Here is a 48,760-nt window from a genome sequence, read left to right as displayed (position 1 = left end):
ATCAGGGCCGCGTGTGTTTGAGCGAAGCGAGTTTCACGCGGACCCCGCCTGAAGCGAGCACCGCAGGTTGCCCGAAGCGAAGCGCAGGGACACGCACAGTGGGGTCGCCTTTCTTTTGCTTACTTTTCTTTGGCGAAACAAAGAAAAGTGAGTCGCCCGCCGGGGCGAGACCCGGCCAACAGCCCCCCAAAAAACCTCAACGCAACCCCCCCACCACCCGAACCATCAAGTCAATCCCCTCCCCAAACCGAGGCTCCAAAAACCCCGCCAGATGCGGCATCAACAACTGCAACATCCATATCCCCGCCAGCAGCGTCAACGGAAACCCCACAGCAAAAATACTGAACTGCGGCGAAGCCCGATTCAAGATCCCCATCGCCAGGTTGATCGTCAGCAACGCAGTCACCAGCGGCAACGACAACATCAACCCACTGGCAAAGATCTGCCCCCCACCCACCACCAGCACCATCCACCCTTGCCCCGCAATCGGCGCATCCCCGATCGGCAGCGCCTGGAAGCTATCCGCCAGCGCAGAAATCATCAGCAGATGCCCATCCACCGCCACGAAGATCAGCATCGCCAGCATGTTCAACAGCCGAGCCACTACCATCGTCGCCCCCCCATTCATCGGATCGAAGAAGGAAGCAAACGAAAGCCCCATCTGCAGCCCGATGTATTCCCCCGCAGCCATCACTGCGGTGAAGATGAGTTTCATCGTGAACCCCATCGCCGCGCCGATCAGCACCTGCTGCACGATGATCCAGACCCCGCCAGCCGACACCACCGGAACATCCGGCATCGGCCCGAGCGTGGGCGCAATCACCACCGCCAGCAGCGCCGCGATCGCTACCTTGACCTGCCGAGGCACCCACGATTCGCTGAAGACCGGCGCAGTGCTCACCAGCGCCAGCATCCGCACGAAGGGCCACAGAAAGGCCACCACCCAGGCGGTGAGCTGCGCCGACGTGACCGAGAAAACCTGAGGCATCAGGTCGGCGCCGGGCCGCCCCAAGGCGACCTGCGGCTCCCTCGGGGGCCAGCGATACACGAAGTGAGGAGCGTGGGGACCACAGTCAGCCGATGAGCTGAGGAATGCTCATGAACAGCGCGCGGATGTAGTCCAGCATTTGCTCGAGCATCCACGGCCCCGCGATGACCAGGGTCGCGAACACCGCCAGCAGCTTCGGGATGAACGACAGCGTCTGTTCGTTGATCTGCGTCGCGGCCTGGAAGATGCTGATGATCAGGCCGACGACGAGGGCCACCAGCAGCAGGGGCGCTGCGAGCACCAGCGATACCTGGATCGCCTGGTTGCCCATCGACATGATGGTTTCGGGTGTCATCTCGATGTCCCTAGGTGTAGAAGCTTTGCGCCAGCGCGCCGATCAGCAACTGCCAGCCGTCGGCCAGCACGAACAGCATCAGCTTGAAGGGCAATGCGATGCCGGCGGGCGGCACCATCATCATCCCCATCGACATCAGCACGCTCGCCACCACCAGGTCAATGATGAGAAAGGGAATGAAGATGGTGAAGCCGATCTGGAAAGCCGTCTTCAGTTCGCTGATCACGAACGAGGGCAGCAGGATGCGCAGCGGCACTTCTTCCGGCCCCTGCATCTCGGGCACCTTGGCAAGCTTGGCGAAGAGGGCGAGGTCGTTCTCGCGGGTTTGCCGCATCATGAAGGTCTTGAAAGGCTCGATGCCGCGCTCCAGCGCCTTGTCGGTGCTGATCTTGTTCTCGGAGAACGGCTTGTAGGCGTCGTTGTACGCCTTGTCGAACACCGGCGACATCACGAAGAAGGTCAGGAACAGCGACAGGCCCACGAGCACCTGGTTGGGCGGCGAGGACTGCGTGCCGATGGCGGTGCGAAGCAGGCCCAGCACGATCAGGATGCGCGTGAAGCTGGTCATGCTCAGCAGCAGCGCAGGCAAAAAGGTGAGCGAGGTCAGCATCACCAGCGTCTGCACGCTGAGCGACCAGGTCTGGCTGCCGCCGGGTCCGGGCGTGCTGGTGATGCCGGGCAGGCCCTGCGTCCAGGCGGCCAGCGGCAGCATGGCGGCGAGCAGCACGACGCCGCCTCGAAGGCTTCGACGAAGAATGTTGCGCATCACGGAGCCGGACGTGTCTTGCCGGTGAGGGATTCGCGCAGCTTCTGCGCGAAGAGGTCGAGGGGTTTCGATGCCACGAGTTCGGCGCCCGCGAGGGCATGAGGCACGGCCTGCGCGGGCAAGGTGTGCAAGGTGTTGATCTGGTTGGGCGTGACACCGAGCACCAGCCACGTGCCGCCGACTTCGACGACGACGACGCGCTCGCGCTGGCCGATGCTGGAACTGGACACCACCTTCACGACATGGCCACCACCGAAGCGCTGCAGCCCGAATCGCCTCGCGAGCCACGCGCACAGGAAGATCAGCCCGAGCACCACCATCATGCCCAGCCCGGCCTGCATCAGGCCCGACGCACCGACCGCTGGCGCGGCTTCGGCGCTGTGCGATGGCGCCGTCGGCAACACCGCATGCACCGGCAGCGCAGCAAGCGCCATCGCCGCCACCAGAACCCGCGCGCCAAAGCCCAGGAATCCCGCGGAACCGGCTTTGCCGGGCCGCTGGGATTGCCCCCTGGAAGGGGGTGTCCGAGCCACACGAAGTGGGCGAGGCTGGGGGTGAGCCATCACCTGGCGAGCTTCTGCATGCGCTCGGAGGGCGTGATGATGTCCGTCAGGCGGATGCCGTACTTCTCGTTCACCACCACCACCTCGCCCTGCGCGATCAGGTAGCCGTTGATCAGCACGTCGAGCGGCTGGCCTGCCAGGCCGTCGAGTTCGACGACCGACCCTTGCGAGAGCTGGAGCAGGTTCTTGATGGTGATGCGCGTGCGACCGATCTCGGCGGTGAGTTGCACGGGCACATCCATCACGCGCGCGACGTCCACCGCAGACACGCCGGCGGGCGCCGCGGGCGTTTCCTGGATCTGCTGGAAGACCTGCGTCATGGCCGGTGCCGGTGCGGGCTGGGTGGAGGAGGTCTGCTCGGCGAGCGCTGCGGCCCAGTCGTCCGCTTCGCTGACGGTAGAGGTGAAGTCAGTCATGGTCGTTCTTCAAATCGCTGTCTTGGTGAGTGATCATGTTTTTCACGCGCAGGGCGTAGCGGTCGTTCGATGTGCCGAAGCCGCACTCCATCACCGGCACGCCGTCGACCTTGGCAACCACGGTGGTCGGCAACTCGATGGGCAGCACATCGCCGACCTGGAGCTTCAGGACTTCGCCAATGGTCGAGGACATCGTCACGAAGTCGGCGGTGAGTTCGACGTCGGCTGCCTGCATCTGCCTTGACATCTGCTTGACCCAGCGCTTGTCGATCTCGACCTCGTCCTGGATCGGATTCGACAGAAGGTCGCGGATCGGCTCGATCATCGAGTAGGGGATGCACACATGCAGGAAGCCGCCGATGGGGCCGAACTCGATCTGCAGCGTGGTGTTGATCACCACTTCGTTGGGTGCGACGATGTTGGCCAGCTTGCCGTGCATCTCGGCGCGCACGTAGTCGAAGTCGAGCGGATACACCGGCTTCCACGCTTCGCCGTAGCACTGCAGCGAGAGGTCGAGAAGGCGCTTGATGATGCGCTGCTCGGTCCGCGTGAAGTCGCGGCCTTCGACGCGCACGTGGTAGCGGCCGTCGCTGCCGAAGAGGTTGTCCACCACCAGGAACACCAGCTTCGGGTCGAACACGAAGAGGGCCGTGCCGCGCAGCGGCTTCATGTGCAGCATGTTGATGTTCGCCGGCACCGGAAGATGCCGGACGAACTCGCCGTATTGCTGGATCTGTACCGATCCGACCGTGATGTCGGGGCTGCGGCGCATGAAGTTCAGCAGTGCGCCGCGCAACCCGCGCGCGAAGCGGTCGTTGATGACCTCCAGCGTATGCATGCGGCTGCGCACCACGCGGTCGGGCGCACCGAGGTCGTAGGCTGGGAGCCCGTCGGTCGGCGGCGCGGGCGATGCGGTCTGGTCGACGCTGCCGCCGGTGACGCCTTGCAGCAGGGCATCGACCTCGTCCTGCGAGAGGACCTGTTCATAGGCCATGTGTCGCTTGCCTGGAGGTGATCACTGCACCACGAAGGTGTTGAAGGAGACGCTGGCGATGCCCTGCTCGGGCAACTTGTCGCTCAGGGGGCGGTTCAGCTCGGCGCGGATTTCATCGGCGAGCCTGGTCTTGTCGTCGGTCGACACCAGCGAATCAGGCGCACGGTTGGACAGCAGCATCAAGGCGCGGCTGCGCAGCTCGGGCATGAACTCGACGACCTGCGCCTTGGCGGGCTCGTCGCGCATCTTGAGGGCGATGCCGACGTGCAGGAACTTGCCGCGGCCTTCGCTCTGGAGGTTCACGGTCAGCGGTTCCAGGGTCACGAAGATCGGCTTCTCGGGTGCCACATTGGCAGCCTCGGTCGATGTGTCCTTGTGGCCGAGAAAGACGTAGGCCGCGCCGCCGGCGGCGAGGAGGCTGACCCCGACCAGAAGGCCGATCAGCAGCTTCGAGGAGCGGGGTGCGGCAGCGGCGGGGGTTGCGACAGGAGTTGAGGTAGCCATGATGAAGCTGATAACTTGTTCGGTCTATTCTTGGCGAACTGTCCGGCAGGCGAATGGCTGATCAAGCGTGGAAAAGCGCTTCAGATCCGTCCTTTGGTGCGTCTTCAGGCGAAGGTGTCGAGGCCGGAACCCGAGCGGCCCACGGAGGCCGCGGCGGGCGCAATCCGCGTCGTCGCGGCCGCCGTGTCGGCGCGGTTCGCGCCCGGATAGTCGGACGGACTCTGCTGCGGCCGCGATGGGTTCTGGTCCGCAAAAGCGCCGCCTTGGCCGAAAGGCTGGCGCGTCTCTGCGCCGACCGAAGTCTGGCCGAGGCTGATGCCCTGTTCTGCCAGCGTCGTGCGCAACTGCGGAAGCGCAGCCTCGACGGCCTTGCGCACGCTTTCGTGTGCCGACATGAACATCGCCTGCGCCTGGTTGTCACCCATCGTCAGGGTGACCTTGAGCGGGCCGAGGCCCGACGGGTTGAGGTTGAGTTCCGCGACATGGTGGCCGCTGGCGCTCATGCGGATCATCTGCTGGCCGATGGCCGGACCCCATTCGTCGCTCCCGACGGGCGGCGCCACCGACAGCACCGGTGTAGTGCTTGCGGGTGCGGCGGCGCGATCGCTCGGGGCCGCGGCGAGCGCCTGGAGTTGCGGCAGGGGCTGCGGCGCCGCGCCGCTGTCTGCGTCGAGGGTGCTGGCCTCGGCTGATGCGGTGGATGCGAACGGCGCGGAAGTCTTGGCGCTTTCAGTTGCGACGGGTGGTGGTGTGGAGGAGATCTTGTCCGTCGCGACCGAAACAGACGCGTCCTTGGCGGACGCTGCCTTCGTCGACGAAGCGGCGGTCGTTGTCGCGGATCCGGCAGCCGGCTGCGGCGCGAGAGCGGCGACCGCTGACGTGACCGCAGCGTCTGCGTTCGCGGTCGGTGAGGGTGTGGCCGTCCCGGCGCCTGCCGGAATCTTCGGGTCGCCGGCAGACGCCTGTGCGGCGGCGCGAACCGTCGCGTCCGCAGCGCCGTCACCCGCGGCATCGTCCTTGGCCGCGTCTGTGGTCGCGGTTGCGGACGCTTGCTCTGCGCCGGCTTGCTGTGCGGCCGTTGCGAGGGTCGAGGCGTCGCCGGGCAGCGCGCGCCGAACAGCATCCGCCGCCAGACCATCGCTCGTACCGGAGGCCGCACCGCCCTTGGACCTGGCAGTGGCATGCGCGACGTGCGCGGGCAGCGGCGCGAGCATGGCCATCACGTCGGCGGGGCTGAGTTCGCTCTTCTGCTGGCCCGCGCGCGCCGGCTTGCGGCCCGCGCCTGGCGTGCGCAACGCGGTCTCGGCGGCCTCGTCCGTGTCGGCACGGCTCGCCGCGCGCGAACGGTCGAGGGCCGCGCCGAAGCTCTGGCCTTCGGGTTGCTCGGCACTGCGCCCGCGCGTGCCGGATGCGGGCGCCGAGGCGGCCGATGTGGCAGACGTGGTCGAGAAATTGACGGATGGCGAGGTGACGGTAGGCATGGGCGATTCCGGAAACTTCAAAGGGTCGGGTTGGCGGCGCGGTCGAAGTACTTCCGGGCCGATCGTTCGTCGCTGTCGCGCTGCTCGCGCTTGGCCTGGGCCAGCAGTTCCTGGCGGCGCACGCGCTCGGCGAGCGTGTCGAAGGAGGTGAGCCGGCGCTTGTGGTGCTGCCAGTCGTGGCGGCCCAGGTCGAGCCGGTTGTCCGCCTGGGCGACGATGGCGCGCTGCTGCTCGATGGCCCCGTCGAGCGTGCCGAGGAAGGCCTGGTAGTTGCGCCACTTCGCGGTGGGCAGGCCTTCGCTCATCAGCGCCTGCAACTGGATCTCGTAGTCCTTGCGGTATTGCAGCAGCATCTCGAGTTTCTGGACCGCGCTGAGTTGTGCGTTCTGCAGCACGCCGAGTCGTCGTGCGGCATCGTCGGTCTGCGTGCGGGCCAGGTCGGTCAGCGTGTCGAGGGGGAGTCGCTGGGGCATGGTGTTCCTTGCTGCGTTTGCGCGGGGTGCGGGGTTCAGGCCGCTTCGAAGAGCTTGCGCATGCGCTCGATCGAGGCGGTGTAGTCGGTACGCTCTTCCATGGCCTGCTGCAGGAAGGCCTCGATACGCGGGTACATCGCGATCGCCTGGTCAAGCTGCGCGTCGTGGCCGGGCGCGTAGGCGCCGACGCTGATCAGGTCGCGATTGCGCTGGTAGCGGGAGAGCATCTGCTTGAAGCGGCGCACCACGTCGAACTGCGTCGGCGGAATCAGCGCCGTCATCGCGCGGCTGATGGAAGCCTCGATGTCGATGGCGGGGTAGTGCCCCGCCTCGGCCAAGGTGCGGGAGAGGACGACGTGGCCGTCCAGGATGGCGCGCGCCGAATCGGCGATCGGGTCCTGCTGGTCGTCGCCCTCGGAGAGCACCGTGTAGAAGGCGGTGATCGAGCCGCCGCGCCCGTCGGCGTCGCGTGCGCCGTTGCCGGCACGCTCCACGAGCGCGGGCAGCTTTGCGAACACCGACGGCGGATAGCCCTTGGTCGCCGGCGGTTCGCCCACGGCGAGCGCGATCTCGCGTTGCGCCATCGCGTAGCGCGTCAGCGAATCCATGATGAGCAGCACGTCCTTGCCCTGGTCGCGGAAATACTCGGCCAGGCAGGTGGCATAGGCCGCGCCCTGCAGGCGCAGCAACGGCGAGTTGTCCGCCGGTGCGGCGACGACGACGGCGCGCGCCAGGCCTTCTTCGCCCAGCGTGTTCTCGATGAAGTCCTTGACTTCGCGCCCGCGTTCGCCGATCAGGCCGACGACGATCACTTCGGCGCTGGTGTAGCGCGCCATCATCCCCAGCAGCACGCTCTTGCCCACGCCGGAGCCGGCGAAGAGGCCCATGCGCTGGCCGCGACCGACGGTGAGCATCGCGTTGATGGCGCGCACGCCGACGTCGAGCACCGAGTCGATCGGCGCGCGCGACAGCGGGTTCATCGGCGGCGATGACAGCGGCACCTTGCGGCTGATGTCGAGCGGACCCAGGCCGTCGAGTGGCCGTCCGGCGGCATCCACCACGCGGCCGAGCATGCCTTCGCCGACCGGCAGGCGCTTGGTGTGCGCGTCGCCGGTCAGTGCGGAGCCGGCTGTGCCGGGCCGTGCGATGACGCGTGCGCCGGGCAGCAGGCCGGCCACTTCGCTTTGCGGCATCAGGAACAGGCGATCACCCGCGAAGCCGACCACTTCGGCTTCCGCATGGCGTTGCGGATGCCCCGGCGGCAATTCGATCAGGCAGTCGCTGCCGACGGGCAATTGCAGGCCCACGGCCTCCAGCACGAGGCCGACGGCGCGCGTCAGCCGGCCCGACTGCGTGGTCATTGCGCATTGGCTCACGTCGGCGCGGGCCTTCGCCAGCGTCGCGAGCCAGGACGCCAGATGGGGATTGGGAGCAGTGCCCTGGGCCGTCACGGTCGTCATCGGCTCAGACCCCTTGCGCGTCGGCATCGCGTTGAAGAGCGGCTGTGACGCTTTTCCAGCGCATCTCCAGGCTGGCATCGACTTCGCCGCTCGCCGATTGCACGCGGCATCCGCCACGCGAGATCGTCTCGTCGGCACGCACTTGCCAGCCCGCGGACTGAAGTTCATTGCCGAGACTGCTCTTCACCAGCGCCACGTCGTCGGGATGCAGCAGCAGGCGGGGTTCGCCCTGCAATGCAGGCTCGGCATGCAGCAGGTCCTGGACCAAGGGAAGCACCCATTCGGGTTCGGCGCGCAAGGTGCGGTGGACCACCTGCCGTGCCACGTCGAGGGCCAGGGTCATGAGCGCATCGGCGAGTTCGCTCTCGGCGCGGCGCATGGCTTCGGGGAGGCTCGTGGCGAGCGCACGCAGTTGCTCAGCGTGCGCGCTGGCAGCGGCAAGCCCGGCAGCCAGGCCTTCCGCACGGCCCTCGGCAAGGCCTTCGGCGTGGCCCTTCACCCGTCCTTCGCGACGGCCTTCGGATTCGCCGGCCGTGCGCGCTTCGCGGCGAAGTTGCGCCAGTTCCGCGGCATGGATCAGTACAGGGGAGGGCGCCATCTCGGCAGGCGCGATGGCAGGCCGCGCCGTGGACGTGGGCGGCGTGGGTTCGATCAGCGTGTCCATCTCCCAGCGCTGCCAGGCCGACAACACGGGCTTGGGATGTTTCGGCGCAGGAGGCGCACTGGCCGGGCTGGCGGCCGGCGTATAGGCGGACGCGAGGCGGCTGCGCGCGCCGGCCACGAAGTTGTGCTTAGACAAAGTCATCGGTACCCGGTGCGGCAATCACGATTTCGCCGGACTCGGCGAGGCGGCGTGCGACCTGCAGAATGGTCTTCTGTTCGGCCTCGACCTGCGACACACGGACCGGACCGCGAAGCTCCATGTCTTCGCGAAGCGTCTCGGCGGCGCGCTGCGACATGTTGTTGAGGAACTTGTCGCGCAGCGCCTGCGGCGCGGCCTTGAGCGCGATGATGAGCGAGTCGGACTCGATGTCCTTGAGCAGGCGCTGGATGCTCCGGTCCTCGAGGCTGAGCAGGTTCTCGAAGACGAACATCTCGTCGACGATGCGCTGCGCAAGGGCCTCGTCGGCCTCCCGCACATGGGCGATCGCTTCTTCCTCCTGCGCGCTCGCCATGAGGTTGACGATCTCCGCCGCGGTCCTGACGCCACCCAGCCGGCTGCGCTTGAGGCCCTGGCCCGAGAGCATTTCGGTGAGCACGTCCGTGAGCTCGTTGAGCGCCGACGGCTGCACGCCCCCGAAGGTGGCGATGCGCATGATGACGTCGTGCCGCAGGCGCGTCGGCAGCTTCTCGAGCACCTCCGAGGCCTTCATGCGGTCCAGGTGGATGAGGACCGTCGCGAGGATCTGCGGATGCTCGTCGCGGATGAGTTCGGCCACCTCGCTGGCTTCGAGCTGGTTGAGGCGCTCGATGCCGCTGTGCGGCTCTTCGGCCTGCAGGATGTCTTCGAGCAGATTGCTGGCGCGGTCTTCGCCGAGCGCCTTCCTGAGCACGGCGCGGATGTAGCTGCTCGATCCGAGGTGCAGTGCGGACAGTTGCTCGGTCTCGTGGCGAAACTCGGCCAGCACCGCATTGAGTTCATCCTTCGAGACCGAGTTGAGCTTGGCCATGGCCAGGCCCAGGGTCTGCACTTCGGCGGTGGGCAGATGGTGCAGCGCGGCGGCTGCACGGTCTTCGCCCAGTGCCATCAGGAGGATGGCGCTCTTGCGGGTTCCGGTTTCACTGATCATTGCTGTTCATCCAGTGCTGGATCAGCGTCGCCACCAGCTTGGGATCCTGGTTGGCGGTCTGATGTGCGTAGTCCATGTCGGCCTTCTGGCGCGTCGATTCGCGTATGCGCAGGGCTTCTTCGGGCGAGATCTGCGCCTGTTCCTCGGCGGGCGGCAACATCGCAGGTTCCTCGACCACGACCACCGGCGGAGGCAGCAGCTCCGGCGGTGCCAGGTGCTTGCGAAGCAGGGGCCGCAGCACGGCGAACCAGACGAAGAGCGCGAGCGCGGCGAGCACCAGGTATTGGCCGATGCCCTTGGCGAGTTCGATGTTGTCGCGGTCGCGCCAGTACGGAACTTCGGGTGCGGCCGGTTCGCGGTCGTCGGCGAAGGGACTGTTGACCACGTTGATCGAATCGCCGCGCTCCGGGCTGAAACCCATCGCTTCCCTGGTCAGATTCTTGATCTGGTCGATCTCGACGGGCGTCAATGCCCGCGCCGCCGTCTTGCCGCCGTCGTTCGCTTCCTTGTAGTTCACGACCACCGCGACCGACAGGCGCTTGACGGCACCGGCGCCTTGCTGGACATGGCGGATCGAGCGGTCGAGTTCGTAGTTCGTCGTGACATCCTTGCGCGAACTGCCGGGGCCGGTCGGCGTGGAGGCCGTGACCGACGAAGCGGCCCCAGCAGCGGCCGCTTTCGCAGTTCCCTGCGCACCTTGTGCACTCTGCGCACCCGGCGCGGCGGGATTTGGCGGCTTGGGCGTGCTGATCGGCGCAGTCGGATTCACCGGCGGCTGGTTCGTCAGCGCGCCAGGCACGCCGCCGGGCGGCGGGGCGCCGTGCTGGCTCGATTCGCTCGACTGCTGGCTGCGAATCGCGGTCGAGCCGGGGTTCTGATTGGGTTGGTACTTCTCGTCGGTGTGCTCGACGACTGAGAAATCCACGTCGGCCGCGACCTGTGCGCGAACATTGTTCGCACCCACGATCGGCTGCAGGATGGCTTCGATGCGGCGGATGTAGCCCTGCTCGATTTCCTGCACATACTTGAGCTGGCTCACGTCCAGGCCGCGCGCGCCGCTGTTGGCGGCCGAAAGCAGGTTGCCGCGCTGGTCGACGACCGTCACGCTCTTCGCGTCGAGCTCCGGCACGCTGCTGGAGATCATGTGGACGATCGCGCTGACCTGGCCTTCATCGATGCTGCGGCCACGTTGCAGCGTCAGGACGACCGACGCCGAGGGCTTCTTCTGCTCGCGCACGAAGAGCGACGGCTTGGGGAGCGCGAGATGCACGCGCGCCGCTTCGACCGTGCCGATGGATTCGATGGACCGCGCGAGTTCGCCTTCGAGCGCGCGCTGGTAGTTGACCTGTTCCGCGAACTGGCTGGTCCCGAACTTCTGGTTGTCCATCAGTTCGAAGCCGACGCCGCCCGCCTTGGGCAAGCCCTGCGCTGCGAGCCGCAGCCGCACTTCGGGCACCTTGTCGCCAGCCACCAGGATCGCGCCGCCGCCTTCTGCGAACTTGTAGGGCACGTTCATCTGCTGGAGCGACGCGATGATCGCGCCGCCGTCGCGGTCGGACACGTTGGTGTAGAGCACCTTGTAGTCCGGGCCGCGGTTCCAGAGCGTGAACGCCGCGGCCGCCGCCACCAGCGCGGCCGCGCCGAGGATCATCGGCAGCTTGGGTTGGGCGCGCAGCCGTTCGAGGACCGGGGAGAGCGAGGGCGCTGTCGGCGCCAAGCCCGCGGATGCCGCAGAACTCATGGGCGAGCCCTCTTCATGGCCGGGGCGCTGGCGCCGTCCGTCGTCATGTTGAAGGTAGGGATTCGTTGTTCAGGGTTCATGCCGGAGGTCGTTGATCGGGTCAACAGGCTTGTCGTTTCGCGATCGATTGTCAGCAGTCGTAACAAAATCGATGGGCTGAACAGCGGTGGGTTTTCCCGTCTGTTGGCGGCTTGCATAGGGACCTCCCCTTGGTACGCTGAAAGCCCTCAAGAGAAAGATCTCCCATGTCCATCGCCGCCATCGAGTCCGTCTTGCAACAGATGCGGGTCACCGCGCTGCAGGCGGACTGTGTTCCGACCACGTCCGCCGCCGCCTCCGTCGAGACGGGGGGGTTCGCCGCCGAACTCAAGCGTTCGCTGGACAACATCAGCGGCGCGCAGACGCAGGCCTACGGCCAGGCCGAGGCTTTCGAACTCGGCAAGCCGGGCATTGCGCTCAACGACGTGATGGTCGACTTGCAGAAGGCCAACGTCGCCTTCCAGACCGGCTTGCAGGTGCGCAACCGGCTGGTCGCTGCCTATCAGGAAGTGATGAATCTGCCCGCCTGATTTGTCGGCGCGCTTTTTTTCGCTCGCACCCTAAAGGTTTGAGAGGCCCGGTCGATAACTCATCCAACGGTGGAATCAAAAGCCTGCAAGGGCAAGAGCCAGCGTTACGGTCCAAGTGCCTTCAACCTTTCTTACTAGGAGTCGAGAATGACGCAAGTCATCAACACCAACTACCTCTCGCTGGTTGCCCAGAACAACCTCAACAAGTCGCAAAGCTCGCTGAATTCGGCGATCGAGCGTTTGTCTTCCGGCATGCGCATCAACAGCGCCAAGGACGACGCTGCCGGCCAGGCCATTGCCAACCGCTTCACCGCGAACGTCAAGGGTCTCACGCAAGCCGCCCGCAACGCCAACGACGGCATCTCGCTCGCTCAGACGACCGAAGGTTCGTTGAACGAAATCAACAACAACCTGCAGCGCGTCCGCGAACTGTCGGTGCAGGCCGCCAACGGCACGAACTCGGACAGCGACCTGTCCTCGATCCAGGCTGAAATCAAGCAGCGCCTCGACGAAATCGACCGCGTGTCGGCACAGACGAACTTCAACGGCGTGAACGTTCTCGCCAGCGACTCGAAGCTGAGCATCCAGGTTGGCGCCAACGACGGCGAAACCATCGACATCGACCTGAAGAAGATCACGTCCGCCACGCTCGGCCTGGGCAACCTCGACCTCACGAAGAAGTCGGTCGACCTGTCGACCGTGGCAACCGCTGCAACGACCACGCTGGTTCCGGCATCGTCCGCACCGACCAGTTTCGACCTGACGGCCGACGACACCAACGCCACCCCTGGCCCGTCGCAAGTCTTCGTCAGCGACACCGACCCGAGCCAGCAATGGGTCTCTGACGGCACCAACTACTACGCGGTAAGCGGCTACAACAACACGACCGGCGAGTTGGAATACGACTCGAGCACGGGTTCGACCACCGCACCGGCCGGTGCTACGCAAGTCACGTCGGGCAATCTGGCCGAAGGCACGGTCACCATCGACGTTGCCAACGTCAAGTTCAAGGACACGAACACCGCAGCGGCGCCGACGTTCTACGTGGACAGCTCCGGCAGCATGTACGCATCGACGGATGGCGGTACGACCTACTACTCTGCCAGCCTCGACATGACCAACGGCAAGGTCACGTACGACAGCAGCAGTGCCGCCGTGACGCCGGCCGCCAGCGTGTCCGTGGTCCAGAAGACCTCGGAAGTCCCGAACTCGACGCCCGCAGTCACGGCCGACCTGTCCGGCCTGAGCGCGACTTCGGTCGGCACCAACCTCTCGCTGCACAAGGTCACCAACGCCGACGGCACCGACGGCGGCTACGTGGTCAAGGGCACGAAGAACGGCAGCGACGTCTACTACAAGGCCGACGTCGACAGCACGGGCAAGGTGACGGTGAGCGACCAGCTCAACCCCGATCCGCTCGCTTCGATCGATGCGGCACTGTCTGACGTCGACACGCTCCGCAGCCAACTGGGTGCCGTGCAGAACCGCTTCGAATCGACCATCACGAACCTGAACAACACGACCAACAACCTGTCGGCCGCCCGTTCGCGTATCGAAGATGCCGACTACGCAGTGGAAGTGTCGAACATGACCCGCGCACAGATCCTGCAGCAAGCCGGTACCTCCGTGCTGGCCCAGGCGAACCAGACCACGCAAGGCGTGCTCTCGCTGCTGCGTTAATCAGTGCGGCGCGGGCGTGGGGCTTCGGCCGCATGCCCGCGCTTTTCCCTGCGGCTTGCCTGGTGGGCAGGCTGCAGAGAAAAGCGAAGAACAGAAAGAAGAGAAAGCAGCATGACCACTTCCATCAGCAGCCTGGGCGTCGGCTCCGGCCTCGACCTCTCGAGCCTTCTGACCCAACTCCAGACCGCGGAGAACCAGCCACTGCAGGACATCCAGACGCAGGCGACCAGCTACACCAGCAAGCTGTCGGCCTACGCGCAGATCCAGAGCGCCCTGAACACGCTCAAGACCGCCGGGGACAAGCTCGCAGACCCGACGCTCTTCAGCACGGTGAAGGCATCGGTGGGCAGCACCGACGTGCTTTCCGCCGTCACGGCGAGCAATGCCGTCGCGGGCAACTACGCCATCAACGTCTCGCAATTGGCGCAGTCGCAGTCGCTGGTTTCGACGGGACAGGCGAATTCGAAGACGGCGATTGGAAGCGGCACGATCACCATCCAGTTCGGATCGATCAGCGGCGGCTCGCTCGACACCACGACCGGCCAATACACCGGCGCCACCTTCGACGCGGATGCGAGCCGCACTGCCTTGTCGGTCACCGTCGGCGCCGGCTCCAATACGCTCGAAGGCATTCGCGATGCGATCAACAAGGCAAATGCCGGCGTCACCGCCAGCGTGGTGAACGACGGCAGCGGCACGCCGTTCCGCCTGGTGCTCACCTCGATCCAGTCGGGCGCATCGTCGAGCATGAAGATCTCTGTCGACGGTGACAGCGCGCTGCAAGGCCTGCTGGGCTACGACCCTGCAGGCACGCAATCGCTGCGGCAGACCGCGGCTGCGCAGGACGCCAAGCTCAACGTCAACGGCATCGACGTGGTCAGCGCGAGCAACAACGTTGCGGAGGCGATCCAGGGCACCACGCTGTCGCTGACGAAGGTCGGGACTACCAGCCTGAGCATGACGACGGACACCTCGGTCGTGAGCTCCGCGGTCAATGCGTTCGTCAATGCCTACAACACCCTGCAGAGCACCGCGACGAATCTCTCGGCCTACAACGCCGACACCAAGACCGGCGCGGCGCTGACGGGCGACCAGACCTTGCGCAACCTGCTGGCGCGAGTGCGCCAGACGCTGACCACGCCGCAGGGCGGCGGCCCGAACGACATGAAGGTGTTGTCCGAGGTCGGCATCTCGTTCCAGAAGGACGGCACGCTGGCGCTGGATGCGGCCAAGCTCAGCAGCGCCATGACCAGGAACATGAATGGCGTCGCCGCCCTGTTCTCGAGCGCGAGCAACAGCACCGCGGGCTACGGCAAGCAGATCAGCGCGCTCGTCACGGACCTGACCTCGACCCAGGGCGCGCTGACTGCCGCCACCGACGGCGTGAACTCCACGCTGGACGATCTCAGCAAGCAATACAACGACATGCAGGACCGCGTCAACGCGACGATGGACCGCTATCGGACGCAGTTCACGCAGCTCGACGTGCTCGTCAGCAGCATGAACAACACCATGACCTACCTCAAGCAGCAGTTCGATGCGATGAGCAGCAGCAGCAAGTAGCCCGGATCGCGAGGAGACGACCATGTACACCCCCCACAGCTTCAGGACGGGCGCGAATGCCTATGCGCGCGTCGGTGTCGAATCCGGCGCGATGAGCGCGTCGCCGCATCAGCTGATCTGCATGCTGTTCGACGGCGCGCGCACGGCGATCGGCATGGCGCGACATCACCTTGCGGCCAACGACATCGCGGCCAAGGGCAAGGCGATCTCCAATGCCGTCAACATCGTCGACAACGGACTGAAGGCGAGCCTCGACGCCGAGGCAGCGGGCCCGGCCGGTGCCGAGCTGGTGCGCAATCTCTCTTCGCTCTACGACTACATCGTCCTGCGGCTGCTCCACGCCAACCTGCGCAACGACGCCACGGCGCTCGACGAAGCCGATGGCTTGCTCGACAACATCGCATCGGCCTGGCGCGAGATCGATACCGGTCCCGCCTTGACGGCCTGACATGCACGAGACCCAACGAATCCACAAGGGAAGAAATGGCTACCAGGAGTGAAGTCGTGCATTGCTACAGCCAACTGGCCTCGAGCGTGTCGCTCATGGCCGAACTGGCGCGCGCGAAGGAATGGGGGCGGCTTCCTGCGTTGGAAGCCCAATGCGCGGTGATTGTCGACCGGCTGAAGGTTCTTCAGCCGCTGGAGACGCTCGATCCGACGCAGTTCGAAGAGACGCGGCGGCTCATCGAAAGCATCCGTGCCGACCAGGAGGAAGTGTGCGCGCTGGTCAAGCCGCAGATCGTGCAACTGATCGAGCGCATGAGCTTGCTGAGCCAGCAGCGCAGCCTCGGCAAGGCCTACGGCCCTGCGCACTGACCCGGTGAAATCGCCATGATCGGACTGTCCGGATTGATCGATTCCCTGCTGACCGCGAAGTCTTCGCCGCGGCCGGACGTGCTCGCGATCAAGGGTGAGACCGAGATCGGCGCGCCCGGTCCGGTGCTCGGCGTGGGCAGGGTCGACAACGACGTGCGGCTGCCGTCCAACGCGGCGCTCGACAGGTTGATTCCCGCTGGCAACACGGGTGTGCCACATCTGGAAGGTGGGCCGGGATCGGTGCAGGCGGAGCTCTCCGCCGCGGCGCGCGTCATCAGCGCCGTGCTGGCGGATCTTCATGGCGATGCCGGTCCCGTGCGCGGCCCGGCGCCCGCATGGCCTTCGGTGCAGACGCCGTCCGTAGCCGTGCTCGCAAGCACGCTTTCGCAGACGGTATCGGACAGCGGACTCTTCTATGAATCGCATCTGATCGAGTTCGCCGGCGGAACTCGCACGATCGAGCAGATGGCGCGCGAGCCGCAAGCGCAGTGGACACCGTTGATTTCGCCGAGCGCGGCCGACAGTGCGCCCGCGCCGCAGTGGCAGGGCGACCGATCGCCTGCTGCCGAGGTGATCCATCCACAAGCCGTGACGCTGGTGCACCAGCAACTCGATCTGCTGGCCACGGCCGTCTTCAGATGGAATGGACAGGCCTGGCCGGGCGTATCGATGGATTGGTCGATCCATCAGGAGATCGACGAACGCGAAGGTCGCGGTGCCACCGAAGAGGCGGAAGCGCCTCGACCATGGTCGACCACGGTATCGCTCGACTTGCCCCGGCTGGGTTCGGTGGACCTCCGCCTGAGCCTCGCCGGTCCGAGCGTGCAGGCACGACTGAAAGCGCGCGAAGCATCGACGATCTCGCGCTTGCGTGCCGACAGCGGCGAACTCTCGCTGCGTCTGCAGACAGCGGGGCTGCGCCTGCAGGAATTTCGTGTCGATGCGATGGAGCAGCCATGAACCTCCCTGCGGACGAACGTCAAGGCGCGGTCGCGCTGTCCCGCGCGGATCCCTCGAAGGCGCCGGTCGTCGTGGCCAAGGGCTACGGCGTGGTGGCGGAATCGATCATGCGAGAGGCGAAGGCCAACGGGCTGTACGTCCATTCGTCGCCGGACCTGGTCAAGCTGCTCATGCAAGTGAACCTCGACCGGCAGATCCCGCCGCAGCTCTACCTCGCCGTGGCCGAGATCATGGTCTGGATCCATGGTCTCGAACGTGTCGCGGGCGCCCCGGCAGGGCGTTTGGCATGAAATATTTCACACTATTTATTTTGAATTGATACTTTTAGTTTCATGAAAATGAAAATTCATTGAATCGGGATTCTCAATTCGGATGTCATTTCGAGCACAGATCGGATTGTTAATACTTTATTAATACTTTTAATTGAACGACTCCGGATGTTTGACTGTATGAAATTTACTTACATCGTGCAGTGCAACGGTTTCGCTTCCAAGAGGTTCCTGACGGGCCTGTCAGAAAAGTCTCACTTTCCGAGATGACTGTCTGACATGTGTTAAAGATGTTAAATTTTGTGTTTAGACTACATACTGAATCAAACGGAGTGCAGAGTGGAATTGGAAAATGACAGCGGCGTGACGAATGGCGAGATCTCGAAGGAGATCGGCGACATCAATCTCGCTTATATGCTGCTTGCACAGAAACTTGCCAAGCAAGATCGTGCGGCTGCAATGTATAGATTGGGTGTTGGTCGTGAGCTCGCGGATTTGTTGGCCAATATGTCGCTCACGCAAATCGTCAAATTGGCGGCTTCGAATTTCTTGCTTTGCAGCTTTCGCCTCGACGACCATCCCATGTTTGCGGTCTTCGGAGAGGGCAAGGACACGACGCTGCAGCAGGCGCACATGTCGATCCTCATGGCCGCGCGTCAAATGCAGGCGCGTGAAGCGGACGCATTGGCATGACAAAAAAGAGCGTTCTCGGCGAGGTTCGCCAGGTTCAATTGGCAATTGAGCTCATCGAGCTCGGCGCCCGCCTTCAATTCCTGGAGGCGGAAGTCGGACTCAGTCGTGAGCGCTTGATAAGGCTCTACAAGGAATTGAAGGGTGTTTCGCCACCCAAGGGCCTTTTGCCGTTTTCAACGGACTGGTACATGACCTGGCTGGCCAATATCCACTCGTCCATGTTCTACAACATGTATCGCTTCATGCTGGTCGAAGCCAATGAAAGCGAACTCCAGGCATTGATCAAGAGTTATCGCCTTTATCTGGAGCAAATCGAGGCGCACGGCGGCGAAGTTGTGCTGGATTTCACGCGCGCCTACACCATGGTGCGTTTTTTCGACAGCGACATGCTCCAGTTGAGCACGTGCAGCCGGTGCGGCGGTCAATTCGTCGCCCACGCGCACGACAACAAGCGCGGTTACGTATGCGTTCTCTGCCGGCCGCCTTCGCGCGCGGGCAAGGCGCGCGGCCCGAGGCGCATCGAGGCGGATCACGAAGCGCGTTCCATTTCCCAGGCTCCCGACGCGTCGATCCCCGAGGTGGTCGAACCCGTCCTCGCGGCCGCCACGGGGACCGGCGCCCACTGAACAGTTCCTGGTCCGGGATCCAAGCTTTTTTGATTTGACGCCTGAGGGCAAAGGGGACGCGTGTGCTCGTGCTGGTTGGTTATCTGGTGGTCCTCGGGGCCGTGTTCGGGGGCTACGGCATCATGGGCGGGCATTTCGGCGTCCTGTTCCAGCCGGTCGAGTTGCTGATGATCGGCGGCTCCGCGCTCGGTGCCTTCATCGCGGGCAACAACGGCAAGGTCATCAAGGCGACCATGAAGGAACTGCCCTTGCTGTTGCGCTCGTCCAAGCACAACCGGCAGCTCTACATGGACTTGCTCGCGCTCCTGTATGAGCTGCTCGCCAAGGCGCGCAAGGAAGGGATGATGCGGCTGGAGACCGACGTCGAGAGCCCCGGCGAAAGCGAGATCTTCAATCGCTATCCATCGATCATGGCCGACGCCGGCGTGATGGAGTTCCTCTGCGACTACCTGCGCCTGGTCATCAGCGGCAACACCGACGCCTTCGAGATCGAAGCGCTGATGGACCATGAAATCGAAACCATCCGCCACGAAGCCGAAGTGCCTTCGCACAGTCTCGCGCGCGTGGCCGATGCGTTGCCTGCGCTGGGCATCGTCGCGGCGGTGCTCGGCGTGGTGCATGCGCTCGGTTCGGCCAACCTGCCGCCTTCGGAGATGGGCGCGCTGATTGCGCACGCGATGGTCGGTACCTTCCTCGGCGTGCTGCTGGCCTACGGCTTCGTGACGCCGCTGGCGACCGTCATCGACCAGAAGGTGGAGGAGGGCATGAAGGTCTACCAGTGCGCGAAGGTCACGCTGCTCGCGAGCCTGAACGGCTATGCACCGCAACTGGCCGTGGAGTTCGGGCGCAAGGTGCTCTTCTCGACCGAGCGTCCTTCCTTCATCGAGCTGGACGACCACGTCCGCGAAGTGAAGGCGCGTTGAGCGCCGGGGCCGACACAGCATGAGCGCAGACAAGAACCGCATCGTCATCAAGCGTGTCGCCGCAGCCGGCGGCGGCGGCCATCACGGCGGCGGCTGGAAGATCGCCTATGCCGACTTCATGACGGCCATGATGGCCTTCTTCCTTGTCATGTGGCTCTTGTCCATTTCGTCGCCCAAGCAGCGCGAGGGCATCGCCGAGCACTTCCGCATGCCCTTGAAGGTCGCGCTGGCCGGCGGCGAGAAGAGCAGCCTGAGCACGAGCATGATTCCCGGCGGCGGCGCCGACATCGTGCAGACGGAAGGCGAAGTGAAGCTCTCCGACGCCGAGCGGGAAGAGATGGAAGACGCCGCGCGCTTGGCCGACATGAAGAAGCGGCTGGATTCCCTTATCGAGAACAGCCCGGTGTTCAAGCAGTTCCGTTCGCAGATCCTGATCGACATCACGACAGAAGGCCTTCGCCTGCAGATCGTCGACAGCGAGAAGCGCCCGATGTTCGATCTCGCCAGTGCACGCGTGGTGCCGCACATGCGCGCGATCCTGCGAGAGCTGGGGCCCACGCTCAACGACCTGCCGAACAAGATCACGCTGTCGGGCCATACCGATTCGATCGTCTACACCAACGGCGACAAGGCGTACGGCAACTGGGAGTTGTCCGCCGATCGCGCCAACGCATCGCGCCGCGAACTGGTGACCGGCGGCATGACCGAGGGCAAGGTCCTTCGCGTCGTCGGCTTGGCCGACAGCATGCATCTGGACAACGCGGATCCGCGCAATCCGATCAATCGGCGCATCAGCATCATCCTGCTCAACCGGCAGACACAGGAGCGCATCGAACGCGAGAACAGCGGCGAAGTCGCCACGACCCGGGCCGGCACGTCGCTGTCCGCGGATGCCGGCAGCGACAACATGAAGTCGACGTCCTTCAAGCCTTCGGCCCCGACGCAATAACAGCGAACATCAAGATGGACCTCAGTCAGTTTTCCCAAGCATTCTTTGTCGAAGCGATCGAGCTTCTGGCGCAGATGGAGCAGTTGCTCCTCGAAATCGACGTGGCGGCGCCGGACAGCGAGCAACTCAACGCCATCTTTCGCGCGGCCCATTCGATCAAGGGCGGCGCGGCCACCTTTGGCTTCGCCGCGCTGACCGAAACAACGCACTTGCTGGAGAACCTCCTGGACCGGGCACGCCATGGCCAACTGCGCCTGAGCGGTCCGATGATCGATGCCTTTTTGGAAACGAAGGACGCCTTGCTGGAACAACTCAACGCCTACCAGGCGGGCAAAGAGCCCGAGCCTGCGAGAGTCGCGCAAATCTGTGCGGTGCTTCAGCAGCTTGCGCTGGAAAACGGCAACGGCAATGACAAGGCCGTCGCCGCATCCATATCCGCGCCGGCGCCTGCGCCGGTTGCTGCGCCTGCCGGTGCACCAGGCACCTTGCGCATCTGCCTGTCGCGCCTGTCGGAGAGCGAATGCGACCTGCTGGCCGACGAGTTGAGCAACCTCGGCAAGGTCGTGTCGCGCACGCGTGCCAACGACCTGTTGACCGTGATGCTCGAAACGACGTGCGAGCCGGACGACATCGTCGCGGTGTGCTGCTTCGTCATCGACGAATCGCAGATCGACATCGCACGCGAGCCCGCCGGCGCCGCTCCTGTGCTTGTGCCGGTCGTGGCGCAACCTTTCGAGATTGCCAAGCCGCAGGCGCCTGCGGCCGCGCCGGCGGCCGCGGCACAGGCCGCCGCACCGGGCGCCAAGGAATCGAGCTCGATCCGCGTGGACGTCGAGAAGGTCGACCAACTCATCAATCTCGTGGGCGAACTCGTCATCACGCAATCGATGCTCACGCAGGCGGCCACGATGCTGGACCCGGTGGCGTACGAGCGCTTCCTGAGCGGCCTCGGACATCTGGAACGCAACGCGCGCGACCTCCAGGAATCGGTCATGTCCATCCGCATGATGCCGATGGACTATGTATTCAGCCGGTTCCCGCGCGTGATCCGCGATGTCAGCGCCAAGCTCGGCAAGCAGGTCCGGCTGGACACCTTCGGCAAGGAGACGGAGCTCGACAAGGGACTGATCGAACGCATCGTCGACCCGCTCACGCACCTGGTGCGCAACAGCCTCGACCACGGCATCGAGACGCCCGACATCCGGCTCGCCAAGGGCAAGGAGGCGACGGGCCAACTGCTGCTGTCCGCGCAGCATCACGGCGGCAACATCGTGATCGAGGTGAGCGATGACGGTGCCGGGCTGAACCGCGAGAAGATTCTCGCCAAGGCCATGCAACAGGGCCTGGCCGTGAACGAGTCGATGCCGGACGAGGAAGTCTGGCAATTGATCTTCGCGCCCGGCTTCTCGACGGCGGAGCAGATCACCGACATCTCCGGGCGCGGCGTCGGCATGGACGTGGTCAAGCGCAACATCCAGGAGATGGGCGGACACGTGGAAATCCACTCGCGCGGCGGACACGGCACCACGACGCGCATCGTGCTGCCGCTGACGCTGGCGATCCTCAACGGCATGTCCGTCAAGGTCGGCAACGAGGCCTACATCCTGCCTTTGAGCTATGTGATCGAGTCGCTGCAGCCGCTGCCGGAGCACCTGCATTCGATCACCAGCGACGGCCATGTCATCAAGGTGCGCGGCGAATACCTGCCGCTGATCGAACTGCACCGCGTGTTCGACGTGACTGGCGCGCAGGTGAACCCGACGCAGGGCATCCTCGTCATCGTGCAGGCCGACGACGCGCGCTTCGCGTTGCTGGTCGACGAACTGCTCGGCCAGCACCAGGTCGTGGTGAAGAACCTGGAGACCAACTACCGCAAGGTTCCCGGCATTTCCGCGGCGACCATCCTCGGCGACGGCAGCGTGGCTTTCATCATCGACGTCGCAGCGATGCCGCGCATCCAGCGCGCGCAAGCAGCGGGCGCGGCAGCGCTGGCCGGTGCTTCGAGGATGACGGCGATCGCGGCTTGAGCCTCTTCGACATCCACATGCATTGCCCCGGCCATCCTGTTGCGACGGGGTGCTTGATTCGAGCTTCTGACGGAGATCCCCGCAATGCGCTTTGATTTTTTCCGCCGTTCGACACCGATGGCTGACACGGTCGTTCCCGACTCCGCAGTGCGCCCGACCGATGAACCTGTCCAGCGGGACGCCGACGATGCGCTGCAGCCGTCCGAGGCCGACGGCTATGTGAGCTACACCCTGCAGCTTGACGCGCGGATGCGCGTCAAGGGCTATCGCTTCGGCTGGCGCGTTGTCGCTGGTGGGGCGGACGCATCCAACACCTCGGCGCAGTTCAGGGCGCTGCTTTCGTGCATCTCGAAGCACCTCATTTCCGCCAATGGCGGATGGCGCCTTGGGCAGTTGACCGCGTATTTCGATGTCACCGTCGATGCGCTCTTCCTGAACGAGCTCCAGAGCCTTCCATCCGAGAACGTGGTCCTTTGCATGGACATCGAGGACATGGCGGATGCCGATACGCGCTCGATGCTTCTCTTCCTGCGTGAGCAGGGCTTCGGGTTCATGCTGCGCGATGCGCACGGGTTGCCGCAGGAGCCGGAGTTGCTGGAAATCATCACGCACCTCGACGTGGGGGCAGGCGACCCGGCGCTGATCGCCCGTATCCGCGACGCCGAACAGCCGGGTCGCCCGCCCATGCAGCTGCTCGCCACACGCATGCGGAGATGGGAAGACTTCGACGCCCTCGCCGCCCAGCGCGTGGATGTCATCGTCGACGGCATGCAGGCCCGCCCGCCCGTGGAACCGACCAGCGACACGCTGCAGCCGGAGTCGGTGCTGATCGTGCGGCTCATGCAGATGCTTCAGCGCAACGAGAACGTGCGCTCGATCGAGTCGGCGCTGAAGCGCGACGCGGCACTGACCTACCGCCTGCTGCGCCACATCAATTCGCCGGCCATCGGCGCGGGTGTGGAGATCACGTCCTTGCGTCACGCGGTCGCGATGCTCGGCTACTCGCCGCTTTTCCGGTGGCTGTCGCTGCTGCTCGCCACCAGCAACAAGGCCAGCTCGCCGTTCATGATGAAGAAGGCCATCCTGCGTGGGCGCTTCGTCGAACTGATGGGGCAGGGCATGCTGCCGCCCAGCGAGTCCGACAACCTGTTCGTGGTCGGCATGCTTTCGCTCATCGACCAGTTGCTGGGCATCCCGATGGCGGAAGTGCTGGCCAAGGTTCAGCTGGCCGAATCGGTGCAGCAGGCGATTCTCTCCCGCGGGGGAGTCTACGCGCCGTTCCTCGCACTCGTCGAGGCCTGCGAGACGGATGGCGACGAGGCGGCGCGCCGCGCCGAGGCACTGTTCGTGAGTGCCGGCCAGGTCAATGCGGCGCATCTTGCCGCAATGGTCTGGTCGCACGAGGCAAGCGCACTGGACAGCGTCGATTGAGCGCACGTCGCGATATGCGCCGCAATTGCCCCGTTGATCGACCCATTGCAACGGGAACCCGCTATGTACATTGAAAGCCATGCACAGACATCGGCCGTGAACACTGAATTTCTTTTCACCGATAGCGACTTCTCGAAGATCAGGACGCTCATCCATCGCCGCGCAGGTATCGCGCTCGGCGAGCAGAAGCGGCAGATGGTCTACAGCCGCCTCTCGCGTCGTCTGCGAGAACTTCAACTCGCGGGGTTCTCGTCGTATCTCGACCTGCTGGAATCTCGCCAGGACGGTGAGGAATGGCAGTCGTTCATCAATTCGCTGACGACTAACCTGACCTCCTTCTTTCGCGAGGCGCATCACTTTCCGGTGCTGGCCGAACATGTGCGCAAGGTTCAGCAGCCTGTCACCGTCTGGTGCTCGGCAGCGTCGACCGGCGAGGAACCCTATTCGATCGCGATCACGCTGATCGAAGCACTTGGCGAACGCGCGGGTTCGGCGAAGGTGATCGCGACCGACATCGACACGGCCGTGCTCGCGAAGGCTTCCGCCGGCGTGTTCACCAATGAGCAGGTCGCACGGCTGTCGCCTGAACGCCTGCGGCGCTTCTTCAACAAGGGCACCGGATCGAACGCCGGCAAGGTGCGCATCCGTCCCGAAGTGGCGGCGATGGTGAAGTTGTCGCGGCTCAACCTGCTTGACCCGTCCTGGTCGGTGAAGGAGCCGGTGGACGCGATCTTCTGCCGCAACGTGATGATCTACTTCGACAAGCCGACGCAGAAGAAGGTGCTGGACCGCTTCGCGCCGCTGCTGAAGCCAGGTGGCTTGCTGTTTGCCGGTCACTCCGAGAACGCCTCGCTTGTGAACCAGACCTTCAAACCGCTCGGCCATACCGTGTATGAACTCGCGCGGGGCAGCGCCAAGGGGCCTCCATGAGTGCCGTGCCGGGCGCGGTGGCGACCCATCACTACTTCGATCGCGACGTCGGCGAGATGGCGGTGAAGCTGCTGCCGTCGGAGTACTACGTGACCACGACCGACACCGTGCTCACGACCGTGCTGGGTTCCTGCGTGTCGGCCTGCATCGTCGACATCGACAACGGCGTCGCGGGCATGAACCATTTCATGCTGCCCGAGGATGGCGAGGCCACGGCGCGGGACCAGACCGAATCGATGCGCTACGGGGCCTACGCGATGGATGTGCTCATTCGCGAGCTCATCCGCTCGGGTGCACGCCGCGACCGCCTGCAGGCCAAGGTGTTCGGCGGCGCCGCGGTGCTCGCGAACATGACCACGCTCAACATTGGCGACCGCAACGCGGACTTCGTGCTGCGCTACTTGAACGCCGAGCGCATCAGCGTCGCCGCGCAGGACTTGCGCGGACAGCACGCGCGCCGCGTGTGCTTCATGCCGGCCAGCGGCAAGGCGGTGGTGCGAAAGCTTCGCGGGCAAGCCGGCGTGCGGCTCGTTCAGAAAGAGGAAGGCGAGCTTCTCCGCAAGCTGGGCGCGCCTCGCGCGGGCGTCATCCCTTACAGATCCAACAATGCCACGGCCGAGGCGATGTCCGTGGTCAAGAACAAAGGAAGCTGGTGAGCGCGAACAAGATCAAGGTGCTGTGCGTCGACGATTCGGCGCTGATACGCAGCGTGATGACCGAAATCATCAACAGCCAGCCCGACATGGTCGTCGTCGGCACCGCGGCCGATCCGCTGGTGGCTCGCGACCTCATCAAGGTGACGAACCCCGATGTGTTGACGCTGGACGTCGAGATGCCGCGCATGGACGGTCTCGAATTCCTCGACAAGCTCATGCGCCTGCGGCCGATGCCTGTGGTCATGGTGTCCTCGCTGACCGAGCGCGGCTCGGAGATCGCGCTGCGCGCGCTGGAACTGGGCGCCATCGATTTCGTCACCAAGCCGCGTCTCGGCGTGCGCGACGGGTTGCTCAACTACACCGAGCTGATCACCGGAAAGATCCGGACGGCCTCCGCCGCGCGCCTGCTGCCTGCACGTCACAGCGGATCGGCGAAATCGACGGCCGAGGCGCCCCAGGAGGCGCCGCTGCGCAGCCCGCTGCTGAGCACCGAGAAGCTGATCATCATCGGCGCCTCGACCGGTGGCACCGAGGCGATCCGCGAGGTGCTGCAGCCGTTGCCGCCGGACTGCCCGGCCGTGCTCATCGCACAGCACATGCCGGCGGGATTCACGCGTTCCTTCGCGCAGCGGCTGGACGGCCTCTGCCGCATCACCGTCAAGGAAGCGGAGCACGGCGAGCGTGTGCTGCCGGGCTATGCATACATCGCGCCCGGCGCATTCCATCTTTCGCTTGCTCGCAGCGGCGCGAACTACGTCGCGCATCTCGACCAGGAGCCGCCGGTGAATCGCCATCGGCCGTCGATCGACGTGCTGTTCGACTCGGCCGCCAGGCACGCGGGCAAGAACGCCATTGGAATGATCCTCACGGGCATGGGCAAGGACGGCGCCGAAGGCTTGCTGCGAATGAAGCGGGCCGGCGCCTACACCCTGGCACAGGACGAGGCGAGCTGTGTCGTCTTCGGCATGCCGAAGGAGGCGATCGCATTGGGCGCGGCTGACGAAGTCGCGCCGCTGGGAGAGATGAGCCGGCGCGTGCTGGCCCATCTGCGCACCTTCGGTGCGCGAACGAATCGGGTTTGAAAAACGAACTGTTGGAGTGAGAGAAATCGTGATCGACAAGAGCATCAAAATTTTGGTTGTGGACGACTTCCCGACCATGCGCCGCATCGTGCGCAACCTTCTGAAGGAACTCGAGTTCCTCAACGTCGACGAAGCGGAAGACGGCGCGGCCGGCATCGAGAAGTTGCGCGGCGGCAATTTCGGTTTCGTCGTCTCGGACTGGAACATGCCCAACATGGACGGCCTGACAATGCTGCAGACCATCCGCGCCGATCCCGATCTGGCCAAGTTGCCGGTGTTGATGGTCACGGCGGAGGCCAAGAAGGAAAACATCGTTGCAGCAGCGCAGGCTGGTGCAAATGGCTATGTCGTCAAGCCTTTTACCGCCGCCACCCTCGAAGAAAAGATCACCAAGATCTTCGAGAAACTTAACAAGTAAGGGGCATGCCATGAACCCAAACCCCTCCGACACCGAACAGGGGAACACCGCCGAAGAGTTGCTGGGCCGCATCGGGCAATTGACGCGTCAGTTGCGTGAAGGCATGCGCGAACTGGGCCTCGACAAGCAGGTGGAAAAAGCTGCCCAGGCCATTCCCGGCGCACGGGACCGGCTGAACTACGTGGCCGAGACCACCGAGCGCGCGGCGCATCGTGCGCTCAACGCCATCGACGTCGCGCAACCGCTCCAGGAAGGCCTCGCGAACGATGCGAAGGGGCTGAGCAAGCGCTGGGACGAGTGGTTCGCGAATCCGATCGAACTGGACTACGCCCGCGAGCTGGTGATGGACACCCGCGACTACCTGCAGGATGTGCCGCAGAAGGCCGGCGCGATCAACACGCAGCTCATAGAGATCCTCATGGCGCAGGACTTTCAGGATCTGACCGGGCAGGTCATCAAGAAGATGATGGAAGTGGTCAACGAGGTCGAAACGCAACTCCTGCAGGTGCTGATCGACAACTCGCCGGCCGAGAAACGCCAGGAAATCAGCAGCAGCAACCTGCTGAACGGGCCACAGATCACACCGGGCAACCCCGATGCCGTGACCGATCAGTCGCAGGTCGACGACCTGCTTGAGAGCCTCGGTTTCTGACCACTTGATTCGCAGAGAAGGAGGGCGATAGCACGCTTGATCGGGCGATTGTTCCGGCCCCTTGAATCGAATAATCAGCCATGGCTGAGGAAAGCGATCTCGAAAAAACGGAACCTGCTTCTGCGCGACGCCTGGAGAAGGCGCGCGAAGAAGGCAACGTGGCCCGCTCGCGCGAGCTGACCACACTGGTCATGCTGGGCACCGCCATCGGCGGCCTGTGGTTCACGGCAGCGTCTCTCGGGGGCACCCTCGACGCCGCGCTGCGAAAGGGCCTGCACTTCGAACGTGACGCGGTGTTCGACCCGTCCCAGATGATGTTGCGGACCGGGGCGATGGCGCTCCAGACGCTGCTGGCGCTGGCCCCGCTCTTCGCGATGATGGTGGTGGCCGCGGTGGTCGCGCCGATGTTGCTTGGCGGTTGGCTGTTCTCGGGCAAGGCGGTCTCGCCCAACTTCGGCAAGCTCGATCCGTTCGCCGGCATCGTGCGCATGTTCTCCACGCAATCGCTCGTCGAGTTGACCAAGGCGCTGGCCAAGTCGGCGCTGATCGGCGGCGTGGCGTACCTGGTCATCTCCCGCAACATCGACGGCGTGATGCAGCTGATGGCGCTGCCGGTGAGTGCCGCGCTGCCGCAGACCATCATGTTCGTCGGGCGCAACTGCGCATTGATTGCGGCCGCGCTCCTGCTTGTGGCGCTGATCGATGTGCCCTGGCAGCTGTGGACCTACTACCGCAAGCTGCGCATGTCGCGCGAAGACCTTCGCCAGGAACACAAGGAGAGCGAGGGCGATCCGCACATCAAGGCGCAGATCCGCCGCCAGCAGCAGGCGATGGCGCGGCGCCGGATGATGTCCGAGGTGCCGAAGGCCGACATCGTGGTGACGAACCCGACGCACTTCGCGGTCGCGCTCAAGTATGTCGACAGCGATATGCGCGCGCCGCGCGTGGTGGCCAAAGGGACCGACCAGGTGGCGCTGCGCATCCGCGAGATCGCCGCGGCGAACAAGGTCGCGATCCTCGAGGCGCCGCCGCTCACTCGGGCGCTCTACAAGCACACGAAGCTCGGCGACGAGATCCCGTCGGGCCTCTACACGGCGGTGGCCGAGGTGCTTGCATGGGTCTACCAGCTCAAGCGCTGGAAGGACGAAGGCGGCGAAGCGCCGCGCACGCCCAAGGACCTGCCGATTCCCGAATCACTCGAATACACGCTGAAGGCCGCATGAACTCCATGGCAAACCTCATGCGTCTGCCGACGCAATTGTTCTCCGGCAACCAGTTCAAGGGACTGGCGGGGCCGATTCTCATCATCATGATCCTGAGCATGATGGTGCTGCCGCTGCCGGCCTTCCTGCTGGATCTGCTGTTCACCTTCAACATTGCGATGTCCGTGATGGTGCTGCTGGTCAGCATGTACACGATGAAGGCGCTCGACTTTGCTGCCTTCCCCGCCGTGCTGCTGTTCTCGACGCTGTTGCGGCTGTCGCTCAATGTGGCTTCCACCCGCGTGGTGCTGATGCATGGTCACACCGGGCCGGATGCGGCGGGCAAGGTCATCGAGGCGTTCGGGCACTTCCTGGTCGGCGGCAACTTCGCGGTCGGCGTGATGGTCTTCATCATCCTGGTGCTCATCAACTTCATGGTGATCACCAAGGGCGCAGGCCGTATTGCCGAGGTCGGCGCGCGCTTCATGCTCGATGCGATGCCGGGCAAGCAGATGGCCATCGACGCCGACCTGAATGCCGGCCTGATCGGCGAAGATGTCGCACGCAAGCGCCGCACCGAGGTCGCGCAGGAAGCCGACTTCTACGGCTCGATGGACGGTGCGAGCAAGTTCGTGCGCGGTGATGCCGTTGCGGGCCTGCTGATCATGGTCATCAACATCATCGGCGGCCTCGTGGTCGGCGTCGTCCAGCATGGCCTGGATTTCTCGACCGCCGGCACGACCTACACGCTGCTCGCGATCGGCGACGGGCTCGTCGCGCAGATTCCGGCACTGGTGATCTCCACTGCGGCCGGTGTGATCGTGTCGCGCGTCACGACCGATGAAGACGTGGGCCGCCAGCTGACCGGCCAGCTCTTCTCCAATCCGCAAGTGCTCTTCCTGACGGCCGGCATCATCGGCCTGATGGGGATGATCCCCGGCATGCCGAATCTGGCCTTCCTGCTGATCGCCGGAGGCCTCGCCTGGGCAGGCCGGCGCGTGCTCCTTCGCAAACCGGTGCAGACGGCGCAGCAGGTCGCGGCCGCGCAGGCCGCCGTGGTGCCATCGACCGAAACGACCGAGGCCACATGGGACGACATCGCGCTGGTCGATCCGCTGGGCATGGAAGTCGGCTACCGCCTGATCCCGCTGGTGGACCAGTCGCAGCACGGCGAACTGCTCGGCCGCATCAAGAGCATCCGCAAGAAGATCGCGCAGGAGATCGGCTTCCTGGTGCCGGTGGTCCACATCCGCGACAACCTGGAGATCAAGCCCAACAGCTATGTCATCAGCCTGAAGGGTGTGGAGATCGGACGGGGCGAGGCCTTCCCCAATCAGTGGATGGCGATCAATCCGGGGCAGGTCACCGGCACCTTGACCGGCACCGTGACGCAGGACCCGGCCTTCGGCCTGCCCGCGGTGTGGATCGACGGCAATCTCCGGCAGCAGGCGCAGATCTACGGCTACACGGTGGTCGATGCCTGCACGGTGATGGCGACGCACCTGAATCACCTGATCCAGACCCACGCCGCCGAGTTGCTTGGCCGCCAGGAAGTGCAGCAGTTGATCGACCAGATCGCCAAGACGGCGCCCAAGCTCACCGAGGACCTTGTGCCGAAGGTCGTGTCGCTGAGCACGCTGCACAAGGTGCTGCAGAACCTGCTCGACGAGGAAGTGTCGATCCGCGACATGCGCACCATCCTCGACGTGATGGCCGAGCACGCGCCGACCGTGAAGGATGCGACCGAACTCACGACGCTGACGCGCCTTGCGCTCGGCCGCGCCATCGTGCAGCAACTGTTCCCGGGCGATACGGAATTGCAGGTCATCGGACTCGACGGCTCGCTCGACGGCGTGCTGCAGCAGGCCATGACCAGCAGCAGCGGCATCGAGCCGGGTCTCGCCGACAACCTGCTGCGCCAGACGCAGGCCGCCATCGCACGACAGGAGCAGATGGGCCTCGCGCCGGTGCTCGTGGCTCAACACGGCCTGCGCGTGCTGCTGTCTCGTTTCCTGCGGCGCAGCCTGCCGCAACTCAAGGTGCTCTCCCATGCGGAGATCCCTGACGCTCGCAATATCAAGATCACCGCCACCATTGGAGGAAGAGGTTGAGTATTTCCACAGACGTGCGGGCCACGGCTCGCAAATTCGTTGCCGCGACCAGTCGCGAAGCATTGCGCCTGGTGCGCGAAGCCCTCGGCGCCGAGGCCATCGTGCTGAGCAACCGTGCGTTGCCCGACGGCGTCGAGATCGTGGCCATGGCCGAAGGCGAAGTCGCGCAGGCGCTTGAAAGCGTGGCGCCCATGGTGGCCGCGAAGGCGCCGGTGCCTGTCGTGCCCGACACGCCGGCTCAGCCGGTTGCGGCGATCACGGCCGTTGCCTCCGCCGTGACTGCGGCGACGGCGAAGTCCGAACCGCAACCTGCCACTGTCCACACCGACGTCGTTCTCAACGAACTGCATTCGATGCGCGGCATGCTCGAAGAGCAGCTTGCGAGCGTCGTCTGGAACGACAAGCAGCGCCAGGACCCGGTGCGCGGCCGCCTGCTGCGCACGCTGCTCGGCGCCGGCTTCAGCGCACGGCTGTCGAAGGCCATGCTGGAGAAGCTGCCCACGGGCCAGACCTACGCGCAAGGCATGACTTTCGCACGTGCCGAGTTGATTCGCGCGGTGCCCGTGTTCGAGGATGAGGATGCCCTTTTGGCGCAAGGCGGCGTCTATGCGCTGATGGGGCCCACCGGCGTCGGCAAGACCACGACGACGGCCAAGCTGGCGGCACGCTGCGTGATGCGCTTCGGCGCCGACAAGCTCGCGCTGGTCACCACCGACAGCTACCGGATCGGCGCCTACGAGCAACTGCGCATCTACGGCCAGATCCTCAACGTGCCGGTGTACGGCGTGAAGGATGCCGCCGACCTGCACCTGGTGCTGCAGGATCTGCGCGACAAGCACATGGTGCTCATCGACACGGTCGGCATGAGCCAGCGCGACCGCGCCGTCTCGGACCAGATCGCGATGCTGTGCAACAGCCATCGCCCGGTCAAGCGGCTGCTGCTGTTGAATGCGACCAGCCACGGCGACACGCTCAATGAAGTGGTGCACGCCTATCGCCACGGCGGCAGCAACGAGTTGGCGGGCTGCATCTTCACCAAGGTCGACGAAGCCACGCATCCCGGCGCGCTCATCGACACCGTGATCCGCCATCGGCTGCCGGTGCACTACATCTCCAGCGGCCAGAAGGTGCCGGAAAACCTGATGCCCGCTGATCGCGCGCAACTGGTGGACAGCGTGTTCCAGCCTCGCCGGCACAACCCGTTGTTCGTGCCCGCGGAGATCGACATGCAGGACGAGCCTTCGGGCGTCGCGCCGTCGGCACAGGTCGTGCAGGCACGGGCGGAGGCCGACCGGCTCCGCGTGCAATACCAGAACCTCATTCGTGCCATGGCACACGACGCGCAGGAACTGGCGACCGTGGCCGGCGCGCTCGCGGGCGCACCGATCGGCTTCGAGGCCGCGCGCCGCTTCTGGCGTAACGCGGGCGACGAGAACATCGGGCACAAGGCCGTGCTGCAGGATCTGATGGTGCACGCCCGCGGCGAGGTCGCGGGCGGCTGCGACAAGCATGTGCTCGCGTTGAGCGGACAGGTCGGCCTCCGCTCGAACGAAGGCGGCGACGCCTACGAGTGCCAGAGCAGTCTCCTGCTGTCGGACCGCAGCGGCCAGCCGCTTTCGGCGCCGAACCAATGGCTGGCGACGGCGGCTGTCCGAGGCGGCGCAGACACTCGACGCAAGCCCGGTACGCGGCAAGTGCAATGGCTGCGCCAGCAGGACCTCGGCAAGTCGGTCGTGCACATGCTGCCCCGGCTACCCGCCGTCGAGATCATCGCCGAGTGGCAGGCGCAAGGACAGAAATGGCTCGCGCGCGCACCGGGTTCGACCGGTGTGATCGATCCGCAGACCGGTGCGTCGAGCACGCTGGCGCGCGTCGAATACGCGTTCGGCGAGGCGAGGGTGGTCATGTTCCGTGGCAAGGCCGCGATGCAGTGCGAAGCCCATGCGGAAGTGCAGCTTCGCGTAGGCCCGGACAAGTCCGCGCCGCCGACGCTGCGCTGCGTGGTGACGCGCATGACCGACGCACACGGGCACAAGATCATTGCGCAGAGTTACGTGCTGACGAACGTCGGCATGCAGGTTCCGGCGCGGCAACTCGCGCAATGGCAGGCATGGGCCGCCGATGCGGATCCGTGCTTCCGCCTGCTCCGCCAGGGCGTGCAACTGGTGGGCGGCATCGGCGAACTGGGCGACCCCGACATGATGAAGCGGCTGCTGATCGCCGGCCAGGTCAGCACGACGGTCTGGCGTCTGCTGCACGCGAGCGGCGAATGGGCCGACCGCACGCGCGGGCTGCTCAACCAATTGACCGGACGTCCCGTGCGATCGAGCCGGCCTCTCACCGGCAACGCGTTGTATGGGGGCGTGAGCAAGCTCTTTCTGCTGCTGGAGGCGCTGGGCACTGAATCCACCGCGCCGACCCAGCAACCCAGGGCCGCGGAGAAGCAAGATTGAGGAGCGCTGCATGACCAAGCTGGTGACAGATCAGGCGGACGGGCTGCGCCGTCTCTTGTCGCACACGCCCACGCGTGTCATTGCCGTTGCGGGCATGCGTCGCGGCGACGGTGCCACGACGGCGGCCATGAACCTGGGCGCGGCCCTGGTGCATCAAGGCAAGGACGTGCTGCTGATCGATGAACACCGTCCGGCTGCGGATTCCATCGCCGCCCTGTGGGCGGTCGATCCACCCGGCGTGCTGGCCGACGTGGCCGAGCGTCGGCTGACCTGTGCCGGTGCGGCGGCTCGCGCGGCCTGCGGCGTCGACGTGCTCCCCGCGCCGATCGGCATGAGTCATTCCCGGATCGACCCGCGCACACTCTGTCGCGGGGGCGTGGTCCTGATCGATGCGGCATTCGACGACGAGGGACGGCTGTCGACGCTGGTGCAGCGCGCGGACGAACTGGTGCTCGTGCTCCAACCCAACGCCGCTTCCGTCACTACGGCGTATGCGGGCATCAAGAGGCTGCATTACGCGCATGGCCTGAAGCAGTTGCGCTTTCTGGTGAATGGCGCATCGAGCCCCGACGAGGCGCGTACGGTCATGGGCAACCTGGCCAACACCGGCAGCCGCTACCTCGCGGTATCGCTGGAGCCCGCCGGTTGGGTTCGCGCCGATGCGCACCTCGCCGATGCACGGCGGCTGGGCCAGACGGTGGTGGAGGCCTTTGCCGCGAGCCCGGCTGCGGTGGACTTCCGGCGCGTTGCCGGCGACATGAGTCTGTGGCCATGGCGCATGCAGGAGGCATCCACGCGCGAACGCCGCATGGCAAGGCCGGCTGCCGGTGCGCTCCGCGCGACGCGCACAGCCGTCGCCTGAACAGCGAAACCTGAACAACGGAACAAGGATCGGACGTGTACACCGCCCAGGGAACCATCGAGAAGTCCCATCTGCTGGCGCAGCACCAGCCGCTTGTGCGCCGCATCGCGCTGCAGATGATCGCCAAGCTGCCCGCCAGCGTCGAACTCGACGACCTCATTCAGGCCGGCATGATCGGTCTGCTCGATGCGTCGTCCCGCTACCAGGACAACAAGGGGGCGCAGTTCGAGACTTTCGTCAGCCAGCGCATCCGAGGGGCCATGCTCGACGAACTGCGCGCCAGCGACTGGGGATCGCGGGGCCTGCGCCAATCGGCGCGCGGCGTCGAGAAGGCCATCCAGGCGCTGGAGCATCGCCTCGGCCGGCCCCCTACCGAGGGCGAGATCGCACGGGAGTTGAAGATCGACCTGGAGGCCTACCAGTCGCTGCTGCAGGAGATTCAGGGCTGCCAGTTGCTCTACGTCGAAGACTTCGCGAAGGGCGATACAGAGAACCCTTTCATCGACCTGCATGCGCAGGGCGCTCGCCGAGGACAGCGCGACAGCGACGACCCGCTGGAGCAATTGCTCGAAAGCGGATTTCGCCACCAGCTCGTGGAGGCCATCTCTGCACTGCCCGAGCGCGACCAGTTGCTGCTGAATCTCTATTACGAGGAAGAACTCAACCTGCGCGAGATCGGCGCGATCCTCGAGGTGAGCCAGAGCCGCGTCTGCCAGTTGCACAGCCAAGCCATCAGCCGCTTGAGGGCTCGCCTCAAGGAGTTGCTCTGAGGGCGCTGTCCAGGCTGGGTCAAAGCACGGCGCTGCTGCTTCGCGCGGCACGCGCCCAGCCCGCGGGCATGGCATGCAGGACCGCCTGGGCGTCGAGCGACCGGATCGCGACCGATGTGTCTGCCGGGATGCGCCCTTGCGCGACCATCGCTTCATAACGCAACGCGCTGACGCGAAGGAAGGACGCGAAGTTGCCGACTTCGCCGCGTGCCGCGACCAGTTCGTCGTAGAGCTTCTCGATCAGTTGCACGACGCCCATGTCGTCGCGCGCCGCGATCTCCTCCAGCACCTGCCAGAAGAGGTTTTCGAGCCGGATGCTGGTGACAACGCCATGCAGCCGGACCGACCGCGTGCGGCTGTCGTAGCTCTGGGGATCGGCGCTGATGAAAACTTCGCACATGAGACTTCTCCTGTGGCGTGGCAGGTGACGCGACTTGAGACTGTAGCGCCACCTGCGGATTCGGATCAGGTCTCGATGCGCGTCCCGAGCACCTTGAGGAACTGGCTGATCCATGCGGGATGCGCCGGCCAGGCTGGTGCGGTGACGAGATTGCGGTCGGTCACGGCCTGATCGACCGGAATGCCCATGTACTCTGCGCCCGCGAGTTCCACCTCGACCTGGCAGGCGGGGTAGGCCGAGACCTTGCGGCCCTTCAGCAGCCCGGTCGCGGCCAGCAGTTGCGCGCCGTGGCAAACCGCCGCCAGCGGCTTGTCGGCCGCGAGGAAGTGCCGAGCGATCTCGACCACGCGGCTGTTCATGCGCAGGTACTCTGGCGCGCGGCCGCCGGGGATCACCAGCGCGTCGTAGGCTTCGGGCCGCACGTCGGCGAAGTTCGCGTTCAGCGTGAAGCGGTGGCCCGGTTTCTCGCTGTAGGTCTGGGCGCCCTCGAAGTCGTGGATCGCGGTGTAGACCCAATCGCCGGCCTTCTTGTCCGGTGCGACTGCATGGACCGTGTGGCCCACCGCCAGCAGCGCCTGGAACGGCACCATGGTTTCGTAGTCCTCTGCGTAGTCGCCGCAGAGCATCAGGATCTTGCGTGTCATCGTGTCTCCTTCAGAGGGTGTGGACAAGGCGAATCCGTGAGGATTCGACTGGGATCCATTGTTCGGAAGGAGAGGGGATGGGTGGTAGCAGTCGGTTGTTACCCGCTATCGCCGCAATTCGATCGGGCCCAGGAATTCCGTCTTCGTGAACGACGAGCTCTCCGACGGAGGGGTGTTGAGACCGGAGAACTCCGTTCGTGGAAAGGCCTCGCCCTGTTCCGAGGGCTCGGCGCGAGATTCCCCAGGCAGGCCGGAGAATTCCGTTCGCGGGAACGGGTCTCGAGAGTCGCGGTGGGCAGTCTGCGCCTTTGGCAACTCGGCGGCCGGGGTGGGAGATTGGGAAGGCGTCGCAAGAAAGTCCGGCGGCGCCACGCTGACGGGGACAGCCGCCTGGCGCATCCTGGCGCTCTCCCGAAGCCGGGCGAGTTCGGCGCGCAGTTCATCCATCTGACGCAGCCCCGAGGACGGCGCTTCCCGGGTTGGTACGGGCTCAAGCGGAGACGCCGAGAACAGCTTGGCGAGTTCTGGCTCGAGCGGCGGTCCCTCGACAACCACCACGACGGGTTCAGGTTCGGGAGGCGCAATGTGGCGCTCTTTGGACTGCTGCGCGGCAACGCGCAGGGCTGCCAGCCTGGCCTCGAGTTCTGCGTCCTCATCCTCCTCGTCGTCATCATCATGATCACGGCGGCTGGGCATGATGGGCGCGCGGACCGACTCGTACATCGGCTCAGGCATGGGAATGGAGCGAGCGCCCACCAGCGGGCGCCGAAGCGCGGCGAACTTGGTGAAGCTGAGCATCGCCAGAAAGATGGCGGTGCTCGCGCCTATGAACCCGTAGCCGCCCAGCAAGTGGGCCCAGCCCAGGCAGGCAATGCCCCCGGCGAGAGAAGCCAGTCCGAGGATGGCGAAGGAATAACCGGCGCGACTGTTGTTCATGGGGTTCCCAAGCGTTTCGACCGGATTCTGCGAAAGGCGGGCCCGTTGCGGTTGGCGCCCCGGTGGATTTAGTACCGAAGTGTGCACAAAACTTCACGGCGGCACGGTCCGAGAGGCCTCCCTAGCGGCTGACGTCGACGTCGCGCGACTCTGGGAGCATTCCCATGGCGACGACGCTGATGGCGCAGATCACCATCACGTAGTAGGCCGGCGCCATCGGGTTGTGGGTCAGGGCCAGCAGCCAGGTGACGACGAATTGCGTGGTGCCGCCGAAGATCGAGGTGCTGATGGCGTAGACCAGCGACAGGCCAGTGCTGCGCACGGCGATGGGCATCAGTTCGGGCACCGTCACTAGACCGGCCGCGCCAAAGATCGCGGTGAGGGCAGCAAGCACCGCGGAGACGCACAGCAGCGTGGCAGCGCTTGGCGCGCCGGACAGCCAAAGGAACATTGGCACGATCAGCAGGGCCAGCCCGATGCGCGGCAGGACGTTGGTGAGCTTGCGTCCATAGCGGTCGCACAGAAGGCCGCCAAGCAGCGCGAAGATGAAGGTCATGACGCCGCCCATCAGCACGCTGCCCTGTGCCAGCGCCGGCGGCAGCTTCAACACCTGCACCGCATAGGTCACCATGTAGTTGCCGACCTGCGAGGCGACCGCGGTGGAAGCCGAGATGAGGATGCCCAGTACCAGAAGGCGCCGGTGCTGCCGGAACACGGCGCCGACGATCTGCTTGCCGGTGCGGTCATGTGCACCGGCGTGCGTTTCGGGCAGGCTGCGTCGGATCACGATGGCGATGGGAATCAACACGAGGCTCAACAGGAAGGGAATGCGCCAACCCCATGCGGCCAAGTCGTCGTGCGGCAGCAGCAGCGAAAGCGTGACCCCGAGCACACCGCCCACGGCGACTGCCAGGCCCTGGCTGGCGATCTGCCAGCTCGAATAGAAGCCGCGTTTGCCCGGCGGCGCAGCCTCGATCAGCAGCGAGGTGGCCGGACCGACCTCTCCACCCAGGGCCAAGCCCTGCAACAGCCGACAGAACACCACGATGACCGGCGCCGCGATGCCGATGCTGGCGTAACTCGGCGTGGCCGCCAGTCCCAGGGTGCCTACGGTGATGAGCGCGACGGTCAGGATCATCGCGGGCTTGCGGCCGGCCTTGTCTGCAAAGGCACCGATCAGCACGCCGCCGAGCGGCCGCGTGAAGAAGCCGACGCCGAAGGCCGCCACTGCCGCCAGCAGGCTGCCGAACTCGCCGCCCACCGGAAAGAAGGCGCGGCCGATGTAGACCGCGAAATAGGCGTAGATGACGAAGTCGTAGAACTCCAGCGCGTTGCCGGCGACGGCGGCGGCAATTGCCTTGCGGCTGATGCCAGGATGGCCCGCCGCCGGGTCGGCGGCCAGGGAGGTGGGGGAAAGGCGCTCGGGCATGGTCTCGCGCGCCAGTGTCGTTGCACTCATGAAATTGTCTCCGTTGTTGTCTTTGGAATGAGGTCTGCTGGCGCTCAGACGGCGAGGGCGATGCCGGTCTGCTCCTGCAGGCCGTGCAGCGCTTGCAGGCAGGCCTGGGAGCCCTGTTGCCACACGGCGCTCTTCCAGTCGTCGGCGTCGGGGTAGAACGCGTCGCGCATCTCGCGCCGGATGGCCGCCGCCTCCGCAGCGTCGCTGCTGCCATGACGGTGCAACCAGTGTTCAGCGCGCATGGCTGCGGCGACGCGCTCCATCGGGTAGGTGCCGTACTCGAGGCAGATGCCGATGTGCTGCGCGGCGGGGCATTCCTCGGTGAGGGCCGCCTGAATCGGTCCGGTGAGGGGAATGCTGGTCGAGGTGCCGGTGGTCACTGAAGTGAGTTCGCCCCACCAGCGCCGGCCGCACTCGAGGACCGCGGGGTCTTCGTCGAAGCTGGCAAAGATGCGCTCCCCCACGCCGTACGGGCCCAGGCCGGTGTGAATGTCGATGGAAGCAAGCTGGCGCGCCTGCGAGGCGTAACGTCGCAGGATGGCGCGGAAGGTCGTGTTGCTCCAGGCCGGCTCCAGACCGCCGTAGTGCAGGCCATCGGCGTGGCTGTGCTGGCCGAGCGACATCGCCCGCTGCAGGCCGCGGGCACCGTGGCGCTCACGGTAGCTGGCGAGTCGCGCTTCGACATCCGGCGTCGGCGGCCACTGTGCCGGGAGCAGCAAGTCGTGAATCTCGTCGTAGCCAGCATTGACCGGCAGCGGCCGCGAGAAATCGACGAAGTTGCGGTTCAGGTCGATGTTCTCCTGCGTTGCGCGACGCAGGTGCGAGAAGCCGTAAGGGTTGACCGCGTGGACGTGCAGAACCGCGGTGTCCGCGGGAAGCGCCGCATCGGCTCGGCTCAGCATGCCGGTCTGGATGGCGGAGCCGCAGAAGCCCTCGACACCATGCACGCCGCTGATGACCACGAGCAACTTCGAGGCGTCTGCCGGGCCGTCGAGTACCGCGTCGGTGGCAAGCGCCTCGCCCTGCGCGCCGGCCAATGGCAGCACATGACTGTCGACTGCGAGGCCGCGCTGGCTGGCGGCCTGCAGGAATTTCTGGCGCGCCTGGGCGTAGTCAGGGCTGAACAGGTCCGCGACCTGGGTGTCGTTCATGTCGTTGTCTCCGGATTTGGGGGATTTGGGGGTGTTGGTTCAGGTAGTGGCGCAGGCGCGTCGGCGTTGCTGCTGGCGTTCGCGGCAGGCATCGCCGAAGGCCGAGAAGATGGCGCGGGCCAGCGGGCTGTCGTCGATGCGCATCTCGGGATGCCACTGCACGGCCAGCGCGAAGGAGGTAGCTTCCTCGACGGAAAACGCCTCGATGAGTCCGTCAGGCGCCTTGGCCTCGACGCGCAGACCTTGTCCAAGGCGCTCGATGCCCTGGTGATGCAGCGAGTTCACGGCGGCGTGCGTGCCGCCGGCCAGGCGCTCAAGCACGCCGCCGGGGGTGATGTGCAAGGGATGGCTGTCGTCGTACCAGCGCTCGACCGGACGCGCGTGGTCGCCTTCGCGGTGGTCGAGTCGACCGGGTAGTTCATGCACGGCCGGATGCAGCGTGCCGCCGAACGCCACGTTCAGTTCCTGAAAGCCGCGGCAGATGGCCAGCACCGGCACACCGGCGGCCAGCAGGCGGGGCAGCAGAGGGAGGATGGTCGCGTCGCGCTCCCGGTCGAGCAGCATCGGCGCGTGCGGTTCCGGGGCGCCGTAACGGGCCGGATCGACGTTCGAGGGACTGCCGGTGAGCAGGATGCCGTCGATGGCGCCGATCAGGCTGTCTGCGTCCAGCGCATCGCCGATGGCAGGCAGCACGAGCGGCAGCGCTTGAGACGCCTCGGCCACGGCCCGCACGAACCCATGCGTGGCCGCGTGCGAAGGATGGCCATGCCGCTCGATACGGTCCGAGGCGATGGCGACGATGGGTCGCAGGGCGGGGCTGTCGGACTCGTGGGATTTCATGGTGACGGCGATCTGTTGTCTTCGTGGGATCGCAGTCTAGGAAGCGATTCTTGTTGCGTAAATCGCAATATAGTTAAGTATTAATTGCAAGAATTGCAACTCAAACACGTATGAACACTCGGCAACTCAGGCACTTCCTCGCCGTGATGGATCTCGGCTCGCTCGCTGCGGCCGCTGAGCGCGTGCATTTGAGCCCGCCTGCGCTGTCGCGCAGCCTGCGTGCGTTGGAAGACGGATTGCGCGTGCCGCTGTTCGACCGCCAAGACAGGCGGCTCACGCCCACGCCCTATGCCCACGCCTATGCCGAGCGTGCGCGCCGCATGGTGTTCGACGAGAACGAGGCGCTGCGTTTGCTGGCGCTGATGAGAGCGGGTGAATCGGGTTCGCTCTCCTTCGGGATGGGCTCGTCGATCTCTCAACTGCTGCTCAGTCCGATGATGCTGCAGCTCACCGAGCACGCGCCGGGACTTCGACTGTCAGCCATGGTTCAGAGTTCGGATGTGCTCTATGGCGCGCTGCTGAGCGAGCGGCTCGATTTCATCATCGGCGACATCCGCATTGCGGCCCACGATCCTGAGATGGCCGTCGAGCCGGTCTACGCCAGCACCTTCGGCTGGTATGCGCGAAGCGGTCATCCGCTGGCCGGGCAGGCGCGCGTCGGCATCGCCGCGCTGTTGCAACACCCATGCGTGCTCGCGGGCTACACAGACCCGCAGGTGATGCGCCGGATGGGCGAACTCTACGGCCTGTCGATGCCACTGGAAGAGCACTTCATGCTCAATACCGACGACGTGGGCACCATGCACGCGCTGGTCGTCACGAGCAATGCGATCGCGCCGTCAACCGACCTGGCGGTCCTGTCCGCCTTGCAGGCTGGCCGCGTCGTTGCGCTCGACGTGGCGCCCGCGCTGGAACTGGAGATGACATTGGGAATCATCCGACGCGCCGGGCGCACCCTGGTGCCGGCCGCCGACCGCGCCTTTGCCATCGTGCGGCGCTTCTTCACGGATGCGGCGGATGAGATTTCGCGGCAGCGGGGCCGTGCCAGGCCGGCTGCGCCAAGGAAGCGGGCGCCGGGCTCCGGCCGCTAGAGGGAAGCTGCTCGACGGCAAGCACTAGCCGCCAATAGCAAAGGCCCCGTCGCTGTGAAAGCAACGGGGCCTTGTCTAGTTGTTGGTGCCGGAGAGATGAATCGAACACCCGACCTTCTCATTACGAATGAGCTGCTCTACCGACTGAGCTACACCGGCTAAGCCCGTGATTATAGCGTGTCGTGATAGCGAGTGACTCGCTCGACTTCGTTCTTTGACCCCAACACGACAGCGACGCGTTCATGGAGCTTCTTCGGCGCGAGGTCGAGGATGCGTTCACGGCCGTTGGTTGCAGCGCCGCCGGCCTGTTCGACGAGCCAACTCATCGGGTTGGCCTCGTACATCAGTCGCAGCTTGCCGGCCTTTTCGGGCTCGCGCTTGTCCCACGGGTACATGAAGACGCCGCCGCGCATCAGGATGCGATGCACGTCGGCCACCATGCTGGCGATCCAGCGCATGTTGAAGTCCTTGCCGCGCGGACCCTCCTTGCCGGCCAGGCATTCGTCGATGTAGCGCTTCACGGGGGCGTCCCAGTGGCGCATGTTGCTCATGTTGATCGCGAATTCCTTGGTGTCGGCCGGGATCTGGATGTCCTCCTGCGTGAGCATGAAGGAGCCTTGCTCGCGGTCGAGCGTGAACATCGCAACGCCGGCGCCGACAGTCAGCACGAGCGTGGTCTGCGGGCCGTAGATGCAGTACCCCGCCGCGACCTGCTTGCTGCCTGCCTGCAGGAAGTCGCCTTCCTGCACGCCCGGCGCGTCGTCCGGCTTCTTGAGCACGCTGAAGATGGTGCCGATGCTGACGTTCACATCGATGTTGCTCGATCCGTCGAGGGGATCGAACAGCAGCAGGTACTCGCCCTGCGGATAGCGGTTGGGCACGACGTAGATGCTGTCCATCTCCTCGCTCGCCATGGCGGCGAGATGGCCGCCCCATTCGTTGGCTTCGATCAGCACCTCGTTGGCGATGATGTCGAGCTTCTTCTGCACTTCGCCCTGCACGTTCTCGCTTTCGGCCGAGCCGAGCACGCCGCCGAGCGCGCCCTTGTTGACGGCCTGGCTGATGCTCTTGCAGGCGCGAGCGACCACTTCGAGCAGCAGTCGCAGTTGGCCGGGGATGAGGCCGTCCGCGCGTTGCTGTTCGACGAGGTAGCGGGTGAGTGAAATCTTGTGTTGGGCCATGTAGTTGGGGTCCTTGATGGGTCAGGCCGTCAGCGCACGCGTCACGACCTCGTGCGTGTCCTTGCTGAGGTCGGGACGGGCGGCCACGCGGGCGATGGCTTCGCGCGCGGCGCTGCGGTAGGGTTCGGCGAGCTTGCTCCAGCGGTCGAGCGCGCGAGCGAGGCGGGCGGCGACCTGCGGATTGATGGCGTCGAGTTCGATCACGCGATCGCTCCAGAACACATAGCCCGCCGCGTCTGCACGATGCAGGGCGCCGGGGTTGCCGCTGCAGTAGCTGAAGATCACGCTGCGCGCGCGATTCGGGTTCTTGATCGAGAAGTCCGGATGCTTCATCAACTGCTTGACCAGCGGCAGGATGTCGCCGCCGCGATCGGGGGCGCCCGCTTGCAGCGAGAACCACTTGTCGATCACCAGCGCTTCATTCTTGAAAATCTCGTGGAAGCGCGCCAGCGCCTGTGCTGCAAGTGCATGGCCGGACGAGACCAGCGCGTTGAGTGCGTTGAACCGGTCGGTCATGTTGCCCGCGTCCTTGAAGCGCTGCAGCGTCTTGCCGGGCCATACCGCGTCGCCAGAGGCGCGCGCGGCAAGGCACAGATGGGTGAGGGCGATGCCCGCCAGCGCACGTCGGCCGGAGGAGACCGGGTCTGGCATGTACGCGCCGGTGTCGCGGTTCTGCTCGTAGACCTGCTCCCAGTCGGCGAACAGTGCCGCGGCGAGTTGCGCGCGCATGGCTTCACGCACCGCGTGCACGCGCTGCGGGTCGACCACTTCGATCTGCTCGGCGATGTAGGTCTCCGACGGCAGCGTCAGCACGAGTTCCTTGAAGGCCGCGTCGAGCTGCGGATGGCGCAGCACGCTGCGCATCGCATCGATGAACGCGTCGTTCAGCGGCAATTCGCCCGTGCCGGCCGGCGTGGCGATGGCGCGGAGCGCGGCGCGCAGTGCCAGGCGTTGTCCGGCTTCCCAGCGATTGAACGGATCGGGGTCGTTGGCGAGCAGCGTGAGCAGCTGTGCGTCGCTGTAGTCGTGGTCGAGGATCACCGGCGCGCTGAAGCCGCGCAGGATCGAGGGGACAGGCTCCGCGTCGACGTTGACGAAAGTGACCTGCTCGCCGGCACGCGTGAGCACGAGCGTACGCGTGCCCTGCATGGCATCGGCTTCGCCTTCGAGTTGCAGCGGCAGTTCGCGTCCGTCAGCAGTCAGCAGGCCGATGTTCACCGGGATCACGAAGGGGTCCTTGACCGGCTGGCCCGGGGTGGGCGGGCAGCTCTGCACGAAGCTCAGCGTGTAGCTGCGGGCGTTCGCGTCGTACACGCCGTGCGCGGCGAGTCGCGGCGTACCCGCCTGGCTGTACCAGCGCTTGAACTGCGGCAGCAGGCGCGCAAGGTCGGAATCCGGATTCGCATCGGCGATGGCCTGCGCGAAGTCGTCGCAGGTCACGGCGTGGCCGTCGTGGCGTTCGAAATACAGCGTGATGCCGCGCTCGAAGCCCTTGCGGCCGACCAGTGTCTGCATCATGCGCACGACTTCGGCGCCCTTCTCGTAGATCGTGACGGTGTAGAAGTTGCTGATCTCGATGTAGCTGTCGGGGCGCACCGGGTGGGCCATCGGGCCCGCATCTTCGGGGAATTGCGCAGTGCGCAGTACACGCACGTCCTCGATGCGCTTGACGGCGCGCGCCGATGCGTCGGCGCACAGGTCCTGGCTGAACTCCTGGTCGCGGAAGACGGTGAGGCCTTCCTTGAGCGAGAGCTGGAACCAATCGCGGCAAGTCACGCGGTCGCCGCTCCAGTTGTGGAAGTATTCATGGCCGACCACGCTTTCGATGTTGCTGTAGTCGGCGTCGGTGGCGGTGGCCTGGTTGGCGAGAACGTACTTCGTGTTGAAGATGTTCAGGCCCTTGTTCTCCATCGCGCCCATGTTGAAGTCGCTGGTCGCGACGATCATGAAGCGGTCGAGGTCCAGCGGCAGGCCGAAGCGGGCTTCGTCCCACATCACCGAGTTGATGAGCGAATTCATCGCGTGCTCGGTCTTGTCGAGGTCGCCCGCGCGCACGTAGACCTGAAGCAGATGCTCCTTGCCGTTGCGCGCCTTGATGCGCTGCTCGCGCGCGACCAGTTTGCCGGCGACGAGTGCGAACAGGTAGCTTGGCTTGCGGAATGGGTCGACCCATTTCGCGAAGTGGCGGCCTTCGGGCAGGTCGCCCTGCTCGACGAGATTGCCGTTGGAGAGAAGTACCGGGTAAGCCGCCTTGGCGGCACGCAGCGTCACTGAATAGCTCGCCATCACGTCGGGACGATCGAGGAAGTACGTGATGCGGCGGAAGCCCTCGGCTTCGCATTGCGTGAAGAAGGTGTCCTCGCTCACGAACAGGCCCATGAGCTTGGTGTTCTTGATCGGGCAGCAGGTGGTGAAGATCTCCAGCTCGAAGGTCTCGGGAAGGTTGTCGATCACCAGTTGATCGGCCTCCATGCGGAACGACGCGCCCTGGCCGTCGACCAGCACCCGGGCGAGATTGAGTTCGTCGCCATCGAGCCGCAACGGCTCCGGCGCAATGGCTGGATTGCGGCGCAACCGCATGCGGTTGAGCACTCGCGTCTTGGCGGGGTCGAGGTCGAAGGTGAGATCGACGGTATCGATCCAGTAGGCAGGCGCGCTGTAGTCCTCGCGACGAATCGCCATGGGCTGGTCTTGGGCATCACGCAACAGCATCGAATGTCTCCAGAAAGTTTGAGTTTGCGAGTTCGTTGTAGTCACGCACGGCCGCAATCACGTGCGGCCCTGCGAGTTCGGAGGCGCTGTGGGTGGTGCAGACCGCCACGGCCATCATGCCGCCGCGGCGTGCGGCCTCGATGCCGAAAGGCGCGTCTTCGAATACGACGCAGCGCGCAGGCGCCACGCCGATGCGGCGCGCGGCCTCGAGGAAGATGGCAGGCTCGGGTTTGCCGGGCAGGCCCTCGTCGCCGCCCACGATGGCGAGCGGGTGCGGCTCCATGCGCAGTTTCGACATCGTGAAGGCGATGTTGTGCTTGTCGCCCGCGGTGCCGACCGCGGTCTTGAGGCCGCGTGCTGCCGCGGCCCGATTGAAGACGCTGAAGCCTGGCACCTCGCGGAACTGCGCGCCGAACAGTTCGCGGTAGATCGATTCCTTCTCGTGCGCGATCTCGGCGCTTTCGGCCTCGGTGACCTCGCGGCCCATCAGCTCGCGGGCGCATTCGAAAGCCGTGCGGCCGGTGGTGCGGCGCATGAAATGCGGCACGTCGATGTCGAGGCCGTTGCGCCGCCCGTACTCGATCCATGCCTTGGCGTGCCAGGGCATGGAATCGACCATGGTGCCGTCCATGTCGAAGATCAGGGCTTCTACCTGGTGCGTCGCGCCTTGCATCAGACTCCTTGTTTCAACGAGGCTTCGATGAAGGCATCCAGGTCACCATCCAGCACTTTCTGGGTTGCAGAGATTTCGACGTTGGTGCGCAGATCCTTGATGCGGCTGTTGTCCAATACGTAGCTGCGGATCTGGTGGCCCCAGCCCACATCGGTCTTGCTGTCCTCGAGTTTTTGCTGTTCTTCCTGGCGCTTGCGCATCTCGTGGTCGTACAGCCGCGAGCGCAGGCGCTTCCAGGCGACGTCGCGGTTGCTGTGCTGGCTGCGGCCGTCCTGGCACTGCACCACGATGCCGGTCGGGATGTGCGTGAGCCGCACGGCGGAGTCGGTCTTGTTGATGTGCTGGCCGCCCGCGCCGCTGGCGCGGAAGGTGTCGGTGCGGACGTCGGCCGGGTTGATCTCGATCTCGATCGAGTCGTCGATTTCCGGATAGACGAAGATGCTCGCGAAGCTGGTGTGCCGCCCGCCCGACGAGTCGAAGGGCGATTTGCGTACCAGCCGGTGCACGCCGGTTTCGGTGCGCAGCAGGCCGAAGGCGTAGTCGCCCTCGACCTTGATGGTCGCGCCCTTGATGCCGGCGGTATCGCCCGGCGTCTCGTCTTCGATCTGCGTCTTGAAGCCCTTGCGCTCGGCGTACTTCAGGTACTGGCGCAGCAGCATGCTGGCCCAGTCGCAGGCTTCCGTGCCGCCGGCGCCGGCCTGGATATCGACGAAGGCGTTCAGCGGATCTGCCGGGTTGTTGAACATCCGGCGGAACTCGAGCTGCTTGATGTCGGCTTCGAGCTTGGCGGCGTCATCGGCGATGGCCTGCAGGCCGTCCATGTCGCCCTCTTCCTTCGACATCTCGAAGAGCTCGGTGTTGTCCGACAGCCCGCTGGTCAGCCGGTCGAGCGTGACGACCACGTCGTCGAGCGACTTCTTTTCCTTGCCCAGTTCCTGGGCCTTCTTGGGGTCGTTCCATACGTTGGGATCTTCGAGCGATGCGTTGACCGTCCTCAGACGTTCGGCTTTGGCATCGTAGTCAAAGATACCTCCGTAAATCGACCGTGCGGGCGCTCAGGTCCGCAAGGGTTGCGCCGATTTGGTTGATTTGCTCTGCATCCATGGGGTGTCCTGACGGTGTTTGGGAAAACCGCGCATTTTCTCACGCCCACCATGGCCGGATCGCGGGGAGGGCGCGTGCAACACAGGGGTGTTCACGCAGCGCAAAAGTTCTCGATCAGGGACGCCACCCGCTCAGGCTGGTCATGGTGCAGCATGTGGCCGGCGTCCTCGACCTTTGCGATGCGCGCATCGCGCACTTTTTTCAGGCGTTCGTGGTACTCGGCTAGCGTGTAGCGGCCCTTCCACCATCGCCCGAGGCTGTCGTCCGAGGCTTCCACTGCCAGCAGCGGCGCGGTGATGGCGGCGTAGAGCGCCAGCATCTCGTCGACCCGGAAGATGTGGGCATTGATGATCTTGTGCGCCGGGTCGCCAAGGATTTCCCAGCGGTCGACGCCGTCGGCATGCGGCTTGCCGACCGACCAGTGGGCGGCGAGCCAGTCGGCCTTGTCCTGGGTGAGACGCGGGTTGGTCTTCATGAGCCGGCGGGCGACGCCTTCCACGCCCGGGTAGCTGGCCAGCGCCATCTCTCCGTGGTGCAGGCGCTTGAGTTCGTCGATCCACTTGCCGTAGCGCTCCGGCGCCTGTTCCGGGAGGAGGACCGGCATGCCGAAGCCTTCGAGGTTGACCAGCCGCCGGATCCGCTCCGGCCGGACGCCGGAATACTGCATCGCGACGTTGCCGCCCATGCTGTGGCCGACCAGGTCGACGGGCGTGTCGCCCGCATAGTGGTCCAGCAGCCAGTCGAGGTCGGCGAGGTAGTCGGGCATCCAGTAGTTGTCCACCTTGCCGCCGTCGGTGAGGCCGAAGCCTCGCCAGTCCGGCGCGATGATCCAGCGCTTGGCGGCCATTGCGTCGACAACGAACTGCCAGGATGCGGCGACGTCCATCCAACCATGAAGCAGCACCAGCGGCGGCCGCGCGTTTGAGGGCGCACCCCACAGACGCACGTGGTAGTTCAGGTTGCGGACGGGAACGAATTCGCTGCGCGACGCGCGGAGAGCTTGGTACATCGGGGCCGAATGATACGGAAGCACCAGTGGCCGTGCAGTCCGATGCACGACACGCCATTCGCGAGACTCGCGGACCTCGCGTCATCGAGGCCTCACCATGTCATTTTGCACAGCGGTGCTGCTCCCAAACGCCGGTTTAGGAACTTTCTCATGTACTTGCAGCGCATGGATAGATTGAATTCGACCCCGGCAATTGGTGATTTCCCTGGGTATCACTTTCTGCCGAATCTAACTTTCCTCAACTTTAGTGAATATTCGAAATGAACCGCAAACTTCTCTCCGTTCTGATCTTGGCCAGCACCGCGATGGCCGCCCAGGTTGCCTCTGCTGCTGACGGCACCATCACCTTCAACGGCGAAGTCACCTCGAACACCTGCACCATCAATG

General features: G+C 65.2%; 48 protein-coding genes, 1 tRNA gene and 1 pseudogene. 25 read left to right on the top strand and 25 right to left on the bottom strand.

Going from position 1 to position 48,760, the window contains the following annotated elements:
• Positions 1 to 196: 196 nt before the first annotated feature.
• The 13 genes from fliR to fliF all read right to left on the bottom strand — a co-directional run bounded on the left by fliR (position 197) and on the right by fliF (position 11,531).
• The gene (gene fliR / locus AC1DN9_RS27545) at positions 197 to 988 is read right to left on the bottom strand and encodes a flagellar biosynthetic protein FliR (RefSeq protein WP_478105230.1); all 792 of its coding nucleotides are present in this window, start codon (positions 986 to 988) and stop codon (positions 197 to 199) included.
• Between the two features lie 85 nt (positions 989 to 1,073).
• Complete coding sequence (fliQ, locus tag AC1DN9_RS27540) at positions 1,074 to 1,343, bottom strand: flagellar biosynthesis protein FliQ (protein ID WP_478105228.1); 270 nt, start codon at positions 1,341 to 1,343, stop codon at positions 1,074 to 1,076.
• Positions 1,344 to 1,353: 10 nt separating this feature from the next.
• Entirely contained in the window at positions 1,354 to 2,109 is a 756-nt protein-coding gene (fliP, locus tag AC1DN9_RS27535) for a flagellar type III secretion system pore protein FliP (RefSeq protein ID WP_478105227.1), read from the bottom strand.
• Positions 2,109 to 2,543, bottom strand: a complete 435-nt coding sequence (gene fliO, locus AC1DN9_RS27530) for a flagellar biosynthetic protein FliO (protein ID WP_478105226.1) — start codon at positions 2,541 to 2,543, stop codon at positions 2,109 to 2,111. The genes fliP and fliO overlap by 1 nt, the downstream gene beginning before the upstream one ends.
• Positions 2,544 to 2,671: 128 nt before the next feature.
• Positions 2,672 to 3,088: a flagellar motor switch protein FliN gene (fliN, locus tag AC1DN9_RS27525; protein ID WP_478105224.1), complete on the bottom strand. Its 417-nt coding sequence runs from the start codon at positions 3,086 to 3,088 to the stop codon at positions 2,672 to 2,674.
• Entirely contained in the window at positions 3,081 to 4,082 is a 1,002-nt protein-coding gene (fliM, locus tag AC1DN9_RS27520; protein ID WP_478105222.1) for a flagellar motor switch protein FliM, read from the bottom strand. The genes fliN and fliM overlap by 8 nt, the downstream gene beginning before the upstream one ends.
• Positions 4,083 to 4,103: 21 nt before the next feature.
• Entirely contained in the window at positions 4,104 to 4,586 is a 483-nt protein-coding gene (locus tag AC1DN9_RS27515) for a flagellar basal body-associated FliL family protein (protein WP_478105221.1), read from the bottom strand.
• 104 nt (positions 4,587 to 4,690) lie between these two features.
• Complete coding sequence (locus tag AC1DN9_RS27510) at positions 4,691 to 6,067, bottom strand: flagellar hook-length control protein FliK (protein WP_478105219.1); 1,377 nt, start codon at positions 6,065 to 6,067, stop codon at positions 4,691 to 4,693.
• A gap of 17 nt (positions 6,068 to 6,084) precedes the next feature.
• Positions 6,085 to 6,540, bottom strand: a complete 456-nt coding sequence (gene fliJ, locus AC1DN9_RS27505) for a flagellar export protein FliJ (protein ID WP_478105217.1) — start codon at positions 6,538 to 6,540, stop codon at positions 6,085 to 6,087.
• Between the two features lie 35 nt (positions 6,541 to 6,575).
• A complete protein-coding gene (fliI, locus tag AC1DN9_RS27500) occupies positions 6,576 to 8,027 on the bottom strand; it encodes a flagellar protein export ATPase FliI (RefSeq protein WP_478105216.1) in 1,452 nt (483 codons plus the stop codon).
• Positions 8,005 to 8,805, bottom strand: a complete 801-nt coding sequence (fliH, locus tag AC1DN9_RS27495; protein ID WP_478105214.1) for a flagellar assembly protein FliH — start codon at positions 8,803 to 8,805, stop codon at positions 8,005 to 8,007. The genes fliI and fliH overlap by 23 nt, the downstream gene beginning before the upstream one ends.
• On the bottom strand, positions 8,792 to 9,790 hold the full coding sequence (fliG, locus tag AC1DN9_RS27490; RefSeq protein WP_478105213.1) for a flagellar motor switch protein FliG: 999 nt from the start codon (positions 9,788 to 9,790) through the stop codon (positions 8,792 to 8,794). The genes fliH and fliG overlap by 14 nt, the downstream gene beginning before the upstream one ends.
• Positions 9,780 to 11,531: a flagellar basal-body MS-ring/collar protein FliF gene (gene fliF, locus AC1DN9_RS27485; RefSeq protein ID WP_478105211.1), complete on the bottom strand. Its 1,752-nt coding sequence runs from the start codon at positions 11,529 to 11,531 to the stop codon at positions 9,780 to 9,782. The genes fliG and fliF overlap by 11 nt, the downstream gene beginning before the upstream one ends.
• 245 nt (positions 11,532 to 11,776) lie before the next feature.
• On the opposite strand from fliF, the gene fliE reads away from it, so the two are divergent.
• From fliE to AC1DN9_RS27370, 23 genes are all read left to right on the top strand, one after another.
• Positions 11,777 to 12,100 (top strand): flagellar hook-basal body complex protein FliE, encoded by a 324-nt coding sequence (gene fliE, locus AC1DN9_RS27480; protein WP_478105210.1) that lies wholly within the window; start codon positions 11,777 to 11,779, stop codon positions 12,098 to 12,100.
• Positions 12,101 to 12,247: 147 nt separating this feature from the next.
• Positions 12,248 to 13,780, top strand: coding sequence for a flagellin N-terminal helical domain-containing protein (locus tag AC1DN9_RS27475; protein WP_478105208.1), 1,533 nt, complete (start codon positions 12,248 to 12,250; stop codon positions 13,778 to 13,780).
• A gap of 111 nt (positions 13,781 to 13,891) precedes the next feature.
• Positions 13,892 to 15,343, top strand: a complete 1,452-nt coding sequence (fliD, locus tag AC1DN9_RS27470) for a flagellar filament capping protein FliD (RefSeq protein WP_478105206.1) — start codon at positions 13,892 to 13,894, stop codon at positions 15,341 to 15,343.
• A gap of 22 nt (positions 15,344 to 15,365) precedes the next feature.
• Complete coding sequence (fliS, locus tag AC1DN9_RS27465; RefSeq protein WP_478105205.1) at positions 15,366 to 15,791, top strand: flagellar export chaperone FliS; 426 nt, start codon at positions 15,366 to 15,368, stop codon at positions 15,789 to 15,791.
• A 35-nt stretch (positions 15,792 to 15,826) separates the two neighbouring features.
• Positions 15,827 to 16,159 (top strand): flagellar protein FliT, encoded by a 333-nt coding sequence (locus AC1DN9_RS27460; protein ID WP_478105203.1) that lies wholly within the window; start codon positions 15,827 to 15,829, stop codon positions 16,157 to 16,159.
• Between the two features lie 15 nt (positions 16,160 to 16,174).
• On the top strand, positions 16,175 to 17,119 hold the full coding sequence (fliK, locus tag AC1DN9_RS27455; RefSeq protein WP_478105201.1) for a flagellar hook-length control protein FliK: 945 nt from the start codon (positions 16,175 to 16,177) through the stop codon (positions 17,117 to 17,119).
• Positions 17,116 to 17,409 (top strand): EscU/YscU/HrcU family type III secretion system export apparatus switch protein, encoded by a 294-nt coding sequence (locus AC1DN9_RS27450; RefSeq protein WP_478105199.1) that lies wholly within the window; start codon positions 17,116 to 17,118, stop codon positions 17,407 to 17,409. The genes fliK and AC1DN9_RS27450 overlap by 4 nt, the downstream gene beginning before the upstream one ends.
• A 318-nt stretch (positions 17,410 to 17,727) precedes the next feature.
• Positions 17,728 to 18,081 carry a flagellar transcriptional regulator FlhD gene (flhD, locus tag AC1DN9_RS27445; RefSeq protein WP_478105198.1) on the top strand — a complete coding sequence of 118 codons (354 nt, stop codon included), beginning with the start codon at positions 17,728 to 17,730 and terminating at the stop codon, positions 18,079 to 18,081.
• A complete protein-coding gene (gene flhC, locus AC1DN9_RS27440) occupies positions 18,078 to 18,707 on the top strand; it encodes a flagellar transcriptional regulator FlhC (RefSeq protein WP_478105197.1) in 630 nt (209 codons plus the stop codon). Before flhD ends, flhC begins: the two co-directional genes overlap by 4 nt.
• Before the next feature lie 62 nt (positions 18,708 to 18,769).
• The gene (gene motA / locus AC1DN9_RS27435) at positions 18,770 to 19,630 is read left to right on the top strand and encodes a flagellar motor stator protein MotA (RefSeq protein WP_478105195.1); all 861 of its coding nucleotides are present in this window, start codon (positions 18,770 to 18,772) and stop codon (positions 19,628 to 19,630) included.
• Between the two features lie 19 nt (positions 19,631 to 19,649).
• The gene (motB, locus tag AC1DN9_RS27430; protein WP_478105193.1) at positions 19,650 to 20,579 is read left to right on the top strand and encodes a flagellar motor protein MotB; all 930 of its coding nucleotides are present in this window, start codon (positions 19,650 to 19,652) and stop codon (positions 20,577 to 20,579) included.
• Positions 20,580 to 20,593: 14 nt separating this feature from the next.
• Positions 20,594 to 22,606 carry a chemotaxis protein CheA gene (gene cheA, locus AC1DN9_RS27425; protein ID WP_478105191.1) on the top strand — a complete coding sequence of 671 codons (2,013 nt, stop codon included), beginning with the start codon at positions 20,594 to 20,596 and terminating at the stop codon, positions 22,604 to 22,606.
• Between the two features lie 84 nt (positions 22,607 to 22,690).
• Positions 22,691 to 24,037 carry an EAL and HDOD domain-containing protein gene (locus tag AC1DN9_RS27420; RefSeq protein WP_478105189.1) on the top strand — a complete coding sequence of 449 codons (1,347 nt, stop codon included), beginning with the start codon at positions 22,691 to 22,693 and terminating at the stop codon, positions 24,035 to 24,037.
• A gap of 96 nt (positions 24,038 to 24,133) precedes the next feature.
• Positions 24,134 to 24,967, top strand: a complete 834-nt coding sequence (locus AC1DN9_RS27415; RefSeq protein WP_478105187.1) for a CheR family methyltransferase — start codon at positions 24,134 to 24,136, stop codon at positions 24,965 to 24,967.
• Positions 24,964 to 25,623 carry a chemoreceptor glutamine deamidase CheD gene (cheD, locus tag AC1DN9_RS27410; RefSeq protein ID WP_478105185.1) on the top strand — a complete coding sequence of 220 codons (660 nt, stop codon included), beginning with the start codon at positions 24,964 to 24,966 and terminating at the stop codon, positions 25,621 to 25,623. Before AC1DN9_RS27415 ends, cheD begins: the two co-directional genes overlap by 4 nt.
• 56 nt (positions 25,624 to 25,679) lie before the next feature.
• A complete protein-coding gene (locus AC1DN9_RS27405; RefSeq protein ID WP_478105232.1) occupies positions 25,680 to 26,705 on the top strand; it encodes a protein-glutamate methylesterase/protein-glutamine glutaminase in 1,026 nt (341 codons plus the stop codon).
• 31 nt (positions 26,706 to 26,736) lie between these two features.
• Positions 26,737 to 27,123: a chemotaxis response regulator CheY gene (gene cheY / locus AC1DN9_RS27400; protein ID WP_478105231.1), complete on the top strand. Its 387-nt coding sequence runs from the start codon at positions 26,737 to 26,739 to the stop codon at positions 27,121 to 27,123.
• Positions 27,124 to 27,133: 10 nt separating this feature from the next.
• Positions 27,134 to 27,775, top strand: coding sequence for a protein phosphatase CheZ (gene cheZ, locus AC1DN9_RS27395; RefSeq protein WP_478105184.1), 642 nt, complete (start codon positions 27,134 to 27,136; stop codon positions 27,773 to 27,775).
• Between the two features lie 80 nt (positions 27,776 to 27,855).
• Positions 27,856 to 28,998: a flagellar biosynthesis protein FlhB gene (gene flhB / locus AC1DN9_RS27390; protein ID WP_478105182.1), complete on the top strand. Its 1,143-nt coding sequence runs from the start codon at positions 27,856 to 27,858 to the stop codon at positions 28,996 to 28,998.
• Positions 28,995 to 31,088 carry a flagellar biosynthesis protein FlhA gene (flhA, locus tag AC1DN9_RS27385; protein WP_478105181.1) on the top strand — a complete coding sequence of 698 codons (2,094 nt, stop codon included), beginning with the start codon at positions 28,995 to 28,997 and terminating at the stop codon, positions 31,086 to 31,088. Before flhB ends, flhA begins: the two co-directional genes overlap by 4 nt.
• Entirely contained in the window at positions 31,085 to 33,541 is a 2,457-nt protein-coding gene (gene flhF, locus AC1DN9_RS27380; RefSeq protein ID WP_478105180.1) for a flagellar biosynthesis protein FlhF, read from the top strand. The genes flhA and flhF overlap by 4 nt, the downstream gene beginning before the upstream one ends.
• A gap of 10 nt (positions 33,542 to 33,551) precedes the next feature.
• The gene (locus tag AC1DN9_RS27375; protein WP_478105178.1) at positions 33,552 to 34,403 is read left to right on the top strand and encodes a MinD/ParA family ATP-binding protein; all 852 of its coding nucleotides are present in this window, start codon (positions 33,552 to 33,554) and stop codon (positions 34,401 to 34,403) included.
• 35 nt (positions 34,404 to 34,438) lie between these two features.
• Positions 34,439 to 35,173, top strand: a complete 735-nt coding sequence (locus tag AC1DN9_RS27370; protein WP_478105177.1) for an RNA polymerase sigma factor FliA — start codon at positions 34,439 to 34,441, stop codon at positions 35,171 to 35,173.
• A gap of 19 nt (positions 35,174 to 35,192) precedes the next feature.
• Here AC1DN9_RS27370 and AC1DN9_RS27365 read toward each other — a convergent pair whose 3' ends face one another.
• The 6 genes from AC1DN9_RS27365 to AC1DN9_RS27340 all read right to left on the bottom strand — a co-directional run bounded on the left by AC1DN9_RS27365 (position 35,193) and on the right by AC1DN9_RS27340 (position 40,603).
• Positions 35,193 to 35,573, bottom strand: a complete 381-nt coding sequence (locus tag AC1DN9_RS27365; RefSeq protein WP_478105175.1) for a ribbon-helix-helix domain-containing protein — start codon at positions 35,571 to 35,573, stop codon at positions 35,193 to 35,195.
• A gap of 65 nt (positions 35,574 to 35,638) precedes the next feature.
• Positions 35,639 to 36,217, bottom strand: coding sequence for a DJ-1/PfpI family protein (locus AC1DN9_RS27360; RefSeq protein ID WP_478105174.1), 579 nt, complete (start codon positions 36,215 to 36,217; stop codon positions 35,639 to 35,641).
• A 105-nt stretch (positions 36,218 to 36,322) separates the two neighbouring features.
• Positions 36,323 to 37,153 carry a hypothetical protein gene (locus tag AC1DN9_RS27355; RefSeq protein ID WP_478105172.1) on the bottom strand — a complete coding sequence of 277 codons (831 nt, stop codon included), beginning with the start codon at positions 37,151 to 37,153 and terminating at the stop codon, positions 36,323 to 36,325.
• Positions 37,154 to 37,274: 121 nt separating this feature from the next.
• Entirely contained in the window at positions 37,275 to 38,612 is a 1,338-nt protein-coding gene (locus tag AC1DN9_RS27350) for an MFS transporter (RefSeq protein ID WP_478105170.1), read from the bottom strand.
• Between the two features lie 44 nt (positions 38,613 to 38,656).
• A complete protein-coding gene (locus AC1DN9_RS27345; protein WP_478105169.1) occupies positions 38,657 to 39,763 on the bottom strand; it encodes a M14 family metallopeptidase in 1,107 nt (368 codons plus the stop codon).
• 39 nt (positions 39,764 to 39,802) lie between these two features.
• A complete protein-coding gene (locus AC1DN9_RS27340) occupies positions 39,803 to 40,603 on the bottom strand; it encodes a gamma-glutamyl-gamma-aminobutyrate hydrolase family protein (protein WP_478105167.1) in 801 nt (266 codons plus the stop codon).
• A 110-nt stretch (positions 40,604 to 40,713) separates the two neighbouring features.
• On the opposite strand from AC1DN9_RS27340, the gene AC1DN9_RS27335 reads away from it, so the two are divergent.
• Positions 40,714 to 41,694, top strand: a complete 981-nt coding sequence (locus tag AC1DN9_RS27335; RefSeq protein WP_478105166.1) for a LysR family transcriptional regulator — start codon at positions 40,714 to 40,716, stop codon at positions 41,692 to 41,694.
• 83 nt (positions 41,695 to 41,777) lie between these two features.
• Here the strand turns inward: AC1DN9_RS27335 and AC1DN9_RS27330 are convergent.
• From AC1DN9_RS27330 to AC1DN9_RS27305, 6 genes are all read right to left on the bottom strand, one after another.
• Positions 41,778 to 41,853: transfer RNA gene (locus AC1DN9_RS27330), tRNA-Thr, on the bottom strand.
• Positions 41,854 to 41,864: 11 nt separating this feature from the next.
• Positions 41,865 to 42,875: a class 1 fructose-bisphosphatase gene (locus AC1DN9_RS27325; RefSeq protein ID WP_478105164.1), complete on the bottom strand. Its 1,011-nt coding sequence runs from the start codon at positions 42,873 to 42,875 to the stop codon at positions 41,865 to 41,867.
• A 21-nt stretch (positions 42,876 to 42,896) separates the two neighbouring features.
• A complete protein-coding gene (gene pepN, locus AC1DN9_RS27320; RefSeq protein ID WP_478105162.1) occupies positions 42,897 to 45,587 on the bottom strand; it encodes an aminopeptidase N in 2,691 nt (896 codons plus the stop codon).
• Positions 45,574 to 46,260 carry an HAD family hydrolase gene (locus AC1DN9_RS27315; protein WP_478105161.1) on the bottom strand — a complete coding sequence of 229 codons (687 nt, stop codon included), beginning with the start codon at positions 46,258 to 46,260 and terminating at the stop codon, positions 45,574 to 45,576. Before AC1DN9_RS27315 ends, pepN begins: the two co-directional genes overlap by 14 nt.
• A protein-coding gene (gene prfB, locus AC1DN9_RS27310) for a peptide chain release factor 2 (protein ID WP_478105159.1) occupies positions 46,260 to 47,364 on the bottom strand; the annotation gives its coding sequence in 2 pieces (ribosomal slippage) (positions 46,260 to 47,282 and positions 47,284 to 47,364; 1,104 coding nt in all). The genes AC1DN9_RS27315 and prfB overlap by 1 nt, the downstream gene beginning before the upstream one ends.
• A gap of 91 nt (positions 47,365 to 47,455) precedes the next feature.
• Positions 47,456 to 48,373, bottom strand: a complete 918-nt coding sequence (locus AC1DN9_RS27305; protein ID WP_478105158.1) for an alpha/beta fold hydrolase — start codon at positions 48,371 to 48,373, stop codon at positions 47,456 to 47,458.
• A 260-nt stretch (positions 48,374 to 48,633) separates the two neighbouring features.
• Between AC1DN9_RS27305 and AC1DN9_RS27300 the strand changes: the two are divergent.
• A pseudogene (locus AC1DN9_RS27300) lies at positions 48,634 to 48,760 on the top strand (fimbrial protein); the annotation flags it as partial.

This window comes from Variovorax sp. 05L425 (assembly GCF_056397705.1).
The sequence above is the reverse complement of the archived record's forward strand: the minus strand, read 5'-3'. Positions and strand labels throughout refer to the sequence as shown.

Bases quoted from the DNA above. Each gene is read 5' to 3' on its own strand.
- fliR (WP_478105230.1), bottom strand. From the start codon at position 988: ATGCCTCAGGTTTTCTCGGTCACGTCGGCGCAGCTCACCGCCTGGGTG.
- fliQ (WP_478105228.1), bottom strand. From the start codon at position 1,343: ATGACACCCGAAACCATCATGTCGATGGGCAACCAGGCGATCCAGGTA.
- fliP (WP_478105227.1), bottom strand. From the start codon at position 2,109: ATGCGCAACATTCTTCGTCGAAGCCTTCGAGGCGGCGTCGTGCTGCTC.
- fliO (WP_478105226.1), bottom strand. From the start codon at position 2,543: ATGGCGCTTGCTGCGCTGCCGGTGCATGCGGTGTTGCCGACGGCGCCA.
- fliN (WP_478105224.1), bottom strand. From the start codon at position 3,088: ATGACTGACTTCACCTCTACCGTCAGCGAAGCGGACGACTGGGCCGCA.
- fliM (WP_478105222.1), bottom strand. From the start codon at position 4,082: ATGGCCTATGAACAGGTCCTCTCGCAGGACGAGGTCGATGCCCTGCTG.
- AC1DN9_RS27515 (WP_478105221.1), bottom strand. From the start codon at position 4,586: ATGGCTACCTCAACTCCTGTCGCAACCCCCGCCGCTGCCGCACCCCGC.
- AC1DN9_RS27510 (WP_478105219.1), bottom strand. From the start codon at position 6,067: ATGCCTACCGTCACCTCGCCATCCGTCAATTTCTCGACCACGTCTGCC.
- fliJ (WP_478105217.1), bottom strand. From the start codon at position 6,540: ATGCCCCAGCGACTCCCCCTCGACACGCTGACCGACCTGGCCCGCACG.
- fliI (WP_478105216.1), bottom strand. From the start codon at position 8,027: ATGCCGACGCGCAAGGGGTCTGAGCCGATGACGACCGTGACGGCCCAG.
- fliH (WP_478105214.1), bottom strand. From the start codon at position 8,805: ATGACTTTGTCTAAGCACAACTTCGTGGCCGGCGCGCGCAGCCGCCTC.
- fliG (WP_478105213.1), bottom strand. From the start codon at position 9,790: ATGATCAGTGAAACCGGAACCCGCAAGAGCGCCATCCTCCTGATGGCA.
- fliF (WP_478105211.1), bottom strand. From the start codon at position 11,531: ATGAGTTCTGCGGCATCCGCGGGCTTGGCGCCGACAGCGCCCTCGCTC.
- fliE (WP_478105210.1), top strand. From the start codon at position 11,777: ATGTCCATCGCCGCCATCGAGTCCGTCTTGCAACAGATGCGGGTCACC.
- AC1DN9_RS27475 (WP_478105208.1), top strand. From the start codon at position 12,248: ATGACGCAAGTCATCAACACCAACTACCTCTCGCTGGTTGCCCAGAAC.
- fliD (WP_478105206.1), top strand. From the start codon at position 13,892: ATGACCACTTCCATCAGCAGCCTGGGCGTCGGCTCCGGCCTCGACCTC.
- fliS (WP_478105205.1), top strand. From the start codon at position 15,366: ATGTACACCCCCCACAGCTTCAGGACGGGCGCGAATGCCTATGCGCGC.
- AC1DN9_RS27460 (WP_478105203.1), top strand. From the start codon at position 15,827: ATGGCTACCAGGAGTGAAGTCGTGCATTGCTACAGCCAACTGGCCTCG.
- fliK (WP_478105201.1), top strand. From the start codon at position 16,175: ATGATCGGACTGTCCGGATTGATCGATTCCCTGCTGACCGCGAAGTCT.
- AC1DN9_RS27450 (WP_478105199.1), top strand. From the start codon at position 17,116: ATGAACCTCCCTGCGGACGAACGTCAAGGCGCGGTCGCGCTGTCCCGC.
- flhC (WP_478105197.1), top strand. From the start codon at position 18,078: ATGACAAAAAAGAGCGTTCTCGGCGAGGTTCGCCAGGTTCAATTGGCA.
- motB (WP_478105193.1), top strand. From the start codon at position 19,650: ATGAGCGCAGACAAGAACCGCATCGTCATCAAGCGTGTCGCCGCAGCC.
- cheA (WP_478105191.1), top strand. From the start codon at position 20,594: ATGGACCTCAGTCAGTTTTCCCAAGCATTCTTTGTCGAAGCGATCGAG.
- AC1DN9_RS27420 (WP_478105189.1), top strand. From the start codon at position 22,691: ATGCGCTTTGATTTTTTCCGCCGTTCGACACCGATGGCTGACACGGTC.
- cheD (WP_478105185.1), top strand. From the start codon at position 24,964: ATGAGTGCCGTGCCGGGCGCGGTGGCGACCCATCACTACTTCGATCGC.
- AC1DN9_RS27405 (WP_478105232.1), top strand. From the start codon at position 25,680: ATGACCGAAATCATCAACAGCCAGCCCGACATGGTCGTCGTCGGCACC.
- cheZ (WP_478105184.1), top strand. From the start codon at position 27,134: ATGAACCCAAACCCCTCCGACACCGAACAGGGGAACACCGCCGAAGAG.
- flhB (WP_478105182.1), top strand. From the start codon at position 27,856: ATGGCTGAGGAAAGCGATCTCGAAAAAACGGAACCTGCTTCTGCGCGA.
- flhA (WP_478105181.1), top strand. From the start codon at position 28,995: ATGAACTCCATGGCAAACCTCATGCGTCTGCCGACGCAATTGTTCTCC.
- AC1DN9_RS27375 (WP_478105178.1), top strand. From the start codon at position 33,552: ATGACCAAGCTGGTGACAGATCAGGCGGACGGGCTGCGCCGTCTCTTG.
- AC1DN9_RS27365 (WP_478105175.1), bottom strand. From the start codon at position 35,573: ATGTGCGAAGTTTTCATCAGCGCCGATCCCCAGAGCTACGACAGCCGC.
- AC1DN9_RS27360 (WP_478105174.1), bottom strand. From the start codon at position 36,217: ATGACACGCAAGATCCTGATGCTCTGCGGCGACTACGCAGAGGACTAC.
- AC1DN9_RS27355 (WP_478105172.1), bottom strand. From the start codon at position 37,153: ATGAACAACAGTCGCGCCGGTTATTCCTTCGCCATCCTCGGACTGGCT.
- AC1DN9_RS27350 (WP_478105170.1), bottom strand. From the start codon at position 38,612: ATGAGTGCAACGACACTGGCGCGCGAGACCATGCCCGAGCGCCTTTCC.
- AC1DN9_RS27345 (WP_478105169.1), bottom strand. From the start codon at position 39,763: ATGAACGACACCCAGGTCGCGGACCTGTTCAGCCCTGACTACGCCCAG.
- AC1DN9_RS27340 (WP_478105167.1), bottom strand. From the start codon at position 40,603: ATGAAATCCCACGAGTCCGACAGCCCCGCCCTGCGACCCATCGTCGCC.
- AC1DN9_RS27335 (WP_478105166.1), top strand. From the start codon at position 40,714: ATGAACACTCGGCAACTCAGGCACTTCCTCGCCGTGATGGATCTCGGC.
- AC1DN9_RS27325 (WP_478105164.1), bottom strand. From the start codon at position 42,875: ATGGCCCAACACAAGATTTCACTCACCCGCTACCTCGTCGAACAGCAA.
- pepN (WP_478105162.1), bottom strand. From the start codon at position 45,587: ATGCTGTTGCGTGATGCCCAAGACCAGCCCATGGCGATTCGTCGCGAG.
- AC1DN9_RS27315 (WP_478105161.1), bottom strand. From the start codon at position 46,260: ATGCAAGGCGCGACGCACCAGGTAGAAGCCCTGATCTTCGACATGGAC.
- AC1DN9_RS27305 (WP_478105158.1), bottom strand. From the start codon at position 48,373: ATGTACCAAGCTCTCCGCGCGTCGCGCAGCGAATTCGTTCCCGTCCGC.